This window comes from Paenibacillus sp. KS1, assembly GCF_001680695.1.
Lineage (GTDB): Bacteria > Bacillota > Bacilli > Paenibacillales > Paenibacillaceae > Paenibacillus_B > Paenibacillus_B suaedae.
This window is the reverse complement of sequence record NZ_MAIS01000020.1, coordinates 1-57671: the sequence shown is the minus strand read 5'-3', so window position 1 is coordinate 57671 and position 57671 is coordinate 1. Positions and strand designations below refer to the sequence as shown.

The window sequence follows — 57671 nt, the reverse complement described above, 5'->3', positions numbered from 1 at the left end:
CACATGGGTACAACCATCTTCCTAACGACACATGACATGGAAGAAGCAGAATCGCTGTGCGATCGCATTGCATTCCTTCATAATGGATGCATCGCCGCCATGGATACACCGCAGCAGCTGCGGATAGCCCATATGGATCATGGCATTACAGTTATTACAACAGACGGAACCCACACCGTTGAGCGCGATGAGGATGGAGCTAAGCGCATTCATGACTGGATGACTTCCGGCAAGCTAGTATCGATCCATTCGAACGAACCGACATTAAGCGATATTTTCATTAAAGTGACTGGAGGCGTATTACAATGACATTTTCGATAAATCGTGTATCTGCAATGATTCAGAAGGAATGGAAAGACGCTCTGAAGAATCAAATGCTTTTAATCACTGCCGCTTTGCCGCTTATTTTCGCTTTTATGTTCAGCAAAGGAGAAGCCAGTGATGGCGCCACTCTTCTGATGATGCCAGTTAATATGGCGCTGCTCATGACCTGTTTATTTGTTCAATCTATGATCGTTGCGGAAGAGAAGGAGAAGCATACGCTGCGCGTACTGATGCTGTCCCCTGCCAAGCCGATCGAGGTATTACTGGGCAAGAGCGCAATCTCCGTATTCTTGACCGTATGTGCGCTCGTAGCAACATTTCTGATTGCAAATACACCAGGTCTTCCGCTTGTCGGCCTTATTATGCTGATTGTGCCAAGTCTGATCATGTATGTAGCATTTGGAACCCTTACCGGTTTGCTTTCCCGTACGATGATGGAAACTTCTTTTGTAGGTATGCCGCTGATGATCATCTTCTTGATGGGGCCCATGTTCAAGTCTATCTTTAATAGCACCCTGGTAAATACGATTGTGGATTACTTGCCAACATCTCAATTGTCAGCAGCAGCCGAGAAACTATGGGATGGACAAGGAATATCATCCATTTTAATCCATACTGGCATCATCTCCATCTGGATGGCTGCAGCGATTATCATTACATTGATTGTATATCGCAGCAAGCGTTACGACGCATAATGAGCTTGTCCGACAGGAACACCATTATTTCCCGAGAAATATACGGCGGCTTTCTACTCAAGCTGCAACACGAACAGCACAGCCCTGGAAGAGTACACGCTCTCGGCTGTGCTGTCTTTGTGTAATGCAGGTATTACTTGGATTGCTCTTCTACAGATTGACCCTCCTGTTTGCGTTCGAACAAGTCACTAAGACCCCATCTGCTCTTCTCCGCGGTCGATTCATCGATGCCAAAATGCTTCACAGCCCTCACGCACGGCTCAGAAAGCAGCTTCTCCAGCAGCTTATCGATATGCCATGTACGGCATTTCAATGTTACCTGCAGCAGCACACAGCAATGGCTATCTAGTTCACTTGAGTCCTCTACTAGTGGATAGACCGTTGCTCTAGCCTCTAATCCTCGTTCCACAGGTTCAATGGAAATGTCCGATATGGCAATGTTCTGTTCCTTCAGAATAAATAGAACCTTCCCGATATGGCGCGGTCCGTCCGCAATAACAAGTGCAAGCTGTCTTACGGAAGCAGATTTCGAGAAGCGCGAGAACTTCTTCTCCAGCTTATTCAACATGAATAAGCTGAAGAATGCTGTAAATGCGGTCAGTAGCGCTCCGTAGTAGAAGCCTGCTCCAACCGCCAAGCCTATGGCGGCAACTACCCATAAAGAGGCTGCAGTCGTCAGTCCTGATACGGTCATGCCCGTACGCAATATCGTCCCCGCACCAAGGAATCCGATCCCGCTAATGACTTGGGCTGCCAGCCGGGCAGGGTCCATGCGCACATTCGTTTCATAAATAAAGCTTGAAAAGCCATAGCTCGACAACATCATAATGAGCGCAGAACCAAGACAAACGAGAATATGCGTACGGAATCCAGCCGCATGCTCCCCAAATTCGCGCTCCAATCCGATTGCACCGCCCAACACAACGGCAATAATGACACGCAGGGTAAGCTCCAGCATGCCGATTTGCCATACTTCTGGATGAACGCCTAATTCCATAATTCGTATCAGCCTCATTCGTAGATGCCCGGTTCCAACCGCAGATCAAATAGTGGAGTATGAGTATGGGCACATTAATATTATTTTTTGTAAGCGCTTCCTATAAGGGATCTGTTAACTCCTCTCACCCCCGCACTACATCTGGATGCAGCTTCTCAAGCAATATCCATGTTGAACATCATCGTCTCTTCGAATAAACCTTAGAGTTCCTGCTCCATATAAGTAAGGCGGAAAAATCGAGTATATAATCTGGATTATATGCGCTTGTCTCCAAAGTAGAACGAATCGTTTATTATTCTTCATTCGATAACATGACACTTGAAGCTATGAAGCGGTTCATACATTCGCAGTCCTATTGTTGCGTATTTTCTCGTCTATTAAATTCCTGTTTCTCCCATGTTAGAATAATATTGATCATAAATTATCGAAAAATGAGAGAAGGTGTCTTATTGGATGGTACAAATATTGTCCATAGGTGAACTCATCCACACGTACAGACACAAGCAAGGCATGGCGTTGTCCCAATTAACAACATTGACAGGTATACATAAAGCCACCATATCCAAAATCGAAAACGGCGAGGTCAGGCGACCCGAATATGCGACTATCCAGCCGCTGGCCCGTGCGTTGAACGTTCCGTTAAAAGAGTTCATCGAACTATACGTCACTGTTGAGAGGCGGGCAGAACCCCTCCTACGTGTGCTGAAAGATGTGCTCCAACAGGGGGAGAACGCCGCGCTTGTGCGTACCGTTGGAGCCGCATTTCTGGCATCGACAAGCGACGATAGCTACACTCTAGTCGAACAGTTACATGACTTCAGCACCACTGTGGAACTGAAGACGATGCGATTGACTCTGTATCAACTGATCGTAGACTATTCTCGCGACCATGGCATTATGCCATTCTTAGCGAGAGGGTTATATCAGGTCTACCTGATTGAACGAGACGATTTTACCCGACTTCGGAACGTTTATGAAAGCGGTAAGCATATTGTGCAATATGCGAACTTCTTAGGCATCGAAGATAGAATCACTTTGTACTACAAATTGGCTGTTCATGCGTTCAATTTATTTTTATACCGGCAAAGCATTGATCTCAGTCTTCATGTTCTTCAAGAAGCAGATGCAGACAATTGGTATTACATCAATGCACTTGGCGTATTGCAGGATTCATATTTCTATATTGAGGACTATGATAAGTCTGAATACTACTCACATCTTTACACGCAATATAATTACCCCCACATCAAGGTAAATTCAGTCCTTATGGGAGCATTGCTAAACGCCAAAAAGGGAAACTCTGCTGTTTCCATCGAACAGCTTACTTCCTTTCTGGAAACGTGCAATCAGGATGATGCTCTTCATGCTATTAATCAATTAATGTTATTATATTTGCAGGACAACCAATTAGATAAAGCGGAACAATTGCTTGCATACCCAATATGTCTACAATCCATCAGCACAAATAACCCCAACATCATCTCGCAGCTAGCCGAATATTATTATCACCGAGCTGAATACTTTATTACCATTGGCGACCTTGATCAAGGAATATCCGAATGCCTGGAAGGTGCGTTCCATTTCTCGAGAGTTAATGATACGGATCAAGAAAAAGAATGCATCAATCAAATCGTGTGTAGTCACCTGCAACAAAACGTTACCCTGTCTATTCGCACCTTAGAAAAAATGAAGACGTATTACAAACGCAGCGCAGCTAAAGAACATAAATTGGAGGGGTTCATATGAAACGTTTAAAGGCAATGCTATACAGCAGTCTCTTTTGCTCTGTCCTCATTGAGATGATCCAGTTGTCGGGGAATGTTGGAGGGACACATCCATGGTAAGAGCACTCGAAAGTGCTCTTTTTTCTTTTTTAGTTGCCTTTTATTGGATTTATTAAAAAACCAACAACCCATTGTATACTTGTTTGTAAATATAAGGAACAAATAGTGATGGGATGGTAAGTATCGAGTGGATAAATTTGCGCATTTTAGCGTAGGCGACCTAACACCTGTTTAACTGTATATCGTACTAAAAGTAGAATGCAATACACGATAAAGACATTTACCGCATATAAATCAAGCCTCCATGAACATTCTACTGCATTTCTCCATAAAAAAACTTCACTTGCATGACTTAACGGCTCCTTTGGACCATAAAAAACAAAGGGAACCGGAAATCCCAATTGTTTTCCATTATTTTCAATTAGCAATAAAAGAAAAGGCAAGATCAAGCTAACAACTAAAATAAATTTACTATTCCGCATTCTACAATCTCCTTAATTAGAAATTTATCTCACACACCATTGAAATTTACATATAAAACAAAAAAATTAGGAGGGTATTACATGTCTAAAAAACTTACTTCATTGTTTTTTTCACTAGTTCTGATTTTTTCACTGGCAAGTTCTGCGTTTGCGGAAGAAGGGAAAAACGTTTTAACGTTCGACCAGAAAGAACAATTGAAGGCTATTGAAGAAAAGTATGACGGCGATGTTGAAATTTTCTTTCCTGATTCAGAATCCTTAAACTCTACTGATTCTTCGGAAAGAATGAAATTCAATTCCGTGGAAGAACTCGAAGCATTTATTGATATTTTAAAATCTGAACAAACAAATGAAGACTTTAATACTTTGGGGTCATCTCCATTATATACTGGACATGTCAAATGGTATGCAGCTTTATTGGGAGGAACGTTTTCTTGGAAAAACATCGAGTATAAGTATGATGTCAGTTTTGATAAAAAAGGTAATGGGTACATGAGCAGAATTTATGATGTTAGCTCTTATTTAACTGGCATCCAAATTGGACTTTCCTATACTCAATTAAAAGATAGATCGTGGGTAAGTGGTGATACTGCTCACCTTATTGTTGATGGTACGTATTTAGTAGGAGCAGACATTTTTGGTGTCCCTATTGGAGTTAAAGTTGAGACTACTTGGGAAAAAACTGACACAAAGGATATGCCAAGTCAAGCTTAGCTAGATAATGACTTTTTCTTTCGAGACGGAGTAATACAAATGTAATACACGCCGTTAAATTTGTTTGCAATAATGTATTACAAATGTGTTTTGAAAAAAAGTTTTTCAACCGGTGTGCTACGGCGCAAAGAAGCCCAGGTATTTTAATCCTTGGGCTTCTTGCAATTACGGCTCCGATTCGTCCAGCAGCCGTAATTCCCGTCTTTATCGATAGCATAGCGTAGTCGTAGCAAGAAATCAACTTGGCTTAATCTACTTGATATTCACGGCAGTTTTCATCGAGCATGATCTTGGCCGTGGATCTATCCGGATTAACTCGTGTAATGAACTCGTCGCCTTCCTGGCGATAATTATACGGAATACCTGCAGCTCGTGCTTTTACTATAGCCTATGCAGCTCAGCGCTTCTGTTCTACTGCTCCGCTGTTCGTTATTTCAAATATGTTTCCATTCCCCCCTCCTATTGCTCCTTTCAACCGACAAAAGACACTTTTCAACCGAAATATAAGGAATGGACATATAGATGCCTATAGAATAAGGGTATCAAATCAATCGAGGGGACGTTGAAACAAATGATGAAGAAGCAAAATGAAAAGAACACTTGGACTTGGAGCACATTGAAATCGAAGAGAGCATTTTGGTTATATTCAGGAATTGCATTAGGTGCGGTTTTGGGCCATCTTACTAATAATCTGGGTACATTCGTGGCTGTTGGCTTATGTACCGGTGAGGCTATGTGGAAGACGTATCAGAGACAAGTTAGCACACAGCATGCAGAAGGATAAGCTGTACATAAACGAAGCGAGACTGCCGAATAAGGCGAACGGTCTCGCTTTTTTAGTATCATCAGCCTTGCTTAACCGCCTTATTTCTGAAATAAGCGCGCTTGCAGGCTCGCATCTGCCTTCGTAGGACGGAAGGCAATATAATGATATTCCGCCACGTGATGTACAAAGAAAGGATCCTGCTCGATATAAGAGCGAGCTTCCTCCTCTGTCTGCGCATCAACTACGATAATTCCGCCTGTACGAGGCTCCTTCGGCCCGGATAGCAGAAATACCCCTTTCCCATAGTGCTCATCCAAAAAAGCACGATGGGCATCCAAATGCACATCCACATCGCTCATCGGCTTCGTATAGCTTAGCTCTACAACATACATGCTTGTACTCCTCCCTGATCTGCTTCATACATAGAAGCAGCCGATGCATCAAGTATTCCGCACGGACCGAATGAAGTCAAGAATTGCTCTGTTGACTCCCGGATACACCTTGCAATGAATGACTTAGAAGAGATTATCAAAACATAGAAAATACAGGTGTGCTGCACGTTATTTTATTGTCACTTTTTGCTAACCATTCAACTCTTGGAATTCAACTCTATTTGTATTAAAGTAAACGATGTTGCATAAATATACCGCACTCCAAGGAGACTTATTTATACATGATAGCTAAGAAAGACAACAATCAGCAAGATCCCTTGCATTCCCAGCAATTGAATATGGGTGGACTGCTGCATTTCGCAATTCCATCCTTGCTCGGATTGCTTCTCTTCGTCATTCCGATTCCATGGAATGGTGAAGTGACCGTACCCATTGCATTCCTGGCCAAGCTCATCGGACAATGGCTTGCGCCGTGGCTCCCGCTTGCCGCCACAGTCATCATTGTATTGGCGTGGCTGGGGACGGCTTATACTTACTTGCGGAAGCCGTCTAATCTGCTGCAACTTCCATTATGGAAGGCACTGTTCGCCATCTCTCCCTTCTGGTTCGCCGCACGGACGGTGGGCATGATATTTGCCATCATCACCTATTTCCAGATTGGACCTGAATGGATATGGTCGGAGCATACTGGAGGCATGCTGCTTACGAGCTTGATTCCAGGCTTGTTCGTCGTATTTATGCTCGCTGGCCTGCTCCTGCCGCTATTGGTTGATTTCGGACTGCTTGAATTTTTCGGTACGCTTATGACCAAGATTATGCGGCCTATCTTCACCTTGCCGGGCCGTTCCTCCATCAACTGCATGGCATCATGGCTTGGCGACGGTACAATCGGAGTCATGATGACAAGCAAACAGTACGAGGCTGGGTACTATACGAAGCGTGAAGCTGCCGTAATCGGCACAACATTCACAGCTGTATCTATAACTTTCAGCTTCATCGTTTTAAGCAACGTGAACCTGGCGCATATGTTTCTTCCGTTCTATGTGACGGTCACATTAGCTGGCATGATCGCAGCCATCATTATGCCGCGCATACCGCCGTTGTCGCGCAAGCCAGACACGTATGCGCCAGGCGCAACCCCAGCAGAGGATGAATCGATCCCATCTGCATGGAGCCCTTGGCAATGGGGACTTCGTCAAGCGGTAAGCAAGGCACGACAACATGAAGGAGCCGGTTCCTTCATGCGGGAAGGCTGTAAAAATACGATTGACCTATGGATTGGCGTGATTCCCGTTGTTATGGCCATCGGCACCATCGCCGTAGCCATTGCAGAGTATACCCCAATCTTCCAATGGCTCGGCGCACCGTTCATCCCGATTTTGCAGCTGCTGGGACTCCCCGAAGCAGCAGCGGCTTCGCAGACGATATTGGTTGGATTCGCGGACATGTTTCTGCCTACGGTGCTGGGTTCCGGCATCGAAAGTGAGATGACCAGGTTCGTCATTGCCGCTCTATCCGTCACGCAGCTCATCTATATGTCTGAGGTAGGTGGATTGCTGTTAGGCTCCAAGCTGCCTGTTAATATGAAGGATCTATTTATTATTTTCCTGCTCCGCACCTTAATTACACTGCCGATTATCGCAATCGCTGCACATCTACTGTTCTGATTGTGAAAATCTAAGATATGGCCCTGTCTTGCGAGATATTTTCTAATTTTCTCCAAGATCAGGGCCATTTTCTATATTGCAACAATGATCAAAAACGATTATCGTTACATCATTCCATCCTTATGACAATCGTTCACCTTAGAAATAGATTTCCTCTCACCTTTGAAACTTCATCTCATTAGAATTATGAACCACCGGCTGAGCCGACAAGGCAGCTCTTTCGCCTGATTTCCAATGTCGATCACTGCTCTGCTATGGATTCGCCTTAGGAAAGGAGTTCTTCCATGGACAACAAATCATCTTCATCATCTATTGCAGCATCCTCGCAGGGACATTCGCCGTCACGAACGGAGTCCCCAAGCTTGGAGCCAAAAGCACATCTTCAAGCGGACACCATATTCCGCATTCTACTTGCGATCAGCTTCGTTCACTTGTTCAATGATTCGATTCAGGCTGTTATTCCAGCAATCTTCCCTATCCTCAAGTCATCGATGAATCTTACATACGCCCAGATCGGTTGGATCTCCTTTGCGATTAACGTGACTGCCTCCCTGCTTCAGCCTGTGGTTGGGTATGCTGCGGATCGCAGACCAACACCTGCACTGCTCCCAATTGGCATGTGCTTCACCTTCGCTGGTGTATTGCTGCTTGCCTATGCACCGAATTATATTCTGGTGCTGCTTGCCGTTGTGCTCGTCGGCTTCGGATCAGCCGCCTTCCATCCAGAAGGGATGAGAGTAGCCCATATGGCTGCCGGCGCCCGCAAAGGGCTGGCCCAATCCATCTTCCAAGTTGGCGGCAATGCAGGGCAATCCCTTGCACCGATGCTGACCAAGTGGATATTCATCCCCTTCGGGCAATCAGGCGCGCTCGTATTTACATTCGTTGCAGGGGCAGGTATCGCGGTACAAACCTATATTGCACGCTGGTATCGAGCGATGCTCGATAGCGGCTATGCATTCAAGAAGCGGCACCAGGCACGCACGATGGATCCATCGAAGCGCAGCCGTATTCAATCCGCTACGATTATTTTAGTTGTACTCGTCTTCGCGCGTTCTTGGTACACTGCCGCCATTGGCAGCTATTATTCGTTTTACTTGATGGAAGCCTATCATTTGACGCTCGATGATGCGCAAATTTATATTTTCTTATTCCTCGGAGCAGGGGCAGTGGGAACATTCTTCGGTGGCCCGCTTGCTGATCGTTTTGGAAGACGCAATCTCATTCTGGCATCGATGCTCGGCACAGCTCCCCTTGCCCTTGTACTGCCTTATCTGCCGCTGTTCTGGGCCGGTGTTGTGCTCGCGATTACAGGATTCATCCTCCTATCCAGCTTCTCCGTTACCGTCATATACGCGCAGCTGCTGCATCCCGGCAACATCGGAACCGTATCGGGGCTAATTACGGGATTTGCCTTCGGAATGGGCGGGATTGGCGCATTGGCACTTGGTTATTTCATTGATACATGGGGGATTGAAGCTGTAATGATCGTGTGTGGATTCCTCCCCTTAATCGGCCTCCTGACTTGGATGCTGCCAAGCGACAACACGCTCCATCAATGGGCAAAAGAAATATCGTAGCATGTCGTTGTCAGCTCCAATGAGCAACACACCTCTTATGTCCCGATGTTATCCGGCACTTGATCGAACAGGTGCTGGGTAGCATCGGCGATTCGTGCAAATTCACCCTTGAACCTTCCCCTGCAGCATATCGAATTAAATATTATTAGAAAATGGAAGCCCGCTTCCCCTTGCCCCAGACGCGATGTAGGTCTACAATATTGTCAACTTCACTTGAGGGGTTATTACCATTCATTGCAGTCTAAGAGATAATGTCCTCCCATAGATAAGTGAAGGAATGAACCCGAAACCGGACACTTAACGATGAGGACTGATAAGGTATACACGTCAATCCATCATTTCAACAATCATGGATTTGCAATACAATACAGACAACAATGGAGTACATCAAGGAGGTGATGGAGGATGCCACAAGTAGACAATGAGGAACGAGAACAAGCCACGGTGAATGAACAGCCGAGTGAGACCGCTGAAGAGCAAGCCACAGCTGAGGAAGTAGAGGCTAGAGTCCGTCTCCAAGAGGCGATTCATCACGTGAATGAATTATATCAGAAGCAGAGATACAAAGAAGCATTGGAGGAAGCGATGCGTCTGCAGCAGCAGTATCCAGAGCACCCGACCGTCATGGCGCTGACAGCAGTCGTCCATAAGCCTGTCGCACCCGATCAAGCGCTCTATTGGGCCTCTGAAGCGTTGAAACGCGATACAAGACTGCCTGACGCCTGGCGCGTGCGCATGTCCATCTATTACGAGCGTCAAGAATGGCCAGCCTTCGAGACTGCTGCGAGGCAGCTTGCTGCGGTAACCGAGGAAGATCCTACGCCTCATCTGCTGCTTGCACAGTACCAGCTGCGCAAAGGCGCGCTGGATCAAGCGCTCCTGTCGCTGGAACGCAGCATTGACATTGAGCCTGCCGGGATTGCTTACGCTACCTATAGCTATGTGCTGGCGCAATTAAAGCGTTATCCAGAATCCCGCGAAGCAGAACGCAATGCATTAGCATGGCAGGAAAGACATTCCTACACGCTTATGCAGCTTGCTTGGGCAGCGGATCAGCGCGGTGAGCCCGAACGCGCCATGCAATTCATGCAAGATGCCATACGTCTCAATCCTGAAGATAATCAGGTAAGAGTAGAATATATGGATGCTCTGCAGAAATCTCACCCTTGGTTCCGCTTCGTATGGTGGCCTGCGCAGATGCTGCAGAAGCTGTCTCCATGGATTTTAGTCATATTATGGGCTGCATTTGCAATTATTCAACCAACATTGCTTATCGCATTTATCGTGCTTCATGTATCGACATATTGGATTAGCCGCGGATTCGTAAACTGGAAAGTATATGGCAAGTTATGGGTGTCGTGAACGACACCCTACTCTCCTCAAAATCTCGACAGCATGCCATCCCATCATCTAAGCACATAAGATAACATTCGAACAACGCTCCACACTTCAGTACAAGCTCATAACTCAAGCAGCTCGATTTGAAGCGTCAGTCCGAATGCAACCCGTTTACTCATATCCCTTTGACTCGGTAAGCACTCTCCCAGCGCTTCTCCACAGCGTCACCTTCTCTTCACTCTCCCATTCAGCTCTATCACATCTCAAGCCCTTTTGAACTCACTTAGCCGACTGCTCAACTGCCCTTGCAATGCTCTTTATAAAATAGGAAAATGTTCGTAAATGAAAATCGACCATTTACATCCACTCTGGGGAACGATATACTAGTGAACGTTTTGGAAAATGATCGACTCGAATGATGATCCAACGTACGCAAGATATTGTTACAGGATTCGATCCTTCCTCACTACTTATTTATGGCTAAAGGAGACGTTCACATGACTTCATGGAGAAAACGGACGATGCATTGGACGCCTGCCCGTGTGCTGGTTCTTGGTTTTTTGTCCATTATAACAATCGGGACATGCATCTTGATGCTGCCGATATCATTGGCAGCTGGACACTCCCTTTCCTTCATTGATGCCTTGTTCACCGCTACTTCGGCGGTATGCGTAACCGGTCTGGTTGTTGTTGATATTGGGACAACCTACTCTGCATTTGGACAAGGCGTAATTATTTCACTCGTACAAATCGGCGGCATCGGCTTCATGTCCGTGGCCCTGCTCTTCTATCTCATGCTCGGCAAGCGCATTTCCTTGCGGGAACGACTTATTTTGCAGGAGTCGATCAACGCAAATAGCATGGAAGGCATTGTACGGACCATTCGCCGCGTAATTATATTTGTTTTTATCATCCAGGGAACGGGAACCATTATACTGACATTGCGCTGGGCATTCGACATGCCGCTGCTGCAATCCTTCTATTACGGACTTTTCCATTCGATCTCCCTGTTCAACAACGGGGGATTCGATCTGTTCGGTTCCAGCTTCCAATTGCATGTTGATGATTTCGTAACGAATGTAGTTGCCACCTTCCTCGTGCTATCTGGCGGACTTGGCTTCATCGTACTTGCAGAATTGTATGAATTTCCAAAATCGCGACGTTTGACGCTGCACTCGAAGGTGGTATTGTCCATGACCGGTATTCTGGTCGTCGCAGGAGCTATCTTCATCTTCATCTTCGAGTTCCAAAATGCATACACGCTAGGATCGCTCAATTGGGACGGCAAAATATACGCTTCCTTCTTCCAGTCCATCTCCGCTCGTTCATCGGGAACGACAACGGTAGATGTGTCTCATATGAAGCAGGTCACACAGTTCGGTCTTATTATTCTTATGTTCATCGGCGCCTCTCCAGGCTCTGCAGGCGGCGGAATTAAGACGACGACGTTCGCTATCCTCTTGGCCGCCGTATATGCGATGCTGCGCGGACGCGAGGATGCGGTGCTGTTCCGTCATCGGCTTGCTAAGGATCAGATCATCAAGGCGTTGACGATTATCTTCCTTGCCATCTTCATGGTACTCGGTGTATCCATGCTGCTGGCGATAACGGAAGATCAGCCGTTTATTACCTTGCTCTTCGAGACAGTGTCCGCTGTAGCAACCGTAGGGTTGTCTATGGGGCTTACACCTGAAATGTCGGCATTCGGCAAGTTCGTCATCTGTGCCACCATGTTCATCGGCCGGATTGGTCCAATGACACTCGCCTATGCGCTCGGCAACCGCAAGGAACAGTCTCTGTATCGTTACCCAGAGGGCAAGATCATGATCGGATAGAATAACACAGCAAAAGGCAGCAAGCATCGCTTGCTGCCTTCTTTATTTCTCTGTATATATGACTACTATCGAATTACGCCAGACGTACTTCAGATTGAACCATAAGCACACAAGGTTCTACTAGGCCGTCTGTTCCCCGCCAGAACCCACCACAGTGGATTCCGCCACACCCTTCTTTTTGCCGCTTGGGATGACCAAATTCAGAATCAATGCCGCCAGCGCCCCGACAGTAATACCGGAGGACAATACGTATACCGCGAAATCAGGCAGCCCCGTCAAGGCGCCCTCAGGAAGTACAGTTACAGCCATCGTAAGCAGGATTGGCACGCCGATAATCATCATTGCACGCTCATCCAAGTCAACGAATTGAATGACCTTCAATCCATTCACGACAATGGCTACACAGACAACACCGAATATGCCGTTAATAACCGGCTCTGGAATGCACGTAATCGCTGCAGACAGCTTCGGCATCAGACCCAGCGCTATCAAGATACCGCCGCCTGCCATAATTGCCATCCGGCTTCCTACGCCTGTAACCGCGATCAGTCCTGCATTGGAAGAATAGCCTGTCATTGGCGTTCCACCGAACAATGCCCCAACGAAGCAGCCTAGCCCTTCCCCAGCCGCTGCACGGTTCAAGCGCTCATCCGTGAGCTCCTTGCCTGTAATGGAAGAAATAACAAACCACGTTCCTGTTGTTTCAATCAGAATGATGAAGTAGACGAACATCATCGTCATAATCGCACTGAGATTGAATTCAGGCGCACCGAATGGGAAAAAGCTAGGAATCGAAAATGCGTCAGCCTCTGCTACCCGTGAGAAATCAACCTTGCCAAACATGGATGCAAACAGCGTACCCGCGACAATAGCCACAATGACCGAAATAAGACGCGATACCGTACCCAGCTTCTTCGACTGGCGCACAAGAAGCATACAAACAATAAGAATCCCCGCCGATACAGCAGCGATGAGAATATTCGTCCACAAGTCTCCTTCTGCACGATAGATATTGTTCATTCCCGTTGGCATCAAGGAAATACCGACAATTAGTATTACGGTTCCCCCTACCAGCGGCGGAATCATACGGCGTACAGCCTTCGCGAACCATTTCATCGGCATGCCGAGCAGCATCATGAGCAATGCCCCCGGTATTAAGCTCCCTGTCATGGCCCCTAATCCAAGCTTGCTTCCAATCGCCCCCATTGCGCCAATAGGCACATAGGACGGCCCCTGCACGACTGGCAGTCGCAAGCCGAAGCCCGTTTGGATTAAGGTCGCAAATCCTGTTCCGATAAAGCACATTTGAATAAAGAATGATGTGTCTGTTGCATTCAGTGACAGCAAGCCTGCAATAATGATCGGTGCGATGTACAAATCCATAGCCAACACGTGCTGGAGTCCCAATAGAAAGGCCTTCCCGGCGCCAATCTTATCATCTACCCCAACGACAAGCGTGTTCGACTTCGCTGATTGTTCCATGTGTGCTCGTTTCCCCCCACGTATGCTGTAACGTTCGTTATGATTTTGATCACACCCTGATTATAGAGGGAACATTTCGTTTTGTATAGACAAATTACGAATGTTTATTATTTATTTTTATTTATTGTTCGTGTTTTATGTTGACTCCCTCCGATATATTTCCTAAAATAATAGTATAAGAAGCAATAATACGAAGATTTCATGTATTACACCCAATAGATTAAGAACATTACATTCGGATTCAGCTATGGATACCCGGATCATTAAAAAGGAGACTGTCTACATCATGATCGTAAATGATGCCGTATTGCGTAATGAATGGATTGTTGCTTGCCGTGCACAGGATGTGCAGGAGAAGCCGCTGCAGGTGCTAATAATGGGAGAACGTGTCGTCATTTTTCGGACAGAAGAAGGCGTGCATGCGTTCAAAGATTTGTGTGTGCATCGCGGGGCTGCACTGTCGCTAGGCTGCGTGAAGGATGGGAAGCTTGTCTGTCCGTATCATGCATGGGAGTTCGAGGGCTCCGGCGCTTGTTCACGCATTCCACAGCTGCCAACGGATCAAGCCATTCCGAAGAAGGCGCATGCGATTACGTACGGTTGTGAGGAGCGTTATGGTCTTATATGGGTCAATCTCGGGAACACGGATACACCATGGTTCCCATTTGAAGAGTTCGGTGCCGAGGGCTGGCGCAATGTAATATGGGGGCCGCAATCCGTAGAAGCCAAGCCGCCGCGCATTGTAGAGAACTTCCTAGATGTGGGTCATCTCGCTGTCGTCCATGAGGGCTACTTAGGCGTAGAAACGCACACAGAGATTGGGAATTACCGGGTTCATCGTGTACCGGAGGGCATCCGTTCCGAGGAAATTGAAGTATTTCAGCCCGATCCAGACGGTTCCGGTCAAGCGAAGAATGTCTATTATACGTACGAGATTGCCCGTCCGCTTACAGTGAAGTTCACGAAGCGGGATAAGGAGACGCGTCATCTCATGTCCATTCTGCTTACGGTGCAGCCGAAGGATGCAACGACCTCTGTGGCTTACGGGGTTCTGTCCTTCAATTATGATCCAGGCCTATCGGACGAAGATATCGTAAAGTTCCAAGACATGATTTTCGCGCAGGACAAGCCAATCGTAGAAAATCAGAAACCAGAGGATCTGCCGCTTGATTTGCAAGTCGAGCTGTCACTGAAATGCGACCGTGTCAGCATCGCCTACCGCCAATATCTGAAAGAGCTTGGTGTTGTGTGGGGAACGGCGTAACGTAACCGGAATGTTGAGATGTCTATCCTATCATTCCTTGTTGCGGTTAACTCTTGTTGCAGGGAAATAGAGAAAAGCCTGGGAGTGGGGTTCCCAGGCTTTTAGCGTTACATACAATCGCAGCATTTCTGCTGTGACAAACATTAGCTTAGATTTATGGATATGGATTAGCTCAAGCTCCCAGGTACAGACTTGGACAAGCGTCCTGTCTTGATGGATGTTGGCTTCGCTGCTGGACGAATCACTTTCACTTTCTTACTCACCTCCTTGCGATCAATGGATGTTCAGCATATGGAAGACCCGCTGTCAGAATGACAAGGCCTAGATCGTTATAGTTACTGAATAGCTGACAAGTGCTCCACAGATTGAAGCCAAATCGTACGCAGCACCTGCTTAATCTGCCGCTTCTCATAGGAGCATGGCCGCTCGCCCGACCGCATCCGATATAAGGGGCAGCGGTTGCCCTGACAGGCTGGGCGGACGAAGCAGGAATGACAGTTCTCATCTGTTTCTTCACCGGAAGTGGTCCAGACGGCCATTTTGTCCATATCGAGCTCTAGTGTCCCATCCTTATGAATACGCCCCAGTTGATTGTTCGCTTGTTCAAGCGCAACCGAACACTTATACAGATTGCCATCTGATCCGACAATCATCGAGTTCGGCTTCGCCGCATAGCAGACCGCCCCTGTCGGCAGCAATATGTCCTTAATGAAGGAGCTTACTTGCAAGCCTGCCTGGAGCCATCCTTCATTCAATGCCCATATCTCCTTATCCTTGGTGCGGGCATCACATACCGGGAGCGTCAGATCATTCTCTCCCCCCATGCAGCCGACTGGACGAAAGTAGAATGAGAACCGCTTGTCATCGCCGAACAAGTCATGCAGCATAGGGATGAATGCATGAACCGCATCCAGATTGCTGTTGTCAAAGTTCACGCGAATATTAATCTCGAATGGGCGCTTCACCTGCTTAAGCGAGAGCAAATTCGTAATGATGCGCTCGTAGGTATCTCCGCCCCCAAATAATCCTCTTCGCGCATTGTGCACTTCAGCAGGGCCATCAATCGTAACCATATACCGATCAATATGTAAATTTAGCAGTTGTTCGAACAGCTCCCGTGTTAAGTAATATCCATTCGTGGATATTTCCGCTTGATAAGCGACATCGTATTTGTCGCAAACATCGATGAACGCGCTCGACAGCTGCTCGATCACATGCGGAGCAAGCAGCGGCTCTCCTCCATGCCAGCTGATGGTCAAGAAGTTGAGCGTCTTGGCCCGCTGCTCCATATAGGCAATTAACCCCTCTACGACCTCGTCCCGCATATTGCCCCGTGGGAAGTATTCGTAACAGTAGTTGCAGCGGAAGTTGCACGCTTCTGTTACGAGCAGCACCAAATGCATCGCATCAAGCTGGTGCATCGCCTGATGAAGGAACTGTGCGCGCCGCATCTCGTCCGTGTCAGCCGGAACAAGGAAGCCATGCCCCCATAAATCGCGATAGACGGCATTGTTCGGTTCCACCTCAGCCTGTCCCGGCCGCAGCCAAGACAGCACTCGTGTCTGTTCTTCCGCAGAGAACGAAGCAATTGCTCCAGAATAGCTGTTATATAGTACGAGCCCTCCATCATCAACCTTAGTCTGCGCATTGAACCGTGAAGGACGCCAAGTCACCATTGGCTGACTAGAAGAAGCCTTGTCAGCTGCATATTGGCTATTGCAATGAGTGGTTGAAGTCGAAGCGCCTTGTGAACAGGTAGAGGCGCCCTCATTGTTTTCTGAATTCGGCTCTTGTTTCGCGCAAGCCGCACCCTGATAAGGCTGCTGCCTGTTAGATGAGGAAGCTTGCCGAGAAGTATGTTGTGAGTCTTGTTGTGCCATGTCGTAATCCCATCCTTTTTCCTGTTAGCACACGTGCTTCTAGTCCTTCCATGATGACGCTCAGCACACAACAGGACAATGACACCCGTCACGTTCTCATGGACAGGTATTCAAATCCAGCAACCCTCCGTCCTTCTAACACAATGCAAAAAAGCTGCACCCAACCTTACAATGAAGGCGGGTACAGCTTCTTATTTACCTTAACCTCTCAACAATTGTTACTGCTCCACTCTTTCTGCCATCAGCTTCTTATACTGCATCATCATAGCCAAGCGCCATGGCAGCAGCATGCCGAATGCCAGGATGAAGAACATGGACGCACTCTGTGAGATCGACACATACTGCTCCACAACATCGTGCAGAATGAGCCGCAGTACGAGCAATCCAACAATGACGACAATGAACATATTCGATCGCTTCAAATATACTTCCTCGCCTATTCGTTCGAACCGGGATGTGCGAATAAGCGGATAGGCGAAGATCAATGCCCCTGCGAGGAAAGCTCCAATCGCCCATAGCCACGGAATACGCATCGCAGGGACGATGAACATACCGAATCCAGTTGCCATACCGATAGGAGGCATGATTATCTTCTTCATTGAGGTCGGCTTGTTCGCCGCACGCAGACGCAGTACGATTACCCCCGTCCCCGCACACAAGGACACAATCAGTGACATCAACTGTGATGACACGAGTGCATGTGACATGCAACATCACCTCCACTAAGTACAAGCCTATAGTTATCGTTATTACTACTCACTATTCATTAGACCCGCTGGTCATTTCCTGTATGATCTATTATATCGAATTTTACATTCACATACCAATAGCCAGCGAGGGATCTTAACATTGCATGCCCAAGTCTATATCTTATCTGGAGCCGGTCTGGTGCGCCGGGTTGCAATCGCCTCCAGGGGATTATCCGGCCAATAATGTTTGGGATAGCGCCCCTTCAAATCCTTCTTCACGTCAAAATAAGTCGCCGCCCAAAAGCTGGCCAAATCCTGCGTTACCTGTACAGGCCTCTGTGCTGGCGAGAGCAAGTGCATCGTCAGTGCCACTCGTCCGCCCGCAATGCGCGGCGTATCATGCAGGCCGAATACTTCCTGCAGCCGTACAGCCAGCAGCGGACGATCAGGATCCTGATAATCGACCGCAATGCGCGAACCGCTGGGCACTGCAATATGTGTCGGCGCCTCCTTATCAAGCTGCTGGCGCTGTTCCCACGTCAGCATCGACTCGAAGACCGTCGTAAGGCTAAGCTTGCCAAGATCATCACGGCTGCGCATACCATATATATGCGGGCCAAGCCACTCCTCCAAGGTGGCTAAGAAGGCTTCTTCACTGGCATCCGGCCATTCCTCAGGCAGGTGCCGGTGCATGAATTGGAGCCTCGCCTGCCACTGGCGCGCCGGCTTCGTCCATGGCAGGAGGGCAAGCCCCTCTTGGACGATGCCTTCCAGCAAGGCATGCTGCATCGCATCTGCATCAGGTGCGCTGTGCGGCATATCCTTAAGCGTGAGCGCCCCTAGACGAACGCGTTCCCGAGCTCGAACCGACTGGGTCGTCCGATCCCAAGCAATCAGGTCTTCCCGTGTAAACTCGCTCGCGAAGTAACGCTCCAGCACCGCCCTGCCAAGTGACACTGCAAGCACAATCCGACCATCGGTGCCAGCATCGTCAAGCTGTACCGCCACAATATAAGGCGACTGTGCCAGCAGGGTTCCGCTTGCAGCAGCTTGGGTAAAGGCCGCGCCGCGTCCATTGCGCAGCAAGTAGCGCCCATCTGAACGACGCTCGGCAATCCGATCCGGATAAGCGAAGGCAGCAAGCAAGCTCCATGCATCCTCGTCGGCCAAATCCGCATTGCGCTGTACTTGTTGCTTATCATCCTGTCCCATACGGAAGGCCGGCCTGTACTGCTTCGCCTGCTCACGAATCCGTCGCAGCACACTCTCATCGACATCCCCTTGACGAGAATGACGTGATGGTGAATGTGTTCCTAGCGTCAACAGTTCCAAGCGCAGCCCTAAATCGGGGTTCAACGCTGCAGGTGTCTGTCCCGCTTGCCCGAATCCCCCCCTTGAGTTAGCACTGCTACCACTATGGCGAATGACATCCCGCTCCTCCAGCAGCGCAGCAAGCGTACATGCTGCTTCTCCCAGTCCAAGCTCCATCCCCTTCACGATCATATGTGCGAAGCGAGGATGAAGCCCCAACTTGGCCAGCGTACGACCATGCGAAGTCAGTGTGCCAGACTCGGACAGCGCTCCGAGCTGAACGAGCAGTTCTTCCGCTTGTTGCAGTGCTGCAGGAGGCGGCGGAGTCAGCCACTTCAGATCAGATGCCTCCGTCCCCCATGCAGCCAGCTCCAATGCTAACGAGGCGAGATCAGCCGCAAGTATCTCCGGCACATGATGTGCAGGGAGCTGTCTCTCTTCTTCTCTCGTCCACAATCGGTAACAGACCCCAGGCCCAAGACGACCCGCACGACCGCGGCGCTGATCGGCTGAGGCACGTGACACCGGAACCGTCTCCAGCCGCGTAAGGCCTGTCCGTGGAGAGAAGCGCGGCACACGCATCTGGCCGCTGTCGATCACGATCCGGACTCCTTCCACAGTTAGACTCGTCTCTGCTATGGCAGTAGCCAGCACGATCTTGCGCATCCCATTCGTTGAGGGGCTAATCGCAGCATCCTGTGCAGCCGCTGACAGCTGTCCATATAACGGGGCAATATATGCACGTTCAATCCACCCGTTCTTCGTCAACTCCTGCTCCAGAGCAGTCTGCACGCGCCGAATCTCCCCCGCTCCAGGAAGGAATACCATGATGTCTCCTTCATGACGATGAAGCGCCAGCATAATCGTCCTTACAATACGCGGCTCAAGTAGAGTATCTTCACGCCGTTCAGCATATATCGTCTCGACCGAATACCTGCGACCCTTGCTGACCACTATTGGCGCTCCTCCCAGCATGGCCGCGACTGTTTCTGCCTCAAGCGTCGCCGACATCACGAGGATACGGAGATCCTCGCGCAAGACAGATTGTGATTCGGCGGTGAGGGCCAAGCCGACATCTGCATGCAAATGCCGCTCATGGAACTCATCGAATATGACGAGTCCTACCCCTTCCAAGGAAGGATCCTCTTGGAGCATGCGCGTCAGAATTCCCTCCGTAATGACCTCAATGCGCGTCTTTTCACTTATGCACGTATCCAAACGTACGCGATATCCTACTGTCTCACCGGCCTGCTCACCCAGTGCACGAGCCATGTAGCGTGCAGCAGAACGCGCTGCAATACGCCGCGGCTCCAGCATGAGAATCCGCAGTCCTTGGAGCCATGACTCATCCAGCAGCGACAGCGGTACACGGGTCGTCTTCCCCGCACCTGGCTCAGCTACCAATACCGCCCCTGTATGGCTGCTCAGCGCCGATTTCAATTCTGGCAATACATCATCTATCGGTAAATGATTCCCGCTCATTTCCATCCTCCATACGATAAAAAAGCTGTCTCATCCATCATAGACGAGACAGCTTCCCTACATCAAGATTATCGAAATTACACTTCATTGATTCCGATCATCAATTATTATACACACTCTTGCCGTTAGCCTTCAGCTTCTGCGCTGGTTCTACTCCGTTCATGCTTATGGAGAAGGTCTGCTTATGGCGACGCTTCAGCAAGCTCAAGCCGAACACGGCTGATACAATGATCACGCTGATGACAATGAGCGAGGACGACACTGGCAGCGCATCCGTCAACACTCCTCCAGCGATTGGTCCAAGCATCATCCCCGCTGCATGAATCATATTGAATAGGGCGTATGCCACCCCATAATCACCGCCCGATGAATCGCCATCCACGATGGCACCTAATGTTGGCAATGTCGGCGACAGCGTAAATCCTACTGCTGCCCCTACCAAGCAGCCCGCCAACATCAATAGAGTCACATTGCCTGCAAATGCGATCAATGGCAACGTAAGCGCCAAACCAACAAGCCCGATCAGCATGAGTCGGAAAGGATTATGCTTGGCTGTAAGTGTTCCCGCTATTGGAGCGATCATTCCATAGCTTAGTGTCATGACACCGAACAGCATGCCAAGCGCAAGCGGAGACATCTGGAATTGCTCAGTAACATAGACCGGAAGGAGCGGCTCCAGCATCGTCAATGTCGTCTCAGCGAGCAGGATAATCGAAGCAACGAATAGAATCGTCCGATGCCGCAGCAGGGAGAACGTGCCTCCTCCTTCGGCCTGACGCTCCTCTCTGACAGGTTCGCGCAGTGCAAACACGACAATGATCGAAATAACTGCCGTCAATGCTGCTGCGAACCAGAATGGCGTATGGTGATCGCCAATCTCAAATAACCAGCCTCCAATTGGAGCTCCGAGCAGGGAGCCCGATGATATCCCTGTCATGGCGAAGCCCATTGCCGCTCCGCGTACCGGCCCAGAGAACAGATCAGCCAGCAGCGCCATTGCTGCTGTCCATGACGCAGCCGCAGCCAAGCCTTGCAGGAAGCGAGCCGTAATGAGCATTGCCGTCGTTTGCGAGAATACGAACAGCATGGTAGATATCATCATGAACACAAGACCCGTTAAGATCGTCTTGCGTCTGCCAAATTTATCTGCAACCCGCCCGAAAAAAGGCGTGGTAATGAACAGAGCTGCTGCATAACTGCCGAACAGAATACCAAGTGTGGTCGAAGACATCGCATACTCGGTTGTAAAATACGGCACGACTGGAATGAACAAACTGTACAACAACATGTCAATAAATAAAATACCGATAACGAGCACGAGGCCAATCCACTGTGCGCGACTAATCTGCCTCATGAAAGACATAATCCCACTCCTAAAACTAATTTGTTTTTATAAGTTTTCTTAGGCAAAAGACTGAGCCTAATGGTTCAGTCGATATAACCTGATGATTCCAATATGAACGACCTCATGTCCCCAGTGTGAAGCATGAGCCTTGCATTAGCGATAAGATAAATCCCCTTGCATGGATTATCTTTGTTCCTCAGATTGATCTCTAGCAACAAGCCCATACAGCATAATATCTGCAATCGACTTTAATGCATCCGGCAGCGAAATGTTCTGCTTAGCAAAAAATCGCTGATCCAAGGTTGAATTGAACGCATCCGTAATTACCTTCACGATAAAGGCCGCATTATGCCTTAATATGATGCCTTCCTCCATCCCCTGCTCCAGCAAGATTCGCAGCATCTCCCAATCATCCCGGAGAGCCTTATCAATCTTTGACCACTGCTCAGGGTATACGCGCTTCATTTGCTCCAAGATTCGGTTGTCATACAGCTCAAAGTGATTCGGAAGCACGGTCATTACCGCTTTCAATTTATCCAGAAGCGACAAGGTGTCATTCTTCATGATTTCTTCAGTCTTCGCATCACTTTCGTGCATCGTCTGTTCTATGATCGTATCTAGCAGTTCCGCTTTTGAGGAGAAATGCTCATACAAGGTGCGCTTGCTCATCCCAAGTCGACGCGCCAAATCATCCATCGTGAATTTGATCCCTTTGTCTTGCAACTCCTCTATAAATGCCTTCATAATCCGTTCGCGCATGAAATTCCCTCCATTCACGCCGACATAAAACTATAAAAACAAAAGTAGTTTTCTTAGTTAATGTCATTATTATACCCTACCTTTTTGACAACAAGCAAGGACGCACACCCTCTTTTTCACACAGAAAAAACAAAGAAAACACACTCCGTATGATAAGAAGTGTGTCTGCTATATTATTTGCGTTTACCATTTGTGATTTTCTCAATTTTATATGTCTCTGCGTACACTGTTACTACTTGCTTTTGAGTTGAAGCAAAGGCCCATATGTTATTCTTGGAGTCTTTAAATCGAACTGCACGCCCAACCAAATCAACTTTTTTGCCCATTTCCTTCTCCAGTGCTTGTTTTGCTGCATGTACAGCATTTTGATCAGCATCCTCTAGTTCATATATCACTTCGACACTTGGAGACTTGTCCTCATCAGATTCCCAACTCACATTGAATCCTTGCCCCGCTACGTAATAAATTTCCTTTTTGTTATCTATTTCTTTCAAATTAGATACTCGAGTGATTCTTGCTTGTTCAATTTCAATATTCGCATCTCCCACTACCGTTCGAAGCGCGCTTACTGCTTTTTCTTTTTTCGACTTCTCCCAATTGTTAAATGGGATGGTAAATCTAAAAATTCCTGATGTGGATGTAATCAATTCCACCGAACAGTTTCCATCCTCCCAAGGTATGACGATTTCTTTACCGTCCAAGTAAGGTTTTGAGAAAGTAACTGACTTCCCAGCAATTTTTTCTACAGTCGGCCTTAACGCTTGGATAAAAGCTTCATCTACCCACTTCATCCTTTCGTCTTGCTTTTGTGCTGGCGTTTTCCCCATCGGCTTCTCCATAATTGATGTTAACTCTACTGCTGAAGTCGGTTGAAGTGCTTGCGTTACGGAAGGAGAAAGAGCTTGTTTGTTTGGTTTGTTGCCCCATATTACCACTGCCATCGTTGTCCCGATTATAATCAAAAATATACTTCCCCATACCCAAATTGATTTTTTCCTCACGCAGTTCTGTCCCCTCTTAATTGATATGTAATTGTGTAGTTTGCACTCAACAACACACCAGAATTCCATCTCCCAAAATATTCCTACCCAATTATAAGTTCCCTCTTAGATAGATTGCAACCTCAATCTCCCTAAGCAAATCCTTGATAATTGCATTGCATGTGCCCCACACAAAAAGAGCCTGCCCGTCTTATGACGGAACAGGCCTTAAGGTAGGAGCAGGAGCCTTCCCATGAACTGAAATCACCTTGCTGTGGACCAATGCATATGTTGGAGTACATCTTACCAGCTACATGACTTATCGAATCGGCTTAATTGCAGATACCGCTTCAACTTTCCGTGCTGTCATCTGGATGCCCTGCGGAGATTGCGGCTTCGCATCACTCTGAATGACCTTGATTGGGCTGCTGACCTTATTCATCTGGTTGCAGAAGCACATCATCTGTCACCTCCATTCCCTATATCCGTTTCTAGCATATGCAGTCTCTCACTAGATGGATTGGACATGTCGACATCTGCCAAGCGGAAAGGAGAATGTATGATGATCACCTGGATTGAGCTGTTCATATTAGCGCTGGCTTCCTTTCGCCTGACCCATCTGCTCGTCTATGACGACATTATGGAATGGCTGCGCAAGCCTTTTTTGTCTGTTACGTATGTAACCGATGAGAATGGCAATGTGTCGCGAATTACGGAACCAAGAGGCAAGGGGCTTCGCTATTGGCTGGGCTCACTAATAAGCTGCCATTGGTGTACAGGCATTTGGTGTGCCACCTTGCTGACAGCACTGCAGTTCTACGCCCCCGTCACCTATCCATTTATCTTATTATTAGCTGTCGCTGGCATTGCCGCGCTAATCGAGACCTACTTGCTGCGAAAGATGTAATGTTGCACGCTTGCTAGGCAAGCACACAAAAAAGGAGCCCAAGCTTAGCTTGAGCTCCTATCCTATTCATAAATACGAACCTTATCGATTGTTCTTGCCCAGCCTTGCGATCATCGGCAAGATCAAGCCTAAACCAAGCAATATGAATGGCGTAATGACGTTCAACAATAGCTGGAAGTACCATTCTGACGTAAATGCTTCAACTTTAGGGAACATCCCCATAATACAAGCGAATGCCGTAAAGACGAAACACCACAAGCCGATCATGAAGCCAATCTTGCGATTTTTCACAAATTTATAATCGGATTGGAACTTGTCCCCTAGCTTCATGAGCGCCATGAAGGCTGCAAATACCCATAGGTAACGAAGCGGCATTACGATCGAGTTCAGATCAAGCAGCCAGTTGAAGAGCGAGTTCATGTTACCAATTCCGATCGCAGGAATAACAATCAGAATCCCTACAAGTACAGCTGTCATAATGTATCCATTGACTGGCGTGTTGCGCTCGTTCGTCTTCATCAGCTTCTGAGGCACGAACTTCTTGTCCGCATCAAGCAGCAATACTTTCAGCGGTGCATCGATAGAGAAGGCCAACGCCGAAATTTGCGCAAGTGTGTTCGCAATCGCATACAGCACGAGGAATGTATTGCCGATTCCATAATATTCACCAAGCATCTTGAACGCATAATACTGTCCGTTCATCTTCAAATCTGCTGGAATGTTGTTCGAATCGAACATCATGCCCATCGCGAACGAACCGAGCAAGGCACATACAGCAACCATCCCCGCCAGAATCAGCATCCCACGAGGGAATTCCTTCGAAGGATTGTTCGTATTGTTGACGTATGGTGAGATTTTCTCCGCTCCACCTACGGCAAATACGAGCATGGACAATGTTGTGAAGTATGCGAAGTTGAAGTCCGGAATAAACGAGCTGACCGACATATCTGCCGTCGCAATCGTCGCGCCCGTCAGTGCAGGTGCTGTCACCGCAAGCACAATGTACAGAAGCGACATAATGAAGATGGACATCCCTGCAATCGTACCGATTTTCTTCAAGGAATTGAGCCCGCGGGAAGCTACCCACAGAAATACGAGAAATACGGCTAAGCAGATAAGCTGCAGCGTCAATGTGGAGAACTGATTAATAAAGTTCCCACTGCCTGTTACTGTCCAGCCGAGTGCGATCAGGATCCCTTGCGGCTTCTGAGCCAGATATGGGATGTGAACAACCCAGTACGTCCAAGCAGCCAAATAAGCGACTGTAGGTCCCATCGTTTCTTTTACCCAGGAACTAACGCCGCCTTGATCATTTTTAAATGTTGAACCCATTTGTCCAACCATCAGTGCGTAAGGCACGAAATACAGCGCGATAATAAGTATCCAAGATGTTACAACCGTTAACCCTTGGTTTGCATAGTTATTAACAACGTTGCCAAACCCCCACACGGAGACGAAAGCTATCAAGGCAATGTTATACCATCGAAGCTTTTTGTTATCGTCGTTGCGGTTCATGTTGCAAAAGCTCCTCTCACTACTTGTGGAAATATATTACAATTATGTGTGAAGACACTTTATTAGTATACAATTATCAAGATATGGATTCATAAAGAAACTTCTTCATTTGTTGGATCATATTGGGGCATCCACATTACCTATAAATTGCCCAGTTCGTGTACACTTTATGCCACTACGACCACTCCTAGCCTATCAGACGACTTACAACAAATAGGGGTTTGATCCGAATTCAAAAATATAAAAAAGCCCCGGAGCTGAGTTCCGAGGCTTTTCCTTACGATATTGGTTTCCTGCCAACAACCTTAGTGGGCCGGGAAGAAAGCCATTTGAATAGCGAAAATTACGCCAAATACATATAGAATCGGATGAACTTCTTTCCCTTTGCCGCTGAACAGCTTCATAAGCGGATACGTAATGAATCCGATCGCAATCCCTGTAGCAATGCTCGAAGTAAGCGGCATGCTGATCAGAATCGCGAATGCTGGGAAGGCTTCATCGAAGTGCTTCCATTCAATACGCGCCAATCCATCCATCATGAAGCAGCCGACAATAATCAATACAGGCGCTGTAATCGCCGGCAAGGACGATATCCCTGCAATAACCGGTGAGAAGAAGAGAGTCAGAAAGAACATGCCTGCTACAACAGCGGAAGTCAGTCCTGTCCGTCCGCCAGCTGCAACGCCTGCCGATGATTCAATATATGCGCTGGACGGCGTTGTCCCCATCAAGGAACCCGCCGTTGTCGCAAGCGCATCTGCCATCAATGCCTGCTTCGCACGCGGGAACTTATTGTTCTTCATAATGCCTGCCTGCTCAGCTACTCCAATCATCGTACCTGTTGTATCGAAGATCGTTACGAGCAAAAAGGCAAATACAACGGTGTATAGTCCATGAGAGAATACACCCATAATGTCCAAATCGAACAGTACTGGTGCTGTTGGAAGAGCGACAAAGCCATCGAACTTCATCAACCCCATGAAGTAACCGATGATCGCTGTAGCAGCCATACCGATGAACAAGGCTCCCTGCACCTTGCGGGCCATCAGGATAAGCGTGATGAACAGTCCAGCCAAGGTCAATACCGTAACGGGTTGATGCAAATCCCCGAAAGCAACCATGGTTGCCTCGTTCGGAACCACAATGCCAGATGATTTCAATCCGATAAACGCGATAAAGAGACCAATACCTGCTGTAATCCCAAACTTCAACGAGCTTGGAATCGCTTCAATGAGCGTCTCTCGCAGCTTCGTAAACGTTAAGAGCAAGAAGATAATACCTGCCAAGAAAACTGTTCCGAATACGACTTGATAGCTCACACCTTGCGAAGCTACAACAGAGGCGAAGTACGCATTCATCCCCATCCCTGGCGCTACAGCAATCGGATGATTCGCGAACAATGCCATATATAACGTACCGATAATTGCCGAGATTACCGTTGCGGTAAACACTTGCTGGAATGGAACCCCTGCACTCGACAATATCGCTGGATTCACGACAACGATATATACCATCGTAAAGAACGTTGTAATACCCGCCGTCACTTCTGTGCGCGCGTTCGTTCCGTTTTCTTTCAATTTAAACCATTTTTCCATTGGATCAAGCTGCTCCTTTCATAAGCAACAAAACTAACACTTAGGCATCTTATTAGAAAGGCGATTCTTTGTCAATAAATTTGTACATTTATTCGTTTTTAGGTCACATATATTCCAATATAACACAGAAAATTAGCCAGATAACCCAGCTAAATACGAACATTATGCTTATCAACCAATTTCATCACAAGCCGAGTAGGCCCATCTTTACCAATTGTGACTAAATGAAACAACGATCTATATAAGTGTTCCCTTCCTTGCGAGAGAGATTCTTCAATGCTTGCCTGCTCCCCTTATGGATAGTATGTCTACAATTGGAGTCCTCACATTCTTCAAACACCGTTTTTCCGGGGCATTCCGACAATGTCCGCTTAGAGTCATCAGTACTATTCATCCACCGAACCGCTCCATTCACCCCAGAAGCTGCTCTATTCAAGCAGAATATACGGCAATTGCCTTCCATTTAGGATATGCTTGGATCATCAACGACACGAGAGGAGCCCGGGAGTTTATGAACAAGACTATAACGAAGATGGGTCTGCAATTCTTGCTTGCTTGCGGAGTATCAATACTTGTCGTATACGTCATCAAACATATGGCTTAAATCAATCTATTCCTGCTACAATCATATTCACCGGTATTTCCCGGAAAATAATATCAGTTTACATACTCATCACTATAAATCGTAAGGAGACATCATTTTATGAAATCATTTTCGACGACTTGGAAACGAAAAAGCATTCCTGTATTGTTTGCATCCGTCATTGCGTTAGGCTCAATGCTTAGTTGGCAGTCAACTGTACATGGTCAAGCCGCAACAGCAGCAACTAGCATGCAAAGCACAACAATTGCCGGAACATCTTCAACAAAATTTACAGAGGATTGGCACAAATGGATTAAAAATAATGCTTATACATTAGATACCATTACCCCAGAGAGCACGAAAGACGGGGCCGTCACAGGCGAGCGTTTCAAAGACTTGGACATGCTGAAACCGCTTTTGTCGGATAAACGCATCGTATACTTGGGCGAAAGCTCTCATGGTGTAGGCGAATTCAATTCCGCCAAGACACGATTAATTCAATTTCTCCATCAGGAGCTTGGGTTCAATGTCGTCGCCTTCGAATCACCGCTCGGTAATACAGCAACCGCGTTCGGCAATGTAAAGACAAACGAGGCGGAGCAATTGATGAAGAAATCCGTATTTCCACAATGGTGGGCTAAAGAAACGACTCCATTGTTCCAATACATCCAGGATTCACAGTCAACGGAAACACCGATTAAGCTTGCTGGATTTGACATGCAATCCTTGGGACCATTTCTCAACGGAGAGATCCTGAAGGATGAAAAGCTGGCAACACAATTTGCTGAAACCGAGAAGAAGCTGTTCCGCTGGACCAATTCCGAAGACCTTGCTGCTTACTCCGCAGTGAAGCCGGAATTGCAAAAGCTATACAAAGACGTTAAGACAAAGGTTGCAGCCAACGAAGCTCAGTTGAAGGCCATGTACCCGGATAATCCGCATATCGTTGCAATGGTGAACCGAACGCTGGATGACCGCCTTCGCGTCGTAGATGAGTACATCGAGCTGGCGATTAAGGCGAATATCGCCGCGCAGACTGGCGACTATGCAGTAGCGACGAAGATGATGGAATGGCGGGATAAGGCGATGGCCGACAATCTGCTCTGGTTGGCAACTGAAATCTATCCAATGGAGAAGATTATCGTCTGGGGACACAATGCCCATATCAGCAAAGCTGAATCAAAAATGGAGCAGTCCTTCATGCCTGTCGCAGGGCGATTCATGGGTGAACTTATGCAGGAATCGATGTTCGGTCCTTATAGCTACACAATCGGTCTATATGCAGGAAGCGGAACAACACATGACAATATGGGAGACCCTCTTGAGGTTCAGCCGCTACCGCCTAGCTCCATGGAATCCATTATGAAGGCAGCCAATCAGCCCTATTCCTTCGTCGATATGCGATATGCAATGAAGGGCTCTGGAACATCATGGATGGATGAGCCGCGTACCGCACTGTACTTCGGATTGCTGCCAGAGGTATTCGTACCTCGCGAGCAATACGACGGGATTCTCTACATCGACAAGGTACAGCCGCCAACACCGATCAAGTAATAGCTGCTAGCACCGATAGATGTTTCAAAAGATTGAATGAAACCGCAGCCGGCAAGCGAACGATGGCAACACAATGAATCGCAGCTGCGATACCTAACACTTGGAGGACAATCCGATGAAATCAAAAAAAGGCACATGGAAACGCCAAAGCTTATCTCTAGCTCTCGCTTCCGTTATCGCACTTGGCACAATGCTCTCCTTCGGAGCACCTATACATGCTCAGGCTTCATCCGATAAGCAGGAAGGTCAGTTGGAGCAAGCACGTACCAGCTCACAAACACGTGAAGATTGGAAGAACTGGCTGAGCGACAATGCAGTCTCGCTTAATTCGATCAATCCTGAACAGACTGGATCAGACGCACGAATCGCACCCGAGAAATTTACCGATTTAGAGGCCTTAAAGCCATTACTACAAGACAAGCGAATCGTCTATTTGGGCGAGAGTTCGCATGGGGCAGCACAATACAACTCCGCCAAAACACGTCTCATTCAATATTTGCATCAGGAGCTTGGGTTCAATGTCATCGCCTTCGAGACGAACTTAGGCAATGCAGCCGGCGCTTATGGCAATGTAAGCTCGCAAAAGCCGATTGCGACAATGAAGGATTCCATATTCCGCATCTGGCAAGCACAAGAGACCGTGCCACTGTATCAATACATTCAAGATACGAAGCGTACCGATAAGCCGCTCATGCTGGCCGGCTACGATATGCAGCCGCAGGGCGTCATGTTCGCTGCCGATTGGATGGGCGATGCGAAGCTTGCCAAGCAGTTCCAGGAGATTGAACTAGCACTGGACGAATGGGAAATGAGCTCGGATCTGGAGGGGTATCAGAAGGTAAAACCAAGCTACTTGAAGCTGTATGAGCAAATAAAAGCGACCATTCCAAAGCGTGAACAGGCGCTGCGCAAGCAGTTCCCGGACAACCCGCATATCGTACAGCTTGTACAACGCGCAATCGACAACCGAATTCAAATTGTTCGTGAATACATGGAACTGACAATTAAGTCTACTCTATATATGGAGGGCAAAAACCTCGATTATATGTCCATGATCCAATCGTGGGAGTATCGCGACCAGATGATGGCTGATAACTTAGTATGGCTTGCTGACAACGTCTATAAAAATGAAAAAATCATCGTATGGGCACACAACGGACATATTAGCAAGGCACATTCCAAAGAGTTCGGCATAGCATTGCCGCTTCGCAATATGGGCGAGATTATGCAGACGACCAAGTATAAAGACCAAGGATACGTGATGGGCTTATTCCTAGGCAAAGGACAGAACGCGCATGTCACACGTGAAATCTATGACGTACTTCCGCCTATGCCGCATTCTATAGAGGAACTTATGACAAGCATCGGCAAGCCTTACTCGTTCATCGATATGAGCCATGCTCCAGCCGTTCCAGGCACTACATGGATGTCGCAGCCAATGACGTCATACGTAACAGGCATCTCGCCAATAAGCAGCATTCCGAGCGAGCAATATGATGGCATCTTGTTCATCAACGACGTCACACCTCCAACATATTTGGAGAAATAAGTAGTTATCAAGCTCCGAAACTTCATCATTAAGAAGCTTGCAGCTAGGTACGCTGATAAGCAATCACGTCCCAGCTTATGCAGCATTGTAAATGCATAAAAAAATTAGGATAGAGGGATTCAACTGCTTCTGAATCCCCTATCCTTCATTAATCCACTGCTACTAATCGATTGCGGCCAGACTGCTTCGCCCGGTACAGCTTCTGATCCGCCTTGGCAACCAGCGTATTCGGTTCTGAGTCCTGAATATCCTCAATGCTGCAGGATGCAACACCAAGCGAGCAGGTCACAACTAGACTCACCTCTGAGCCAGCGTGCGGTACTTTAAGCGACTCTACATGAAGACGAATTTGCTCACCGATGGCCACAGCCTGACGAAGATCCGTCATTGGCAATATCACGCCGAACTCTTCCCCACCGTATCTGGCAACAACGGCAAGCGGCGTTGTAACCGTATTCTGAACTGCCTGCGCTACTCGTCGCAAGCATTCATCCCCAGCTAGATGACCATACGTATCGTTATATTTTTTGAAATAATCGACATCGAGCATAATTAGTGATAGTGGACTCTTCTGCTTCTTAACCCGCTCCCATTCCTGATTCATCATCCGATCGAAGTATCTGCGATTGTAAACCCCGGTCAACCCATCGGTATAGGAGAAATCAGTTAGGAGCCGATTCGCCATCTGCAGCTTTTTATTTGCTTCCTTCATCTGCTCTTCCGCTACAATCCGTTCAGTTACATCATGGAAGTACACCGACACCCCATTGCGAGACGGAAATACGCGATTCTCCAGCCATCTGCCATGCAGCTGATCAAACTCCGTAATCTCCGCCGGTTCTCCCCGCTCCATGACTTGGTGGCACACCTCGTACAGCTTGGTCTGCTTCAAGTGGGGATTAATATCCCAAATGGACCGTCCTTTTACAACTTCGAAGGAGAACCCCAGATACTTCTCCGCTTCCTTATTCATATACGTATAGCACCACTGCTTGTCTACTGCAAGAAAAGCATCGGTAATGCTATCAAGAATAATTGCAATTTGTTCCTGCGAATTGTGGAGCGCCCTTTGAGAATGATGGAGCTTCACATTGAGCTGATTCATCTGATAAAAGAAGACAAATAGAACAACTGTTGCCGACAGCAACGAGTTCACGCATGCCGCGTACCAGCCAAGCGTGTATCTATCGTTGGCCAGCAAAGTGATCGACACATCCAAAAAGAATGTGAAAACAGACAAAAGAAGCCATAAGTGCAGCAGGCTCCTTCCTCGAGTTACCACATACAAATACATACAAGCCACAAGACTAATTACCCATACAATAGGGCCTATCCCTGTTGAAAGGAGAAGACCATGGCTGCTATCCGAGATAAGCGTAGGCAGCCATTCATGCTGACCTGCCAATATATACGTAATCATCCCGACAACCAGCACTACAACAATAAACATCACAGTTGAAGCAGCCGTCTTATTCTTGTGCTCTGATCCCGAATAGGACTCCTTCTGGATACTGAACGTATACAGCAGTATCCCTGCTGGAAATCCCGCATGCCAACATCCCCAGAACCATACCGAAGCCCGAGTCCCTGCGTACAGAACCCCCTTATCACTGAATATGCCTGGGAAAGTCAGAAGATGCGGAATCATAATTAGCCCCGTAAAAAAAAACGTCCCCGATAAAATCAAGATTGGCTTATAACCAGTTGCACGATATTGAATATAAAGCAAATGCGAAGTCATGAAATCACCAAACATGTTCCATGCAATAAAGATCGGGAAAAAGGGAGTTACCCCCCATAGCGGCGTTGATGCATACGGTATAACCACAAGAGTGCTAACCAGCGTGACGAAGCCAATAGTCAAGGCTATCCATTTCTGTTTAGGCACAGTCGGTATACTAAATAAGCTTGCCAGTGGATCTCGTATGCGATGCATTGATGCTCTCAACCTTTCCGCCTATCACTTGTTTCAATCCGAATCATGTTGTGATTAGTAACATAGTATCATATATCTACAGGGAGACAGGCTCAAATTCTAACAATTACAAGACATGAAGATACCTTAGCCCCAAGTAACTTCCACATTTGTGTCCTTTTTACTATATAACGAAATCAGCCTGCTATTGAAACAAAAGCAACTGTATCACCATGGGCAAAAGGGCTGCCCAATTCGAGACAGCCCTCCTATTATAACCGCCTTACACGATTATTGTATTTAAATGTAACATGCTCTATCGAGAACGACGTCCGCCGCCACGACCGGATGAACGACCTCCACCTTGGCTCGAACGGCCGCCGGATTGGCTGCCAGACTTGCCGCGGCTCTCTTGGCGACCAGCGCCTTGGCTTGACTGCGACCGGGAACTACGGCCCTGGCCTCGTCCATCGCGCGCACTGCTGCGTCCGCCATGGCCTTCATTTCTCGCTTCACGCCGTCCGCCACGGCCACCCGCATCACTGCCTTGCTTGCCGCGAGCAGCACCGCGTCCACCTCGAGCTGCACCTTGACCGCGTGCATCCTTCGCGCCGCTTCGTGTTCCACGACTATTGCCGCGTCCGCCACGTCCGGAACTGCGTTCATTGTCTGCCTTCTTGCCACGACCAGTCCGAACGTCGCCAGCATTCTCAGTCTGCTCCCCATCTTGATTGCGACGCTCCAGCTTCTGTCCGATGCCGCGCTCAATCAACTCAACAGCCATGCGATCTCTAGGCGATGCGAATGTGATCGCAATCCCTTGCGCACCTGCGCGGCCTGTACGGCCAATGCGGTGGATATAGCTCTCTGCATCCTGAGGGACATCATAGTTGAACACATGTGTAATACCCTCTACATCCAGCCCTCGTGCCGCAACATCCGTCGCGACAAGCAGTTGCATCTTCACCTTGCGGAAGCGTTCCATAACCTGTTCCCGCTTCGACTGCGACAAGTCGCCATGCAGCTCGTCCGAATCATAGCCCATTTCAAGCAATTCTTCATTCAGCTTGCTTGCTCTGCGCTTCGTCCGGCAGAAAATAATGGCTTGATAAGGGCGATGCTCATCAATAAGCTTGCACAGAGTCGCCTGCTTGGCACGATCTGTCGTTTGCACGACAATCTGCTTCACGTTCTTCACGGTAATACGCTCGCTCTGCACATGGATATCAATCGGACTGCGCATAAATCGCTCCGCCAAGCGTCTTACATTTACTGGCATAGTAGCAGAGAACAGCAGCGTCTGGCGATTCGTTGGAATCTGGCGAATAATTTCCTCCACTTCCCCTAAGAAGCCCATATGAAGCATTTGATCCGCCTCATCCAATACCAATGTCTTCACTTTCGACAGTGAGATTGTCCCGCGTCTCAGATGATCAAGCAATCGACCTGGCGTTCCGATGACAAGCTGACGACCGCCCTGAAGCTTGCGCATTTGGCGTTCTACATCTTGACCACCGTATACAGCAAGCACGTTCACGCCTTCATAAGCCTCAATAAGCTTCTTCGCTTCTGCCGTAATTTGCAGAGCCAGCTCTCGTGTAGGTGCAACAATCAATGCCTGAACATGTGTTGAACTTGCATCAATGCGTTGAATAATTGGCAGCAGGAAGGCCAGCGTCTTGCCTGTCCCCGTCTGTGCCTGGGATACAACATCTTCTCCCGACAGTACGACCGGAATCGTCTCAGCCTGAACCGGTGTTGGCACCGCAATTCCATGTTGATTCAATGTGTGCACCAATTGCTCCGTTACTCCCAATTGTGCGAATCCTCGTTGATTTAAGCCCGTCAGACAGGCCACCCCATTTCTGTATAATTCAATCTAGTCCCTATCTTGTGATGATGTATGGAAAATCGACTTCACTCTGCCTACTTGTCCATCCTGCAGGCGTACCTTGATGCCGTGCGGATGAGATGGAGAATTCGTCAGAATATCCTTCACGATACCTCTTGTCGTCTTGCCCGTACGCTGATTCTGCTTCAGCACAATATCCACCTCAAGACCAGCAAATATATGCTTTCGCTGCTGTCCATTCTGTTCCATGAAGACACTGCTCCTTGCTCATTCTATCCTTAACTGCTGACTTGCAGCAAAACCGACTACGCCAACATTTTCATGTATGTGAACGACAGTGGTATCCACATATTATACACGGAAACGTCCCTATGGTATAATGGACCATCAATATCGATTCCATCGTATAAATTCAGGAGGTAACATGCTGACGTTTGAACAGAAACTAGCGGTTATCGAATCGTTCCCAGAGCTTGAGCGTAATAATGTATCACTGGGACGGGTGAACTTCCACTATGAAGACAGCATTGTGGAGAAGAAGATTGTCGTCTATCACCTGCATCCGAACGGCAACGGATTCGTCTATGCCGGCTATGTATCGGGTTATGATACAGATGCCAAAGGCATGGTCAACATCCGTGAATACTCGGAAGAGGAGCTTCGCAAGCTCATTCGCGCCTCCATTGATTCCATGTCGCCTGCTTCACAGGAGGCTGACGTCGAGATGGAAGACACTGCTGAAGAGAGCAGCAGAGAGCCCTATATCAATGACAACAACGAGACACTATGGCTCGAGTATGACTTTGAGTTGTGGAACATCTATGCGGGCGAGAGCCTGGAAATGACATTCGAGACGCGTGAGGAAGCAGAGGAGTACTTGCAAGAGGAAGGCTTCTCACCAGCAAATTCATAGCAGCCAGCGAAGGGGGGGAAAGAAGTGCCGTACAGACTCAGGCAGCATCTTTCCCCTAACTTTATGATTTCTTGCATATTCAGCATACTATATGCCTCCTTGCACTTCATGCATATCCAACCATGGATATCACTACCATACCCACTCCACGCTTCACCTCTATGTCAAACAGACAGGGGGAACGACGCTATCAAGCAAGCAATTTACTCATACATATAGAGTAGCCACCATGCGCAATCCCCATCAATCCTCCCGCCTAATGCATGAGGCAGAAGACTGGGCGTCAAGGAGCGGATCAACATTCAAGCGCTCGATGTGACTGATTCGAATAGCATTGCCGCCACTGCACAATATATCCTTGACATGTATGGGAGCATTCGTCTTCTCGTGAACAATGCTGGATTTGCAATAGGCGGAAATAAGCGAGGTATGGATACAATACATCATACTCATTCCTGTATGAGAATTTTACACTTAAACAAAAAAGGATGGTTCCTTATGACTCACCACGACTACCACCATCTCAACCATGTGAAGGAACAAGTCACTTCTAAGCGTACATTGTGGATTACATTAGCCTTGACCTTATTCTTTACCATTGTTGAAATTGTGGGCGGGCTTCTGTCCAACTCACTTGCTCTCTTATCCGACTCTGCTCATATGATATCGGATGTTATCGCGTTAGGTCTCAGTATGACCGCCATTTACATGGCAACCCGGGAACCCAACCAGCGATATACGTTTGGCTACCTCCGTTTCGAAATCATTGCATCCTTCCTGAATGGTCTGGCTCTGATTGTGATTGCAATTGGAATCGTTGTCGAGGGTGTTAAGCGGATGGTTCATCCGCAAGATGTTGATCTGCGGCTAATGCTGATTATCGCTACGATCGGCTTGATCGTAAACATTGTCCTGACGCTTGTATTGAGTCATAGCACGAAGGAAGAGGACAACCTGAATGTAAAGAGTGCCTTGTGGCACTTTATCGGCGACTTGCTCAGCTCTGTAGGCGTTATTGTATCGGCGATTCTCATCTATTTCACAGGACTGTACGTCTTGGATCCATTGATCAGTATGGTGATTGGGGCCATCATTTGCATTGGCGGCGCGAAAATCATTCGCGAATCCATCCTCATATTAATGGAGGCTGTCCCTGACAAATACGATCTGGAGGAAATACGTGCGGAAATGAACCAGGTGGAAGGAGTAGAAGATGTCCATGAGCTTCATCTGTGGGCGGTATCCACCGATCACTATTCATTGACAGCCCATGTCTTCATCCGTGAGGATATTCAGCCATTCTGCGTCATTCTGGCTATCAATCATATGCTTAAGGCGAAGTACGGCATTGAGCACACCACGATTCAAATTGAGCATCCTGCGATGCATGATCATGGTGAATATGGCAAGCAATTTTTGCAACAAGCGGGGAGCGCAGAAGCTAACCCAGTGTAAGAGATAAGCCTCGTTAGTACCACAGTCTCCATAATGGAAAGCAGCCTGCCGAGTGACTGCTCAGCAAGCTGCTTTCTTTGTTAGGATATCAGGGATATAATCAGCATCAACCGACTTCTTGCTCGCCTATATGACTTACATGATAAATATACGACCCAGGAATTGATTTCATCTGTTCGATCACACCATGATAGGTAGCGTAATCGATCATGTACACATAGGCCCCTGGTAAATCCAGTTCTTCCGCACATTTGTCTGTAAATTCGGAGAGCCACTCTGCCTCTTGGCCAGCAGCCTCCTGCGGTACATCAACAACTACCCCATACAGGTACACCCCATATTGATCAGGGAAATGCTCCAATTTCTTCTGAACCAGATACGCTTCTTGGATGATGGGGATAGAAGCAAGCTTCTCTCTGGCATCCTCCAGCTCTTGCTCACTCAGCCCGTGATGGATATAGGTGTTGTCTTGAAAGGTTAGATGCGTACGTTCCTCAATCGCATCCTTGTTGTCTTCCATCCATTCCATCGCGCGTTCCGCATAAGAATCAGCTTCCTCATATCGCCCCATGTGAACCAGATAATTATAGATCCACCGGCACATCTGATTCGTGCGGAACATATCCAGCTTCATCACTCGTTCAAGCAGATGGATTCCGCCTTCATCTAAATACTGCAAGCGGATGCGTCCTTCTTCTTGCAGCGGCTCAATCTGATCCACATACTCCTCATTAATTCGTTCTAGAAGAGGAAGAGCCTCTTCGCCGCCATACAGCAATTCCGTTGTATGCGCATAGCGGCACCCCTGGTCGAAGCTCAGCTTGCCTTGCTGCTGAAGCTCTTGCTTCAGCTCTTCATGCTCCGCCCGTACCGGCGCATACTCATGGTATCGCTCCTGCCAGCTTGCTGCAATTTGCATCATCCAACGATTGTCCACTTCTTCCAGCAACAATTTGTACAAGCTGCCTAGAAAATATTCTGCCGCCGTAGAGCCGCTTAATGGTTCCCAAGAAGGAACATGAGGTGCATCAGGAGACTGCTGAATTGCCTGCAGCCGATCCGACAAGGACGGATGCGTATCCGTGAGCCCCGTTCGTTCTGCTAGCGCCGCCTGTCCCCATTGCCGCACCGTACGTTCTGGAAGGTCCTTTTTCAAGAAATGTTCCAACGATACGTAAATACGAGGAGGTTCCGATACGCGCTGCGCAGCCCGATACTGATTCGGCCAAAATACTTCCGACAAATAAGCGCCCAGCACATGAACCTTATACAAGGAGGAGGCCGTTACCTCCGCGCCAGCCAGCTGCACAGAGGCGCGGTCTGCACTATATTCGTTTGCCCGCCGCAATACGAATGTATATGCGGAGTAGTACGGATAGAACTTGTTAAAGAATTTCTTGAACAACCCTGTACCGAACTGATTTTTCTCCTCCAGCTTCCCTACAATCGTTCCCCATGTCTTCACGACCCGGTATACCCAGCCTGAGAACCGGCTGTCACCGCCAGACAAATGCCCAAGCTCATGCGCGATCGTCGAACGGAACTCTTCTGGCGTAGAGGCCATCATGTAAGGCAATCCAACAATCAATATGTTTTTGTGCCAACCGAACATACCTAAGCGAGGATGCTGCAGCATCGCAGCATTGAATTGTTCATCCACGATGATGCTGTCCACACGGGGAGCCTTCAATTCACGCGCCATTCGATCGACCTCTGCATACAGTTCCGGCACTTCCGAACGCAACAATACGCGCCCTTCCGGCTGCTCGAAGCGAACCCACAATGAACGTAGAATAATAAGCGCAAGCGGAATAAGAATAATGAATAGCTTCACTTCACCCGCATTGACTCGTCCAGTGGAGATGGAATACCAGATGAGACCGCCTACTAAACCAAGCAGAATTGCTAAAATGAGATAAATATAGCTGAATCCAAGCACTGTTAATCCAAGTACGCGCAGCTTGTATCCTTGCGGAGAGCGCTTCGCGGACTTTTCTAGACGTTCGATGAGAGCTGCGAACTTCTCGTAATCGACTTCCATTCTGTTATGCACCTGCTTCTTATGTAGTCATACATACGATATCTATCATGCTGCTTCCTTCAACCCTTCACATCCAGCGTACTGAAGCCGCAGACTGATCCGCACGTTCCATATCCCGAATATACCGAAGCAGCTCTTGCTGGCGCTCCGTCAGGAGGCGCCTTCGCATGACAAGCTCTGATTGGAACTTGCTTAACCGCTGCTTCATCTCATCAGCAGAGATGCCAACCCAATCCTGAAGCCTCGCAAGCTGCTGCTGAACATACTGCTCATTGCGCTCTAGCAGTTCTGCTAACTGACCAATCTGCTTGTGCGCTTGGCGCAAATCATTCAATTCGACCAGGATACGGTCGTTCATCATATTCCCTCCTTTGCTTCTCGACCTTCCATTCATTTCATTAAGCCAAATCAGCCGCCTTGAACTCATTGGCCTTGCGATCAATATAGCCTGCAAGCTCCTGCACTGCAGTCGCATACCATTCCGTCATCTGCGTAAGTTCTTGCGTGGTGTTCTCTGCTATCGATACGATGCGCTTGCTCTGACTCGTATGAGTCAACTTCGTAATACTGCCAACTGCCGAGCCCGCCTGATCATGGAATTGTCCAACATGCTGCTCTAGCGTTCGCGCCACGCTGCTGAGCTCTTCGGGGCGAAGCGCAATCAGCTTGCCTCCACCTAGTCCCCCCATGGCCGCGCTTAACGTAGCTTGAAGAAGCCCCCCGCCTAATGACATCCCCGCAAGAAGAACGGAATCGCCTTCAAGCAGCGCACGCGGCGAAATCGTCAATTTTTCCCCTGTCGCCCGATTGATCAGCTCATTCTTGATATCGCCATCCTTATCGAACTTGTATTGATCTAAGGAATGAAAATTTTTATCGCCGGATATGGTATCAATAAACCGTTTGATTCGTCCCTTAATACCCTTGTATTCGCTATTCGCGGTCTTAAAATCTTCGCCAAGATAATACGTCGAGCCAACATGGCTATCATACTCTTTAAGCGGTCCCGCTCCTATCGAATCGCTCGGGTGCACATAATTGATAATTTTGTCGTCAAACTCTCCATTTTTGGCCTTTTCCGCTAATTTGTCAGGCAGCAGATTCGTTACGCTTGGTGCACTGTACGTTACCGCACCAACACTATTTTTAGCGCCAGCATACTGCGCCAAGCCGCCGCCAAGGGAGTGTCCGGTCAACGTAACCTCATATTCGGGATACTCCTCCTTCACCTGCCTCACGAGCACATCAGCTTGCCGGAACTGATTATGCTTGTAGTCATGTATATCTTGCTCCATATTTTTCCTCGGGTCTAGGTACGAGAGAATTATATTTTCCCTGGAACTGAATCGTTCCTCCAAATCCTTCGCCTTGCCGAGAACAACATCATTTAAATCCGTCTTGAAATCAGGTAGTGAACGATCAAGGCTTGATGACCCTTCTGTACCTCGAAATCCAACAACTACTTGCTTCGTATCCTTATTGCGGAACACGACTGCATCGAATCCAGATTCAGAATCATGCAGCATCGTGCCCTTCGGCTCAACAACCTCCCACGAGCCACTTGCGCCATCATATGCGCCAGGTGGAACCTTATCATAAGCTGAACTGGACATTTTCCAATAATCTTCATCTGATATGCGTGTTTTTTGGGCCATAGGATTCTCCTGTCTTTTCATTTTTTGGTATCTATCATACAATATTATAAAAATAGTTCCTGTAGGAGTGAAGACGTTATGCAAAAAAATGTCCGCTATACAGGTTTTTTGATTCTCATTTTTGCAATCTTAATAGGATGTGAAGCCGCTATGAACCCTGAACAAAAGCAAGCAGCTGTTCAACAAGCAATGGCAACAGGAACTGAATACTTTAAGGACAAATACGGTTTGGAGACGGAATGGACAGAGCATCAATTCCAGCCTGAGCATGCCTCCAGTCACATTGCGTTATACGGGCATGTCAAGAACAAGCCTGAGGACAACATTTACATTCTTATCAACTACAAGACGTTTGAAGTGATCAGTTCGGTGCACCCAAAGGAAGAAATTTCATAAAAATAAAAAGTAGATTCAACTTGAATCTACCTGAACCGATGCACAAAGAACCCTCATCATGAGGGTTCTTCCCTTATCAGTAAGCTCATATTTACAACGCCACAGACATGCCGCCCCATTCCAATTCCTCTTGGTAAACAGGCTGTACCAGATTGCGCAGATCACCCTTAAATACAAGTTCCAGCAGCTCGGAGCTGCGGAAATCATCGGGCTCTACAGCTGCCGCAGGCTTACCGACGACGTTCAGACCGCATTCCTCGAATAGCGAAGCGACGAATTGAGAACAGAAAAATGCCTTCTCCCGCTCAACCTGCAGCTTGAATGGAATGCCTAGCACACCAAGCAAGTTATACGAATATTTAGCTTCATTGAACATCATGGTGATGATGCGGGCACGAATCATATGGTATTGCGCAGCATTCACCATACAACGGTACATGGCGCATATCGTCGGCTTACCGTCAGCACGCAGTAGATCACGCTCTACCTCTTCACGCATGAAGCCTGCTGTTAACGGATTTCGGGAAGGCTTCTGTCCGAAGCTATATACTTCCCGCAATGCCGGATCGAATGCTACGGATACGTGATTAAGCGGTGCCTTGGTGTACATTCGAATGAGCTTAGAAAACAGTGTTCCTGTATCAGTCAGTACGATATAAATCGGATACCTCTTCGCATCACCCTGTCCTGTGCCCTTCCCCGCATTGATTATGCTGTCCATCCATTCACCCATGCTACATTCGCCCCTATCGCTCTCTGTATTGCTGCTACTTCCATTTTATATATTGAACATATACCCAGACACGTGCTGGCGACGGGTTCTGAACTGGACTTTCGTCGGGTGATCACATCCAACCTGCTTTTGCCTCTCTGATTCTTGAGCAGCAGCCACTCATTAATAGCGGCTCCTTCCACACTGTATGGCCGTCCATTCCATTATTCGTCATATGCATTTCCTAGATCCCTCCATGTACACAAAAAGAAGCCTAATTCCTAAGAATTAGACTCCTTCACCGTTCCGGATATACCATTGTGTTCAACATCTCAACGCAGCTTGGCAGCTCGTCCGCAGCTCTCCCGCACGATCAGCTCTGTTGGTATCATAACCTTCTTGCCAATGATCCGCTGCTTCTCCAACCGCTCCATCATGAGCTCCAGCGCCGTATCACCGATACAGTCACTATGCAGTCTGACCGTGGTAAGCGCAGGGGTCATGAATTGAGCAACCGCAATATCATTGAAGCCAACCACACTAATATCCTCCGGTACTCGCAAGCCATGCTCCTGAATGGCTCGAATCGCTCCGATCGCCATAGAGTCATTTGCCGCAAGGACGGCGGTACAGCCGCGTACAGATGCAATTAGCTCCTTCGTCAAACGGTAGCCATCCTCGGCTGAGAAGGTTCCGACACGCACCAAGGATGAATCGAAGATTCCCGCCTCCTTCATCCACCTCTCGTAAGCGATCTCGCGCCGATCCGCTGTTGAGGCTCCATCCAGCACATCTCTTCCGCCGACATACGCAATTCGCTCATGTCCTAATGCACGAATATGCACCAGTGCCTGCTCTACAGCATCATGCAGATCGACCGTCACAATATCCGACTTGCGATCCCAAGGGACATCATCCACATATACGATTGGAGAGGAGGAGCGCTGGAGTTCATGCAGCTGACCTGACCCAATCGGCCCAACCACGATGAACCCCGATGCAGCAGAAGCAGGAAGGGAGCGTTCTCCCTTCTTGCCTACCTCTACAAGCTGCACGCCTCGCTCCCGAGCTGCTTCTTCTATCGCAAGCCGCACCGTTAAATAATACGGATCATTCAGCTCCTCACTCTTGTCATAGGTCATGACAATTCCGATCGTGTTCTGACTCGCCCTGATTTGCACAGGAGCAGGCGGTTCCGCTATCGGCACGGGCATCGAAGGCTCCGGCGCAGCCATCTCCATCGTCCGCTTCTTCCGCTTGTACTTGTTATAGCCGAGCTCTTCAGTCGTTTCCATAATGCGGCGCCGCGTCTCGTCTGATACCGACAATGTCTCATCGAAGTTCAGCACGCGAGACACCGTGGATATCGACACACCAGCCCGCTCCGCAATTTGTTTCAGGGTAGCCATTTCGCCCTCCAATCGTGATGCGTCGCCAGCAATCCGTCATTCCGTCATTCTTTCATTTCCTTACGATTGTACTGTATTCTTGCCCAAAAGCATAGAGGAAAGCCTCGCGATTGCTAGTTGCGGCGCAGCGTTTCCTTCGCCTTCATCACATCTGAGATTTCCTTATTCGAATATACAGACAGCTTCAGATTCAACTCGAACGGCTCAAATCCACTGCGATACTGACTCAGCTGGCGCTGTCCGCAGGAATTCGATCCTAGGCCGTTCTGCTTCGCATCGAGATGCAGCACAATGTAATCCCGCTTCTGCAAATCAACCGTATGCTTGGCAGCATCCAAATCCTTAACTTCATAATAAGAAGCACTGAAGTCCATCTTCGGATACGCAACTGCCATGATCCCTACCCCATAACGATCCGCCAAGCGAACCCAGCGGCAATCCGTATGATTGCCATTTTCCTGTGGGTGCACGTAATTCGTGAACATTTCATCCACCGTTCGCTCGTAGACGCCAAACTGATTTGCCTGCTTCGAATCTACATACGACTCTCCAGGACCTCTGCCATACCATTTTCCATTCTCACAAGCAGCACGCACACGAAGCTCCACGCCAATGCGCGGAATCATCTCCGGCGCCTGTTCCTTCACGCCACCCGGCTCGCCGCTCACATCGAGCAGCACATCGCCATTCGGGTAGATACAATAATCATAGCGGGAACGGTAATGCCAAGCGGCGTTCGTCGTCCCATTCAAGACAGACACCGTCACACGGACAACATCGCCTTCCTGTGCATAGGTGACTCCTTCTACAATTTCATGCATCAAATGCATAAATGTCTTATTCCGGTAATCGTCCACGATATACATATCATTATCGATCGGCGCGCGCCAGAACTGCAGCTTCGGACCCTCTTCCACAACCATAGTGCCATGATGTGTCCATGAGGTCATGCGGCCCTTGACTGTATCGAATCGAATGCTGAATTCTTCCCCGCGGACGATGAGCTCACAGTGTCCCTCTTCCATCGTAAGCGTGCCGCTTGGCTCGATGTACAGCATCTCACCAGCAATCGGGAGGAGGAATTGCGCCGTCGCCAATTCATGTCCTGCTTGTGCCCAGGCACAATCACTCTTCAACGTATAAGAAAGATTCACGTAATAATCCGTTCCCGGTTCAGGTGTGAAATCGAGCGAGTACCCCAGCTCCACTTCCTTGCTTGTGCGCGCAGCGATGCCAGTAATGTCCGCTTCGCCTGTCTGCAAAATGCAGTCATCCTTTACAATCGAGTAGCGAAGTGCCAATTGATCTAGCGATGCAAAATCGTACTTGTTGCTGACACGGATCAAGCCGCGCTGCAAATCAACCTCATGCGTATGAACAGGCTCAATGACCTTCTTATATTCCAGCAATCCCGGTGAAGGGGTACGATCAGGCATGACAAGTCCGTCAATACAGAAGGCTCCATTCGTCGGATCGTCACCGAAGTCTCCGCCATAACGGTAATAGACACGGCCCTGCTCATCAATCTTCTGGATGCCGTGATCACACCATTCCCAGACGAATCCGCCTTGCAGCTTATCATGTGCGTAGAATAGATCTTGATACTCCTGCATGTTGCCTGGGCCATTGCCCATCGCATGGGCGTATTCGCACAAAATATGCGGCTTTGTAGAGTTCTCAATAATATACTGCATCGTCTTCCGCTCCGGATGATCCAGCCACGTATACATCGTCGAGTACACGTCCGCAATATCCGTATCTCTGTCCCCTTCATAGTGAACAAGGCGTGTCGGATCCATTTCCTTCGCACGGAGACCCATCGCTCTGAAGTTTCGGCCATAGCCTGATTCGTTGCCGAGCGACCACATAATAATACAAGGATGATTCTTATCCCGCTCAATCATGCGCTCAATACGATCGACGTATGCTTTCTCCCATGCCGGATCATCCGTAATCCAATTATAGTTGTCTGTCAGCTCGAAGCCGTGGCACTCCAGATCCGTCTCATCGATCACATACATGCCATACACATTGCACAGCTCATATAAGCAAGGCGAATTCGGATAATGCGCCGTACGGATCGCATTAATATTGTACTGCTTCATGAGGCGGATATCCTTCTCGATATCATCGCGCGATACGACACGCCCTGTAATCGGATGCGCATCATGACGGTTAACACCCTTCAGCTTAATGGCAACCCCATTGACGGTGAATGTGTCCCCCTTCAATTCAACGGTACGGAAGCCTACCTGCTGTGGAATGACCTCAATGACCTCATCCCCGTCTGTTAAGGTGAAGAGAAGGGTATATAGATACGGCTTCTCCGCACTCCATAATTTCGGAGCTGCAATTGGGACAGCAGTCGCGACGCGTTCGCCCGCAGGCATATCGCCGCAGGCTACCTGTTGTCCAGCTGCATCAAGCAGCTCGTAAGACAGCGTGTGTCCCTGCTTCGCACCACGAATATCTGCGCTCAGGCGCAGGATCGCATTCGTATAAGCAGAATCCAGCTCTGTAACCACTGTAAAGTCTTCAATCCCCACAAGCGGCTGGGCATACAATTCGACATCACGGAATATACCGCTCAGCCACCACATGTCCTGATCTTCAATGTACGTTCCATCCGACCATTGATACACGCGGACACACACTTCATTCTGCCCTGCTTCTACATAGCTTGTAATATCAAATTCACTCAGGAGTCTTGCACCCTTGCTGTAACCGACTTCTTGCCCGTTCACCCATACATGGAATGCGGAATCAACGCCATGGAATCGTAAAATTACCTGCTGATTGCCCAGCCATTGCGGGCTAATCGCAAAGCTGCGCTTATATATTCCTGTCGGGTTGTCTGTCGGCACATAAGGCGGATTAATCGGGAAGTTGTACCATAGATCCGAGTAATGCATATTTCCATAACCCTCAAGCTGCCAGTTGCTCGGTACCGTAATGTCGTCCCAGTTCGAGCAATCAAATGATGGCCGCTCGAATCCCGGCGGCGAATACTCAGGCGCTTCCAAATATGCGAACTTCCATGTTCCATTCAAACTCTTCCATTGATGCGCATACTTCGGCTCGTTCAGCAAGGCTAGTTGTCGATTCGGATAGGAGCGAAAGTACGCTCTACCCTTCATACGGTTACAATTTGTAACGCTCACATTTTCCCACTGCTTCATCACACGCATAGTACGGCCTCCTGCCCACGGGGATTCCTCACACGAACGACATCCATTTCCATCCGTCTAACCATTAGTTCTGTCTGAGATGTAGGATGAATCACATCTTCACTTCCTAATAAAATTTTACCTGACCTTAGTAAAATTCTCAATCGTTTTAGTAAAATATTTTACTGATCATTTAATTTTTTACTAACCATTACATGATGTTAGTAAAACTTTTAGTAAATACATGTTTTCCCTGTAAAATGGGTAATATCAACAAAAAGAAGAGCGAAGACGTTTTGTCTCCGCTCTCGCAACCTTGATTTTACTATTATTTTACCTAAATTTTACTCAACTTCGACTGTCTGCCATCGACTTTCCTTCACGTCTTCGCGACCATACGGACCACGCCATGTCCACCCAGAAATAAATGACGAACATCGGGCATGCCATATTCCAGATTGCTGAAATTTGCACGTAGCCAGCCTCTAGCAAGGGATGCAGTCCGTACACAACCGCTAGCGATAAAAACATCCAGCATAGTGAAAAGGATAGACAAACATGACCTTGAAGTTGTATCCGATATGAAGAATAGTCCCACCATTTGCGATAAAATACCTTCTCCAGCATTAAGCCGCTCACATATTCAACAGCCGTCGGAATGACGAAGCTCAGCAGCAGAATGAGGATCCAATTGCCCCCTTTTTCGACATAAGGAAGCAAGAGAAGAGGAGCAACTCCATACATAGGTTTGAATGGCCCTTGCAGGAATCCCTCCTTCCAGAAACGGCCCGTTATTAACTTACTGTATATGTTCTCAAGCAGCCACCCTCCGAACGAGTAGACCATAAAATAAAAAACGGCAGCCAATGCATCATTGGCTGCCGCTCCTGTAACTTGCAACGGAATTGGCACATGTGCCACCATAACGCATAACCTCCTTATGCCTGCATCAGCGGCATATCTCAAGCTACCCGTAGTATGGATGTATTCCGCACCACTTATTCCCTGTTTCCCCGATTATTCAACAATAATGAGGCTAGCGTGCGACTGTCCCGGAAGGGAGAAAGTCATCGCCAGAGAGTGGAATGCCTTCACTTTCTGTCCTTCCTTCAAATCCTCCACCTTCACAGCAACACCTTGCTTGTCCATAATGTATGTTTCCTTCGAGATATTCAAAATGACGTCATTATTGATATTGCCATCATTATCTACATCGACATGAACTCGCGCGTTCACATCGCCATCTGTTTTTGTTACTGTCAGCACTTTGCCTTCCTTAACCACCGTTTCACCTTTAACAACGATTTTTTCGGCACCAACCGTACCCGGGAATGTCATCAACATAATTGGTCCATATTGAACCTCTACAACTGCGCCTTCTTTCAGGGCATCCTTGCTGAGCGGCTGACCCTTTTCATTTACGATAACCGTGTTGTCTTGTACATTAATATGCAAATATTGTTGACCACGGAGAACAAATTTACTTCCGTTCCCCGACTCAATAATTCCTTGTGATGTCACATGCTCTTCTGGCAATGTCGAGCCCTCCTCTACAGGGTGAGATGATACGACATGACCTTGAATGGCTTCAGCAGCTACTTCTCCAGCGAAGGGGACGCTAAGTACCGCCATAATCGATGCAATTGCCAAGCCTTTGTTCCATTTTTTCATTGTAAATTCCTCCTCTAATCTCATGTTGTTGTGGCACACCTATGTACCTGCTTCTTGATGCCTTACGATTATTCGGTTTGTCTTCATAGACGGAGGAAGTATGCATAATGTTGCATAAAAAATAATTTGAATATGTATTCAATCATATATGTGTCTTGCTCATGTCCAGACCTGCCCTTACTAGATTTACCGCTAGCATATAAAAAGGTGCCAGAGGGAGAGCACACGATCCCTCCTTTGGCACCTTTGTTCCTTATTATCTGTTCGTTCTTACTGTTCACCAATACGACGTTGAATAAATGAATCCACCGCCGTCTTAAGCACTGCGACAACCGGGACGGCAATGAACATGCCCAAAATGCCGAACATAGCGCCTCCAATAATAATCGCAAAGATAATCCAAATGGGACCTATGCCCACTTTATTACCCACAATTTTCGGACCGATATAATAACCGTCGAACTGTTGGACGATGAAAATAAACAACGTAATCCATAGCGTCTGTTCTGGTGATACAAACAACGTAATGATACCGACGAACAACATCCCCATAAATGGGCCGAAGTACGGGATCACATTCGTTATGGCCACGAGCAGAGCGGACAACAGCGCATATGGCGCTTGAATAATTAGGAGTCCAATGAATACGATGCTGCCTACGACCGTTGCATCCAAAATGACCCCTACAAAATATTGCGAGAAAATCATGTCCATTTTTCTTACGAAATCAATGACGCCTTCAGCCCGTTCCTTCTTAAGCAGGCCGTGCAAAGTGCGCTTCGCGCCTGTCCCGATCTTCTCCTTGTCCTTCAGCAAGTAGATCGAGACGATAAAGCCGATAACGAGATTCAACAGCGCAGACGTAAAGGTAAACAAGCTGGACAGCAAATTGTTCAGCATCAGCTTCAAGAAGTCGCTAATTTGACTGGAGACGGAGCTGAAATGCTCGCTAATGCTGCTCGAGATTCCGGATTGAATGAACCATTCCTTACTCATGACATTGGCCTGCAGCCATATTTTCGTACTCTCCATATAAATCGGCATATCAGCCAGCAATGTGCTTACACTCTCTATAACCCGCGGTGTAATGACCGTAATCAGCAGCACAATAATGCCGAAAAACAAGGTATACACGGCTATAATACTAATAAATCGCTTCGATTTTGTCCTGGCCAACAGCCTCTTCTCCAATAGATTGACAAGTGGGCGAAGAAGGTAGGCAATGAAACAAGCAATAAAAAACGGTGTAAGCATAGACAATAGGGCTACGACTCCCTTGAGCACATAACCGATATTATCGATGAGCTTGTACACTATCACTGCAATGGTGAATAGCCCCAAGTAGCGCAGTGTTCTTCGATTCTTAAGCATGGCATCCCCCTGATTGCTAATTCGTACACGTATAACTTAGTATAGCGATTTTCTCAAGAAATGAAATAAATATGAAAAAAGCATTTTCTCATCGACATCATCGATGAGAAAATGCTTCTTATTTCGGTCTTATTGAGCTGCCTTGCTGCGACGGAACAATACGCGGTCAAGCGAGTAGTCCGCCCCTCCGCTTACTACTAAGTACAACGACATGGCTGCAAGCGCAATATCCAATTCATAGCCGCCTACGAAGCCCATTTGCAGCTTCACCGTGAAGATAGCCATAAGCATAATGACGGTAAACGCCGCCCCAATCCATCTTGTACCCAGACCAACGATGAGCAGAAGGCCTCCAATCAATTCAACAGCCGCGACAACGTATCCCATGAATCCCGGAATACCCAGACTTTCGAAGAAGCCTGCTGTATTGTCGAGACCCCCTTGGAACTTCTCTAGGCCGTGAATGAAGAAAATAATCCCTAGCGCAAGCCTGATGAACAATGTACCTAATCCTTGATTTACTGACATAATAAAACGCCTCCTATTTAACATAATATGTGTTAGTATGGTTGATTCATGAATCTTCAATTAAAACTACGCATTGTAGTGTAAAACGCTAAAAAAAATTAAGGCATAGCAGCAAAGAACAATAAACATAATGCAAGCAATACTTGCAGTGACACAATAGCCCGCGTAAACGGCAGCTTCATTGGAATATCTGTATCTGGCTCCAACAGCTGACGAATCCGGTAATTAATCGATGTATCTGCGAATGAGACATACGCAAATGGCATGCGCGGCGCCTTGCCTTGCTTCAACATCTTGAGCAGTGCGCTTCCTAAGTGTGCCGATGTTCCGAGACGTCCAATGGCGTAATGATCGGCCAGCACTTCACGGATGATGTTATACTGCTGCTTCGACCATCTCATAATTGGCATGTACCACATGACCGAAGCGAGAAGAGACAGAATGAACATCCGCAATGGATCTCGGTGCATCTGATGGAAAGCCTCATGATGGACAACTGCTTCCAGCTCATCATCATCAAGCAGTTCCATTAAGCCGGTCGATACGACCACGATTGGCAACCATAGCCCCATCGTGAACGCGATCGGGGAAGCATGCTCGACAATCATCATTCGCTGCTTGCCTTCATAGAACCGACTATTCATCTGAAGCGTCAGCTCCTGACTGCGATACGCATGCAGCTTCCAGTATGCTTTGCGAGACAGCCACATCTGCCGGATGAACAGGATCAGTACGCTAATAAGCGTACAGAACACATAGGCATCAAGCACGTACACGAACTTGGACAATCCGTAGTTCTGCATGAGCGTGGAGCACGCCTCGACGAGATTGAAGTGCAGTTCCCATCCGGCAAGCACCTTCATCGCATATAGTACCATTTGACAGAACAACACGGCTGCAATTAGAAGCATCGAACTGAAAATGAACGTAGATCGATTTTTCCACATTGTCTATTTATCCTTTTTCAATTGCTTGATTTTTTGTTCCAATTTGTCCAGCAGCCCCTCATCTACATCCTCCAAGGCATCCAGCATGTGATTCACGACAAGCGGACCGAATTCATCCATCAGCTCATGCGTTAATTCCTTGGACTGTGTATCGAGGAAGGCATCCCGACACAATACTGGGCGGAATAAGGAAGAACGCCCCTCCGTGCGCTTGACCAGGACTCCCTTATCCACGAGTCGGTTCATGACCGTCATGACGGTGTTGAAGTTGACGCACTTCTCTGCCTCAAGCTTCTTCTGCACGTCCTTAATCGTCATTTCAGAACCTTCCCACAGGACAGACATAACCTTGGCCTCCAGCGGCCCGAAGAACCGGTTCAATCCACTCTCGTGGAATTTGAAGTTATGAATTTTCATCGTGGAATTCCTCCCACTACAAATTGTAGTGTGATCGCAAACCTATGTCAAGTATGTCCATAATTAGGCATTAGAAATTTATAAAATTGGCGACACCAATCGTGCGATGGATTCTACAAATCGGTGACGAATTGACCGCTTCTGGTACGTATTCCAATTTAACGCGATAGACTCCTTCATATCCTGCTCGAACAACTTGTCGAGCTCTCCCGCTACCGCTTTGTCATAGAGGAAGGCATTAACTTCGAAGTTCAGGCTGAAGCTGCGATGATCCAGATTCGCCGTACCAACCGTAGCAGCCCATCCATCTACAACCATCGTCTTGGCATGCAGGAAGCCCTTCTCATACCAATAGCACTTGGCACCAGCACGAAGCAATTCACCAAGATACGCATTTGATGCCCATTGCACCAACTGACTGTCTCCCTTCTTCGGAATCATGATGCGTACATCAACCCCAGATTGTACGGCAACCTTTAACGCGATGAGCACACTATCATCCGGCACAAGATACGGTGTCTGTACATAGATGCGATCCTTGGCTTCGAATATGAGCTTAAGCAATGCATTACGAATTTGCTGCTTATCGGAGTCCGGACCGCTGGATACAATTTGAACGGCCGTATTCCCTGTATGAACTGGTGTTGGAAAGTATCTTTCATTAAAGGCCAGATACTGTTCAGACGCGATGGACCAATCAAGCAAGAACTGGCCCTGAAGGCGATGAACAGCCCCTCCTTGCAGCTCAAGATGAGTATCACGCCAATGTCCAATCTTCGGATCGAGTCCGACGTACTCATCACCGATATTAAATCCGCCAACAAACCCAACTTTGCCATCCATAACCGCGATTTTTCGGTGATTGCGATAGTTGACACGCAAATTAAGATACGGGATCCGCGATGGGAAGAAGCGGAATACTTCTCCGCCTGCTTCACGCAGAGCTGCAAGATCCCTATCCTTCAAGGCAGGCGATCCAATATCGTCATACAGCAGCCTTACCTCGACACCATTCGCAGCGCGCTCCGTCAACGCGTCAATGATTCTGCGTCCGGTCGAATCCCCAGCAAGCTTGTAATACAGCAAATGGACATGATCTTCAGCATTCTGAATTCGGTCAACTAGCCGATCCATCATCTCGTCCCCGTCTGCAATGACATTCACCTTGTTGTCCTGTGTTAAGGGAGAGTAGCTGCTTACCAAGTTCATATAAATAAGCGGCTCATAGTACTTCACGCCATCATCCTGATATTCGAAGGTTCCCTCCCGAATTCGCCGCACTTGAGCTGCAATTTCATCTCGAACAAGACGTTCATTCCGAGGCTTGATTCGATAGACCCTCCGTCGAGCCAGATTCTGACCGAACAAAATATAGAATAGGAATCCGATGAATGGGAGCAGCAAGAGAAGCATTAACCATGCCCACGTTCCCCCTACATTGCGTCTCTCTAGAAAAATAACGATTGCCGCAAATAGCAAATTAATAATCGGTATCCATATCGCCGCCAGCTCCAATAGATGTGTCCACATAGATAAGCCGCTCCTGTTCCTTAAGATGACTCCATTGTACCATGAGAGAGGTGCATGCTCAGTCATTCATGTACTTAGCGTTCAGGAGGAGATGTTCGTCCACTGCTTGGCCGAAGAGCAGCTGGATCATCATCCATGGGCACTTCACTTCCGCCTCCTTTATCCATGGAGGTGGATCCATTTCCTATCGCAGTCCCTTGCTCTTTGCATGATTCATTCTGAGGAGCACTCTCTTCTTGCTGTGTCTTCGCCTGAGCGTTGGATCGGTACATATCAACTAACAGCAGGAGCAAGGGCAGGACAAGCCCGGGCAGAAGCGCATAGGTCGCCCAATGATCGAGCAGCTTGCTAAGATAGGGAGAATTCGGGATGAATAAGATCGACCAGCTGACCGTGATCATCCCTAACGGAATGATGAGGAAGCGGTGTTCAGCTAGCTTCAAGGATTGGGCGAGGCCTACCGCAGTCGCATACAGAAGCAGCGCCATTCGGAAGTAGGTCGTCAAAAACCAAATGACCGCCATCACCGCCTCGATCCGCTCCAAAAAATTACCGATGCTGATTTTTTTGGCCAGCGCATAGGTCGGATACATATGCCGTGCCGTACTATCGGCTCCAAGGGTCAATATAGACAATAACGTTGTAATGATCAGGAACGCCCCGCCAATTATGCATCCCCACAGCAAAGCATTTGCCACTTTGCCTTGGTTCTTAACTGAAGGAAGAATCAGCAGCAAGATTGCCATGTCGAGGAAAGGGAAGCTGAAGAAGGTCAATCCCCCGCGAATGACCGGCACAAATCCACGTTCAAGAACCGGCAGGAGCTGCTTCACTTCAACTTGCGGCATTACAAACAAAATAAAGCAAATAAATAGAAGCAGCACCCACGGGAAAAATATTTCAGCTCCTCGCGCAAACACTTCGATTCCAAGATAGGCACCGAAAATGATGATGAACATAAAAACAATATGAGTCGCCACAGCCGGTGTCTCCGGCATAATCTGCATCGTTATGAAGTCGCCGATATCCCGCAGGGTAAGCGCCGCTGTAGTAAGTGCAAATCCGATAATGAAGCAAAGCGAAGCTGCCTTGCCGAGCACCTTGCCAAGAATCAACTCACAATATCCTGCTATCGATTGTCCCGGGTATCTTCGGCATAGGGCGGAGTACAGGGGGATGACGAGCAGGCCGAGCCCTAGGGATAATAGAGCGGACAGCCACCCATCCTGCCGGACTTCTTCCGCTAGGCTCGATGGGATAATCAAGATCGCGCTTCCGATAATAAATAGTGCCGTCAAGATTGTCAGCTGACGAATACTTATGATAGATTGATCCTTCATCCGCCCTATCACCTCCCTTGATGCAGCATCTCACTAGCTAGCTTGTCGTTCTTTACTACAGAAATCGCCTCAAAGGCTTAAACATCATCATGATCCAATCCATAGGATTCGGTATCCTCAATTTCATCCCGAGGATTATACCAAACCCGGCAGCGATGAGCAGCATGATCAGCAGCACCCAGCGTTCCTTGGATAATTGCTGCCGCTTCATACGAGAGGATTCAGACAGGAAGGTGATCGCCGCGATTACAATTGAGCCAATACTGATCCACATCTCTCCTACTCCTTCACGTCACGTAAGAATGAGTTGCCAATTGTCCCTGTCCGTACAATTTTCAGATCCACTTGGATTTTGACTGGGAGCTCCTTGAACAATTCCTCCCACCGCTCCTTATGCTGATTCCAGTAGCCTGGATAGGCCCGGTGAACAGCTTCGCCGAATCCAAATATATCTGCACCTACTGCCTGCGCTCGCTGCAGTGATTTGGTCGAATGGCTAATCATCACTTGTTCTGCCGCCTGCTCCAATTGATGTAAGGTAGACTGCTGGCTAGTATCCATTTCGCATTCAACATCCGCAACATTGGCCTCTGTTCGTATGAAGACGTTGATTTCTGGTCGATTATTCGTAACCTTTGCCTTCACCTTGGTCTTGGAATGAATGACCTCCACCCCCGCCTTCCCCCCAGACTTGCAGGGAATTTGAACGTAGGTGTTCTCCAAATTATCGGTCAGGTTGCTGTATCCCTTGCTCTCCGCCTCATTCATCCACCCCACGAGCTTGTCTCCCTTGAAGATAGCTATGCCTGAATACTTTAATAGCGCCTGGGTCTCGATCAGCTCCACGTTCTCCTTCTTCTTCCCCGCCTCACTATCCCCCTGAATCAATATCCCTGTCAGCACTGCTTCCTTCCCGTAACTGGTTATATTCGTTATCAAATCATCCAGCCGAACACCAACCGTCGGTGCCCAGGTCTTATCCGACACCTCTAGCGACTTATACATTTTATTAGCAGGTATTTTATCGAGCGGTGTATAGAAATTCAAAATATCTCTTGCCGTAGTTCCCTTAGCAACTACGAGATAAAAATCAGTACGCAGCTCTTGATCACGTGATAGGAAATCAAGCGGCTTGCTGATGCCCTCACGCGCCATCTCCTCTCCAAAAACAAAAATTCGCAGATGCGAGAAATACACCTTGCGAGGTGTAATCGTGGTCATGCGTCGTATCGCTTGGAACACCGTATTTCCTTTTGCACTATAGAGCGTTACAGGAGCCCTGTTGCCGCTCGGTTTGCGTGCCGATACCTCGCTTGGATCGACAACCTGCACAAATACCTCATACTGCCCATTGTCTGCTCTATCAATTCCCATCCCTACCGCTATGGCCAAATCATTCATCTCACGCCGATTCCAACAGCCGGAGACGAGCAGACCAAGCAGCAGAAGCAGCAGGCAGCTGATGAGAGCGGATCTCCGCTTCATGACTGTCGCCCCCTTTTTTACTTGATGATGTTGTTATTTTGTTGGCGGCTTGGGCTTAGCTTGTGCCGGAGGCTGCTGCCGATTCTTATTGTTCGGACTCATATAGCTTGGTCTTGTCCGCATTGCCCACTGCGGCAACCGAAAGATCGTATCTTTCTGATCTTTGATAATGATAGGTGCCAGCGGACTCATATAAGGGACGCCAAAAGAGCGCAGGCTGCACAAGTGGAGCACAATGGCGATCAGTCCGATGCAGACCCCGAACAACCCAAAAGATGCAGCGAGCAGCATGAGTGGAAAACGAAGCATCCGGAACGCATTCGACATGCTGTATGCTGGAAATACGAAGCTGCAAATCGCCGTCGTCGACACAACGATGACCATCGCAGCAGAGACGATACCCGCATCGACCGCAGCTTGTCCAATGACGAGCGTTCCCACAACTGACACTGCTGGCCCAATCATTCTTGGCATTCGGATTCCTGCTTCCCGAAGCAGCTCGAATAGAATCTCCATCATAATCGCCTCGATGACAGCAGGGAAAGGAATCCCTTCCCGCTGTGCCGCCAAGCTGATTAGCAGCTGCGTTGGAAGCATCTCCTGGTGGAATGTCGTAATTGCGACATATAGTGATGGCCCTAACAGCGCGATGAAGATACCAATATAGCGAAGGATACGAACAAGAGTGCTAATGTCCGAACGGAAAAAGTAATCCTCAGCCGCATGGAGGAAGGATACGAATAACGCAGGAACTACAAGTACGGACGGTGTGCCATCTACGAGAATCGCAATCTTCCCTTCCAGCAGCTCTGCTGCAATGACATCTGGACGTTCTGTATTGTACACGGTTGGGAAGGGCGTGAACGTCTTGTCCTGAATCAATTCTTCGATGTATCCACTCTCCAGAATGCCGTCAATATCGATTCGAGCCATACGGTCTCGTACCTCTTGTACGACCTTGTCATTGGCGATCCCTTGAATGAACATAATTGCGACATTCGTTTGTGTGAGACGACCGAACGACTTCGTCTCCACGCGTAAATCCTGATGCTTGATCCTTCTCCGAACCAGTGATGTATTCGTTCGTAGTGTCTCAGAGAACGCCTCACGAGAACCTCGAACAGATGGTTCTGTTGTTGCCTCTACTACACCGCGATCCTTCCATCCCTGTGTGCTGGCTGACAACCCCGTCGTATAGCCATCTAAGAGCAGTACCGTATTACCGGACAACACCTCTTGGAATACATCCTCGAAGCAGGCTACAGACTGAATATCCCCTACTGCAAGCACTCGCTCTTGCAATAGCTTAATCATATCTGTAGACCCACCCGTCCCAGGCTGTGAGCCTGATTGCGAGCTTTGTTGCGAGCCTTGTTGCGGGCTCTGTTGCGAGCCTTG

At 48.0% G+C, this 57671-nt stretch carries 48 protein-coding genes (1 of these 48 running past the window's edge); 16 read left to right on the top strand and 32 right to left on the bottom strand.

Features of this window, described 5'->3' with window-relative positions; genetic code table 11:
• Together BBG47_RS09160 and BBG47_RS09155 are read left to right on the top strand one after the other, a co-directional pair.
• Window positions 1-309, top strand: the end of a protein-coding gene (locus tag BBG47_RS09160) for an ABC transporter ATP-binding protein (protein ID WP_065291490.1). 546 nt of this gene lie to the left of the window's left edge; only the last 309 of its 855 coding nucleotides appear in the window; its start codon lies off the left edge, out of view; it ends in the stop codon at window positions 307-309.
• The gene (locus BBG47_RS09155; RefSeq protein ID WP_065291489.1) at window positions 306-1019 is read left to right on the top strand and encodes an ABC transporter permease; all 714 of its coding nucleotides are present in this window, start codon (window positions 306-308) and stop codon (window positions 1017-1019) included. Before BBG47_RS09160 ends, BBG47_RS09155 begins: the two co-directional genes overlap by 4 nt.
• A gap of 133 nt (window positions 1020-1152) precedes the next feature.
• Here BBG47_RS09155 and BBG47_RS09150 read toward each other — a convergent pair whose 3' ends face one another.
• On the bottom strand, window positions 1153-2016 hold the full coding sequence (locus tag BBG47_RS09150; RefSeq protein ID WP_065291488.1) for an MgtC/SapB family protein: 864 nt from the start codon (window positions 2014-2016) through the stop codon (window positions 1153-1155).
• A 453-nt stretch (window positions 2017-2469) separates the two neighbouring features.
• Between BBG47_RS09150 and BBG47_RS09145 the strand changes: the two genes are divergently transcribed.
• The 3 genes from BBG47_RS09145 (at window position 2470) to BBG47_RS09130 (ending at window position 5780) form a co-directional block, all read left to right on the top strand.
• Complete coding sequence (locus BBG47_RS09145; protein ID WP_065291487.1) at window positions 2470-3762, top strand: helix-turn-helix domain-containing protein; 1293 nt, start codon at window positions 2470-2472, stop codon at window positions 3760-3762.
• 601 nt (window positions 3763-4363) lie between these two features.
• The gene (locus BBG47_RS09135; protein WP_065291485.1) at window positions 4364-4996 is read left to right on the top strand and encodes a hypothetical protein; all 633 of its coding nucleotides are present in this window, start codon (window positions 4364-4366) and stop codon (window positions 4994-4996) included.
• Between the two features lie 571 nt (window positions 4997-5567).
• The gene (locus tag BBG47_RS09130; protein WP_065291484.1) at window positions 5568-5780 is read left to right on the top strand and encodes a hypothetical protein; all 213 of its coding nucleotides are present in this window, start codon (window positions 5568-5570) and stop codon (window positions 5778-5780) included.
• 80 nt (window positions 5781-5860) lie between these two features.
• On the opposite strand, the gene BBG47_RS09125 is transcribed toward BBG47_RS09130, so the two are convergent.
• Window positions 5861-6154, bottom strand: coding sequence for a YciI family protein (locus BBG47_RS09125; RefSeq protein WP_065291483.1), 294 nt, complete (start codon window positions 6152-6154; stop codon window positions 5861-5863).
• 281 nt (window positions 6155-6435) lie between these two features.
• Here BBG47_RS09125 and BBG47_RS09120 point away from each other — a divergent pair, with 281 nt between their 5' ends.
• From BBG47_RS09120 to BBG47_RS09105, 4 genes are all read left to right on the top strand, one after another.
• Window positions 6436-7821 carry a YjiH family protein gene (locus tag BBG47_RS09120; protein WP_094183147.1) on the top strand — a complete coding sequence of 462 codons (1386 nt, stop codon included), beginning with the start codon at window positions 6436-6438 and terminating at the stop codon, window positions 7819-7821.
• A gap of 284 nt (window positions 7822-8105) precedes the next feature.
• Complete coding sequence (locus tag BBG47_RS09115; RefSeq protein WP_021257278.1) at window positions 8106-9401, top strand: MFS transporter; 1296 nt, start codon at window positions 8106-8108, stop codon at window positions 9399-9401.
• Between the two features lie 405 nt (window positions 9402-9806).
• Window positions 9807-10763: a tetratricopeptide repeat protein gene (locus tag BBG47_RS09110; protein ID WP_065291482.1), complete on the top strand. Its 957-nt coding sequence runs from the start codon at window positions 9807-9809 to the stop codon at window positions 10761-10763.
• Window positions 10764-11236: 473 nt separating this feature from the next.
• Complete coding sequence (locus BBG47_RS09105) at window positions 11237-12574, top strand: TrkH family potassium uptake protein (protein ID WP_065291481.1); 1338 nt, start codon at window positions 11237-11239, stop codon at window positions 12572-12574.
• Between the two features lie 120 nt (window positions 12575-12694).
• Here the strand turns inward: BBG47_RS09105 and BBG47_RS09100 are convergent, their stop codons facing one another.
• On the bottom strand, window positions 12695-14056 hold the full coding sequence (locus BBG47_RS09100; protein ID WP_065291480.1) for a nucleobase:cation symporter-2 family protein: 1362 nt from the start codon (window positions 14054-14056) through the stop codon (window positions 12695-12697).
• Between the two features lie 286 nt (window positions 14057-14342).
• Between BBG47_RS09100 and BBG47_RS09095 the strand changes: the two genes are divergently transcribed.
• A complete protein-coding gene (locus tag BBG47_RS09095) occupies window positions 14343-15320 on the top strand; it encodes an aromatic ring-hydroxylating oxygenase subunit alpha (protein ID WP_065291479.1) in 978 nt (325 codons plus the stop codon).
• A 335-nt stretch (window positions 15321-15655) separates the two neighbouring features.
• On the opposite strand, the gene BBG47_RS09090 is transcribed toward BBG47_RS09095, so the two are convergent.
• The 7 genes from BBG47_RS09090 to BBG47_RS29865 form a co-directional block, all read right to left on the bottom strand.
• Complete coding sequence (locus BBG47_RS09090; RefSeq protein WP_065291507.1) at window positions 15656-16996, bottom strand: radical SAM/SPASM domain-containing protein; 1341 nt, start codon at window positions 16994-16996, stop codon at window positions 15656-15658.
• A 422-nt stretch (window positions 16997-17418) separates the two neighbouring features.
• Window positions 17419-17907 carry a CcdC family protein gene (locus BBG47_RS09085; RefSeq protein ID WP_083189182.1) on the bottom strand — a complete coding sequence of 163 codons (489 nt, stop codon included), beginning with the start codon at window positions 17905-17907 and terminating at the stop codon, window positions 17419-17421.
• Window positions 17908-18063: 156 nt separating this feature from the next.
• Window positions 18064-20682 (bottom strand): ATP-dependent helicase HrpB, encoded by a 2619-nt coding sequence (hrpB, locus tag BBG47_RS09080; RefSeq protein ID WP_065291478.1) that lies wholly within the window; start codon window positions 20680-20682, stop codon window positions 18064-18066.
• 100 nt (window positions 20683-20782) lie between these two features.
• Complete coding sequence (locus BBG47_RS09075) at window positions 20783-22045, bottom strand: MFS transporter (RefSeq protein WP_065291477.1); 1263 nt, start codon at window positions 22043-22045, stop codon at window positions 20783-20785.
• A gap of 165 nt (window positions 22046-22210) precedes the next feature.
• Window positions 22211-22786 (bottom strand): TetR/AcrR family transcriptional regulator, encoded by a 576-nt coding sequence (locus BBG47_RS09070; RefSeq protein ID WP_021257287.1) that lies wholly within the window; start codon window positions 22784-22786, stop codon window positions 22211-22213.
• 173 nt (window positions 22787-22959) lie between these two features.
• Window positions 22960-23787 (bottom strand): hypothetical protein, encoded by an 828-nt coding sequence (locus BBG47_RS09065; protein ID WP_065291476.1) that lies wholly within the window; start codon window positions 23785-23787, stop codon window positions 22960-22962.
• Window positions 23788-24085: 298 nt separating this feature from the next.
• Complete coding sequence (locus BBG47_RS29865; protein WP_155987347.1) at window positions 24086-24229, bottom strand: hypothetical protein; 144 nt, start codon at window positions 24227-24229, stop codon at window positions 24086-24088.
• Between the two features lie 99 nt (window positions 24230-24328).
• Here BBG47_RS29865 and BBG47_RS09060 point away from each other — a divergent pair, with 99 nt between their 5' ends.
• Complete coding sequence (locus tag BBG47_RS09060) at window positions 24329-24673, top strand: DUF1360 domain-containing protein (protein ID WP_065291475.1); 345 nt, start codon at window positions 24329-24331, stop codon at window positions 24671-24673.
• Window positions 24674-24754: 81 nt separating this feature from the next.
• On the opposite strand, the gene BBG47_RS09055 is transcribed toward BBG47_RS09060, so the two are convergent.
• Together BBG47_RS09055 and BBG47_RS09050 are read right to left on the bottom strand one after the other, a co-directional pair.
• On the bottom strand, window positions 24755-26188 hold the full coding sequence (locus BBG47_RS09055; protein ID WP_065291474.1) for an amino acid permease: 1434 nt from the start codon (window positions 26186-26188) through the stop codon (window positions 24755-24757).
• Window positions 26189-26493: 305 nt separating this feature from the next.
• A complete protein-coding gene (locus BBG47_RS09050; RefSeq protein WP_065291473.1) occupies window positions 26494-27783 on the bottom strand; it encodes an NCS2 family permease in 1290 nt (429 codons plus the stop codon).
• Between the two features lie 703 nt (window positions 27784-28486).
• On the opposite strand from BBG47_RS09050, the gene BBG47_RS09045 reads away from it, so the two are divergent.
• Both BBG47_RS09045 and BBG47_RS09040 read left to right on the top strand, forming a co-directional pair.
• Complete coding sequence (locus tag BBG47_RS09045; protein WP_065291472.1) at window positions 28487-29920, top strand: erythromycin esterase family protein; 1434 nt, start codon at window positions 28487-28489, stop codon at window positions 29918-29920.
• Between the two features lie 115 nt (window positions 29921-30035).
• Window positions 30036-31469 (top strand): erythromycin esterase family protein, encoded by a 1434-nt coding sequence (locus BBG47_RS09040; RefSeq protein ID WP_065291471.1) that lies wholly within the window; start codon window positions 30036-30038, stop codon window positions 31467-31469.
• 148 nt (window positions 31470-31617) lie between these two features.
• Here the strand turns inward: BBG47_RS09040 and BBG47_RS09035 are convergent, their stop codons facing one another.
• From BBG47_RS09035 to BBG47_RS09025, 3 genes are all read right to left on the bottom strand, one after another.
• Window positions 31618-33405, bottom strand: a complete 1788-nt coding sequence (locus tag BBG47_RS09035; RefSeq protein WP_065291470.1) for a diguanylate cyclase — start codon at window positions 33403-33405, stop codon at window positions 31618-31620.
• Window positions 33406-33700: 295 nt separating this feature from the next.
• Window positions 33701-35200, bottom strand: coding sequence for a DEAD/DEAH box helicase (locus tag BBG47_RS09030; protein ID WP_254659790.1), 1500 nt, complete (start codon window positions 35198-35200; stop codon window positions 33701-33703).
• Between the two features lie 63 nt (window positions 35201-35263).
• Window positions 35264-35485 (bottom strand): YwbE family protein, encoded by a 222-nt coding sequence (locus tag BBG47_RS09025; protein WP_065291468.1) that lies wholly within the window; start codon window positions 35483-35485, stop codon window positions 35264-35266.
• A 175-nt stretch (window positions 35486-35660) separates the two neighbouring features.
• On the opposite strand from BBG47_RS09025, the gene BBG47_RS09020 reads away from it, so the two are divergent.
• Both BBG47_RS09020 and BBG47_RS09010 read left to right on the top strand, forming a co-directional pair.
• A complete protein-coding gene (locus BBG47_RS09020) occupies window positions 35661-36149 on the top strand; it encodes a hypothetical protein (protein ID WP_065291467.1) in 489 nt (162 codons plus the stop codon).
• A 276-nt stretch (window positions 36150-36425) separates the two neighbouring features.
• The gene (locus BBG47_RS09010) at window positions 36426-37604 is read left to right on the top strand and encodes a cation diffusion facilitator family transporter (RefSeq protein ID WP_368072440.1); all 1179 of its coding nucleotides are present in this window, start codon (window positions 36426-36428) and stop codon (window positions 37602-37604) included.
• A 106-nt stretch (window positions 37605-37710) separates the two neighbouring features.
• Here the strand turns inward: BBG47_RS09010 and BBG47_RS09005 are convergent, their stop codons facing one another.
• The 3 genes from BBG47_RS09005 to BBG47_RS08995 all read right to left on the bottom strand — a co-directional run bounded on the left by BBG47_RS09005 (window position 37711) and on the right by BBG47_RS08995 (window position 41300).
• Window positions 37711-39645, bottom strand: coding sequence for a M48 family metallopeptidase (locus BBG47_RS09005; RefSeq protein WP_065291464.1), 1935 nt, complete (start codon window positions 39643-39645; stop codon window positions 37711-37713).
• A 67-nt stretch (window positions 39646-39712) separates the two neighbouring features.
• Window positions 39713-40003, bottom strand: a complete 291-nt coding sequence (locus tag BBG47_RS09000; protein ID WP_065291463.1) for a hypothetical protein — start codon at window positions 40001-40003, stop codon at window positions 39713-39715.
• Window positions 40004-40043: 40 nt separating this feature from the next.
• Entirely contained in the window at window positions 40044-41300 is a 1257-nt protein-coding gene (locus BBG47_RS08995) for a Tle-like phospholipase domain-containing protein (protein ID WP_065291462.1), read from the bottom strand.
• A 78-nt stretch (window positions 41301-41378) separates the two neighbouring features.
• Between BBG47_RS08995 and BBG47_RS08990 the strand changes: the two genes are divergently transcribed.
• Window positions 41379-41696 carry a hypothetical protein gene (locus BBG47_RS08990; RefSeq protein ID WP_065291461.1) on the top strand — a complete coding sequence of 106 codons (318 nt, stop codon included), beginning with the start codon at window positions 41379-41381 and terminating at the stop codon, window positions 41694-41696.
• Window positions 41697-41787: 91 nt separating this feature from the next.
• Here the strand turns inward: BBG47_RS08990 and BBG47_RS08985 are convergent, their stop codons facing one another.
• The 14 genes from BBG47_RS08985 to BBG47_RS08920 form a co-directional block, all read right to left on the bottom strand.
• Window positions 41788-42429, bottom strand: a complete 642-nt coding sequence (locus tag BBG47_RS08985) for a hypothetical protein (RefSeq protein WP_254659789.1) — start codon at window positions 42427-42429, stop codon at window positions 41788-41790.
• 311 nt (window positions 42430-42740) lie between these two features.
• A complete protein-coding gene (locus BBG47_RS08980; RefSeq protein WP_065291460.1) occupies window positions 42741-43817 on the bottom strand; it encodes a LacI family DNA-binding transcriptional regulator in 1077 nt (358 codons plus the stop codon).
• A gap of 113 nt (window positions 43818-43930) precedes the next feature.
• Window positions 43931-47005 carry a beta-galactosidase subunit alpha gene (gene ebgA, locus BBG47_RS08975; RefSeq protein WP_094183146.1) on the bottom strand — a complete coding sequence of 1025 codons (3075 nt, stop codon included), beginning with the start codon at window positions 47003-47005 and terminating at the stop codon, window positions 43931-43933.
• Between the two features lie 327 nt (window positions 47006-47332).
• Window positions 47333-47908: a putative ABC transporter permease gene (locus BBG47_RS08970; RefSeq protein WP_065291459.1), complete on the bottom strand. Its 576-nt coding sequence runs from the start codon at window positions 47906-47908 to the stop codon at window positions 47333-47335.
• Window positions 47909-48001: 93 nt separating this feature from the next.
• Window positions 48002-48655 carry a hypothetical protein gene (locus BBG47_RS08965; protein WP_065291458.1) on the bottom strand — a complete coding sequence of 218 codons (654 nt, stop codon included), beginning with the start codon at window positions 48653-48655 and terminating at the stop codon, window positions 48002-48004.
• A gap of 270 nt (window positions 48656-48925) precedes the next feature.
• On the bottom strand, window positions 48926-50026 hold the full coding sequence (locus BBG47_RS08960; RefSeq protein WP_065291457.1) for an AI-2E family transporter: 1101 nt from the start codon (window positions 50024-50026) through the stop codon (window positions 48926-48928).
• A gap of 129 nt (window positions 50027-50155) precedes the next feature.
• Window positions 50156-50554 (bottom strand): DoxX family protein, encoded by a 399-nt coding sequence (locus tag BBG47_RS08955; RefSeq protein WP_021257314.1) that lies wholly within the window; start codon window positions 50552-50554, stop codon window positions 50156-50158.
• A 98-nt stretch (window positions 50555-50652) separates the two neighbouring features.
• Window positions 50653-51501, bottom strand: a complete 849-nt coding sequence (locus BBG47_RS08950) for a M56 family metallopeptidase (RefSeq protein WP_065291456.1) — start codon at window positions 51499-51501, stop codon at window positions 50653-50655.
• Window positions 51502-51504: 3 nt separating this feature from the next.
• Window positions 51505-51918 carry a BlaI/MecI/CopY family transcriptional regulator gene (locus tag BBG47_RS08945; RefSeq protein WP_021257316.1) on the bottom strand — a complete coding sequence of 138 codons (414 nt, stop codon included), beginning with the start codon at window positions 51916-51918 and terminating at the stop codon, window positions 51505-51507.
• A gap of 78 nt (window positions 51919-51996) precedes the next feature.
• On the bottom strand, window positions 51997-53448 hold the full coding sequence (cls, locus tag BBG47_RS08940) for a cardiolipin synthase (protein WP_065291455.1): 1452 nt from the start codon (window positions 53446-53448) through the stop codon (window positions 51997-51999).
• A 74-nt stretch (window positions 53449-53522) separates the two neighbouring features.
• Window positions 53523-54788 (bottom strand): GerAB/ArcD/ProY family transporter, encoded by a 1266-nt coding sequence (locus BBG47_RS08935; RefSeq protein ID WP_065291454.1) that lies wholly within the window; start codon window positions 54786-54788, stop codon window positions 53523-53525.
• 55 nt (window positions 54789-54843) lie between these two features.
• Complete coding sequence (locus tag BBG47_RS08930) at window positions 54844-55062, bottom strand: hypothetical protein (RefSeq protein WP_065291453.1); 219 nt, start codon at window positions 55060-55062, stop codon at window positions 54844-54846.
• Window positions 55063-55067: 5 nt separating this feature from the next.
• Entirely contained in the window at window positions 55068-56273 is a 1206-nt protein-coding gene (locus BBG47_RS08925) for a Ger(x)C family spore germination protein (protein WP_065291452.1), read from the bottom strand.
• Window positions 56274-56306: 33 nt separating this feature from the next.
• Window positions 56307-57671, bottom strand: a 1365-nt coding sequence (locus tag BBG47_RS08920) for a spore germination protein (protein ID WP_065291451.1), incomplete at its 5' end; no start/stop codon positions are given.

Bases quoted from the DNA above. Each gene is read 5' to 3' on its own strand.
- BBG47_RS09155 (WP_065291489.1), top strand. From the start codon at position 306: ATGACATTTTCGATAAATCGTGTATCTGCAATGATTCAGAAGGAATGG.
- BBG47_RS09150 (WP_065291488.1), bottom strand. From the start codon at position 2,016: ATGGAATTAGGCGTTCATCCAGAAGTATGGCAAATCGGCATGCTGGAG.
- BBG47_RS09145 (WP_065291487.1), top strand. From the start codon at position 2,470: ATGGTACAAATATTGTCCATAGGTGAACTCATCCACACGTACAGACAC.
- BBG47_RS09135 (WP_065291485.1), top strand. From the start codon at position 4,364: ATGTCTAAAAAACTTACTTCATTGTTTTTTTCACTAGTTCTGATTTTT.
- BBG47_RS09130 (WP_065291484.1), top strand. From the start codon at position 5,568: ATGATGAAGAAGCAAAATGAAAAGAACACTTGGACTTGGAGCACATTG.
- BBG47_RS09125 (WP_065291483.1), bottom strand. From the start codon at position 6,154: ATGTATGTTGTAGAGCTAAGCTATACGAAGCCGATGAGCGATGTGGAT.
- BBG47_RS09120 (WP_094183147.1), top strand. From the start codon at position 6,436: ATGATAGCTAAGAAAGACAACAATCAGCAAGATCCCTTGCATTCCCAG.
- BBG47_RS09115 (WP_021257278.1), top strand. From the start codon at position 8,106: ATGGACAACAAATCATCTTCATCATCTATTGCAGCATCCTCGCAGGGA.
- BBG47_RS09110 (WP_065291482.1), top strand. From the start codon at position 9,807: ATGCCACAAGTAGACAATGAGGAACGAGAACAAGCCACGGTGAATGAA.
- BBG47_RS09105 (WP_065291481.1), top strand. From the start codon at position 11,237: ATGACTTCATGGAGAAAACGGACGATGCATTGGACGCCTGCCCGTGTG.
- BBG47_RS09100 (WP_065291480.1), bottom strand. From the start codon at position 14,056: ATGGAACAATCAGCGAAGTCGAACACGCTTGTCGTTGGGGTAGATGAT.
- BBG47_RS09095 (WP_065291479.1), top strand. From the start codon at position 14,343: ATGATCGTAAATGATGCCGTATTGCGTAATGAATGGATTGTTGCTTGC.
- BBG47_RS09090 (WP_065291507.1), bottom strand. From the start codon at position 16,996: ATGGTGACTTGGCGTCCTTCACGGTTCAATGCGCAGACTAAGGTTGAT.
- BBG47_RS09085 (WP_083189182.1), bottom strand. From the start codon at position 17,907: ATGTCACATGCACTCGTGTCATCACAGTTGATGTCACTGATTGTGTCC.
- hrpB (WP_065291478.1), bottom strand. From the start codon at position 20,682: ATGAGCGGGAATCATTTACCGATAGATGATGTATTGCCAGAATTGAAA.
- BBG47_RS09075 (WP_065291477.1), bottom strand. From the start codon at position 22,045: ATGTCTTTCATGAGGCAGATTAGTCGCGCACAGTGGATTGGCCTCGTG.
- BBG47_RS09070 (WP_021257287.1), bottom strand. From the start codon at position 22,786: ATGCGCGAACGGATTATGAAGGCATTTATAGAGGAGTTGCAAGACAAA.
- BBG47_RS29865 (WP_155987347.1), bottom strand. From the start codon at position 24,229: ATGATGTGCTTCTGCAACCAGATGAATAAGGTCAGCAGCCCAATCAAG.
- BBG47_RS09060 (WP_065291475.1), top strand. From the start codon at position 24,329: ATGATCACCTGGATTGAGCTGTTCATATTAGCGCTGGCTTCCTTTCGC.
- BBG47_RS09055 (WP_065291474.1), bottom strand. From the start codon at position 26,188: ATGAACCGCAACGACGATAACAAAAAGCTTCGATGGTATAACATTGCC.
- BBG47_RS09050 (WP_065291473.1), bottom strand. From the start codon at position 27,783: ATGGAAAAATGGTTTAAATTGAAAGAAAACGGAACGAACGCGCGCACA.
- BBG47_RS09045 (WP_065291472.1), top strand. From the start codon at position 28,487: ATGAAATCATTTTCGACGACTTGGAAACGAAAAAGCATTCCTGTATTG.
- BBG47_RS09040 (WP_065291471.1), top strand. From the start codon at position 30,036: ATGAAATCAAAAAAAGGCACATGGAAACGCCAAAGCTTATCTCTAGCT.
- BBG47_RS09035 (WP_065291470.1), bottom strand. From the start codon at position 33,405: ATGCATCGCATACGAGATCCACTGGCAAGCTTATTTAGTATACCGACT.
- BBG47_RS09025 (WP_065291468.1), bottom strand. From the start codon at position 35,485: ATGGAACAGAATGGACAGCAGCGAAAGCATATATTTGCTGGTCTTGAG.
- BBG47_RS09020 (WP_065291467.1), top strand. From the start codon at position 35,661: ATGCTGACGTTTGAACAGAAACTAGCGGTTATCGAATCGTTCCCAGAG.
- BBG47_RS09005 (WP_065291464.1), bottom strand. From the start codon at position 39,645: ATGGAAGTCGATTACGAGAAGTTCGCAGCTCTCATCGAACGTCTAGAA.
- BBG47_RS09000 (WP_065291463.1), bottom strand. From the start codon at position 40,003: ATGAACGACCGTATCCTGGTCGAATTGAATGATTTGCGCCAAGCGCAC.
- BBG47_RS08995 (WP_065291462.1), bottom strand. From the start codon at position 41,300: ATGGCCCAAAAAACACGCATATCAGATGAAGATTATTGGAAAATGTCC.
- BBG47_RS08990 (WP_065291461.1), top strand. From the start codon at position 41,379: ATGCAAAAAAATGTCCGCTATACAGGTTTTTTGATTCTCATTTTTGCA.
- BBG47_RS08985 (WP_254659789.1), bottom strand. From the start codon at position 42,429: ATGGGTGAATGGATGGACAGCATAATCAATGCGGGGAAGGGCACAGGA.
- BBG47_RS08980 (WP_065291460.1), bottom strand. From the start codon at position 43,817: ATGGCTACCCTGAAACAAATTGCGGAGCGGGCTGGTGTGTCGATATCC.
- ebgA (WP_094183146.1), bottom strand. From the start codon at position 47,005: ATGCGTGTGATGAAGCAGTGGGAAAATGTGAGCGTTACAAATTGTAAC.
- BBG47_RS08970 (WP_065291459.1), bottom strand. From the start codon at position 47,908: ATGGTGGCACATGTGCCAATTCCGTTGCAAGTTACAGGAGCGGCAGCC.
- BBG47_RS08965 (WP_065291458.1), bottom strand. From the start codon at position 48,655: ATGAAAAAATGGAACAAAGGCTTGGCAATTGCATCGATTATGGCGGTA.
- BBG47_RS08960 (WP_065291457.1), bottom strand. From the start codon at position 50,026: ATGCTTAAGAATCGAAGAACACTGCGCTACTTGGGGCTATTCACCATT.
- BBG47_RS08955 (WP_021257314.1), bottom strand. From the start codon at position 50,554: ATGTCAGTAAATCAAGGATTAGGTACATTGTTCATCAGGCTTGCGCTA.
- BBG47_RS08950 (WP_065291456.1), bottom strand. From the start codon at position 51,501: ATGTGGAAAAATCGATCTACGTTCATTTTCAGTTCGATGCTTCTAATT.
- BBG47_RS08945 (WP_021257316.1), bottom strand. From the start codon at position 51,918: ATGAAAATTCATAACTTCAAATTCCACGAGAGTGGATTGAACCGGTTC.
- cls (WP_065291455.1), bottom strand. From the start codon at position 53,448: ATGTGGACACATCTATTGGAGCTGGCGGCGATATGGATACCGATTATT.
- BBG47_RS08935 (WP_065291454.1), bottom strand. From the start codon at position 54,788: ATGAAGGATCAATCTATCATAAGTATTCGTCAGCTGACAATCTTGACG.
- BBG47_RS08930 (WP_065291453.1), bottom strand. From the start codon at position 55,062: ATGTGGATCAGTATTGGCTCAATTGTAATCGCGGCGATCACCTTCCTG.
- BBG47_RS08925 (WP_065291452.1), bottom strand. From the start codon at position 56,273: ATGAAGCGGAGATCCGCTCTCATCAGCTGCCTGCTGCTTCTGCTGCTT.